This is a genomic window from Bradyrhizobium sp. HKCCYLR20261, assembly GCF_051168435.1.
Classification (GTDB): domain Bacteria; phylum Pseudomonadota; class Alphaproteobacteria; order Rhizobiales; family Xanthobacteraceae; genus Bradyrhizobium.
Window position 1 is genome coordinate 394,684 of the sequence record NZ_JBNPUZ010000005.1, and the last position, 55,207, is coordinate 449,890.

52 protein-coding genes and 3 tRNA genes (1 of these 55 cut by a window edge) are annotated in these 55,207 nt (G+C 66.2%); 35 read left to right on the plus strand and 20 right to left on the minus strand.

Annotated elements, in window-relative coordinates; all coding sequences use genetic code 11:
- Positions 1 to 893, plus strand: the 3' portion of a protein-coding gene (locus tag ACQR1L_RS14480) for a hypothetical protein (RefSeq protein WP_434858618.1). 25 nt of this gene lie to the left of the window's left edge; 893 of the gene's 918 nt are visible here — the last part of the coding sequence; the start codon falls outside the window, past its left edge; it ends in the stop codon at positions 891 to 893.
- Positions 894 to 1,011: 118 nt separating this feature from the next.
- On the opposite strand, the gene thrS is transcribed toward ACQR1L_RS14480, so the two are convergent.
- On the minus strand, positions 1,012 to 3,078 hold the full coding sequence (gene thrS / locus ACQR1L_RS14485) for a threonine--tRNA ligase (protein WP_434858619.1): 2,067 nt from the start codon (positions 3,076 to 3,078) through the stop codon (positions 1,012 to 1,014).
- 254 nt (positions 3,079 to 3,332) lie between these two features.
- Here thrS and ACQR1L_RS14490 point away from each other — a divergent pair, with 254 nt between their 5' ends.
- From ACQR1L_RS14490 to ACQR1L_RS14500, 3 genes are all read left to right on the plus strand, one after another.
- On the plus strand, positions 3,333 to 4,772 hold the full coding sequence (locus ACQR1L_RS14490; RefSeq protein WP_434858789.1) for a hypothetical protein: 1,440 nt from the start codon (positions 3,333 to 3,335) through the stop codon (positions 4,770 to 4,772).
- A 91-nt stretch (positions 4,773 to 4,863) separates the two neighbouring features.
- Positions 4,864 to 6,039, plus strand: a complete 1,176-nt coding sequence (locus ACQR1L_RS14495; RefSeq protein ID WP_434858620.1) for an MFS transporter — start codon at positions 4,864 to 4,866, stop codon at positions 6,037 to 6,039.
- Positions 6,040 to 6,198: 159 nt separating this feature from the next.
- Positions 6,199 to 6,561 (plus strand): hypothetical protein, encoded by a 363-nt coding sequence (locus ACQR1L_RS14500; RefSeq protein WP_434858621.1) that lies wholly within the window; start codon positions 6,199 to 6,201, stop codon positions 6,559 to 6,561.
- Between the two features lie 27 nt (positions 6,562 to 6,588).
- Here the strand turns inward: ACQR1L_RS14500 and ACQR1L_RS14505 are convergent, their stop codons facing one another.
- Positions 6,589 to 7,737 carry an alpha/beta hydrolase gene (locus ACQR1L_RS14505; protein WP_434858622.1) on the minus strand — a complete coding sequence of 383 codons (1,149 nt, stop codon included), beginning with the start codon at positions 7,735 to 7,737 and terminating at the stop codon, positions 6,589 to 6,591.
- A 427-nt stretch (positions 7,738 to 8,164) separates the two neighbouring features.
- On the opposite strand from ACQR1L_RS14505, the gene ACQR1L_RS14510 reads away from it, so the two are divergent.
- Both ACQR1L_RS14510 and ACQR1L_RS14515 read left to right on the plus strand, forming a co-directional pair.
- Positions 8,165 to 9,538: an APC family permease gene (locus ACQR1L_RS14510; protein ID WP_434858623.1), complete on the plus strand. Its 1,374-nt coding sequence runs from the start codon at positions 8,165 to 8,167 to the stop codon at positions 9,536 to 9,538.
- A gap of 1 nt (position 9,539) precedes the next feature.
- A complete protein-coding gene (locus tag ACQR1L_RS14515) occupies positions 9,540 to 10,778 on the plus strand; it encodes a hypothetical protein (RefSeq protein WP_434858624.1) in 1,239 nt (412 codons plus the stop codon).
- 18 nt (positions 10,779 to 10,796) lie between these two features.
- Here ACQR1L_RS14515 and ACQR1L_RS14520 read toward each other — a convergent pair whose 3' ends face one another.
- On the minus strand, positions 10,797 to 11,006 hold the full coding sequence (locus tag ACQR1L_RS14520; RefSeq protein ID WP_434858625.1) for a hypothetical protein: 210 nt from the start codon (positions 11,004 to 11,006) through the stop codon (positions 10,797 to 10,799).
- 159 nt (positions 11,007 to 11,165) lie between these two features.
- Positions 11,166 to 11,516, minus strand: coding sequence for a membrane protein insertion efficiency factor YidD (gene yidD / locus ACQR1L_RS14525; protein ID WP_434858626.1), 351 nt, complete (start codon positions 11,514 to 11,516; stop codon positions 11,166 to 11,168).
- A gap of 261 nt (positions 11,517 to 11,777) precedes the next feature.
- On the opposite strand from yidD, the gene ACQR1L_RS14530 reads away from it, so the two are divergent.
- Positions 11,778 to 12,680, plus strand: a complete 903-nt coding sequence (locus ACQR1L_RS14530) for a hypothetical protein (protein ID WP_434858627.1) — start codon at positions 11,778 to 11,780, stop codon at positions 12,678 to 12,680.
- Between the two features lie 135 nt (positions 12,681 to 12,815).
- Here ACQR1L_RS14530 and ACQR1L_RS14535 read toward each other — a convergent pair whose 3' ends face one another.
- Positions 12,816 to 13,316 carry an iron-sulfur cluster assembly scaffold protein gene (locus tag ACQR1L_RS14535; protein WP_434858628.1) on the minus strand — a complete coding sequence of 167 codons (501 nt, stop codon included), beginning with the start codon at positions 13,314 to 13,316 and terminating at the stop codon, positions 12,816 to 12,818.
- A 227-nt stretch (positions 13,317 to 13,543) separates the two neighbouring features.
- On the opposite strand from ACQR1L_RS14535, the gene folE reads away from it, so the two are divergent.
- The 4 genes from folE to ACQR1L_RS14555 all read left to right on the plus strand — a co-directional run bounded on the left by folE (position 13,544) and on the right by ACQR1L_RS14555 (position 17,367).
- Positions 13,544 to 14,266, plus strand: coding sequence for a GTP cyclohydrolase I FolE (gene folE, locus ACQR1L_RS14540; RefSeq protein WP_434858629.1), 723 nt, complete (start codon positions 13,544 to 13,546; stop codon positions 14,264 to 14,266).
- Between the two features lie 30 nt (positions 14,267 to 14,296).
- On the plus strand, positions 14,297 to 14,725 hold the full coding sequence (gene hisI / locus ACQR1L_RS14545; RefSeq protein ID WP_434858630.1) for a phosphoribosyl-AMP cyclohydrolase: 429 nt from the start codon (positions 14,297 to 14,299) through the stop codon (positions 14,723 to 14,725).
- Between the two features lie 149 nt (positions 14,726 to 14,874).
- Positions 14,875 to 15,894: a lytic transglycosylase domain-containing protein gene (locus ACQR1L_RS14550; RefSeq protein WP_434858631.1), complete on the plus strand. Its 1,020-nt coding sequence runs from the start codon at positions 14,875 to 14,877 to the stop codon at positions 15,892 to 15,894.
- 297 nt (positions 15,895 to 16,191) lie between these two features.
- Positions 16,192 to 17,367 carry a DUF2336 domain-containing protein gene (locus ACQR1L_RS14555; protein ID WP_434858632.1) on the plus strand — a complete coding sequence of 392 codons (1,176 nt, stop codon included), beginning with the start codon at positions 16,192 to 16,194 and terminating at the stop codon, positions 17,365 to 17,367.
- Positions 17,368 to 17,610: 243 nt separating this feature from the next.
- Here the strand turns inward: ACQR1L_RS14555 and ACQR1L_RS14560 are convergent, their stop codons facing one another.
- The 5 genes from ACQR1L_RS14560 to ACQR1L_RS14580 all read right to left on the minus strand — a co-directional run bounded on the left by ACQR1L_RS14560 (position 17,611) and on the right by ACQR1L_RS14580 (position 22,969).
- Positions 17,611 to 18,195 (minus strand): Hpt domain-containing protein, encoded by a 585-nt coding sequence (locus ACQR1L_RS14560; protein WP_434858633.1) that lies wholly within the window; start codon positions 18,193 to 18,195, stop codon positions 17,611 to 17,613.
- A 119-nt stretch (positions 18,196 to 18,314) separates the two neighbouring features.
- Positions 18,315 to 18,860, minus strand: a complete 546-nt coding sequence (locus ACQR1L_RS14565; protein ID WP_006612921.1) for a response regulator — start codon at positions 18,858 to 18,860, stop codon at positions 18,315 to 18,317.
- 297 nt (positions 18,861 to 19,157) lie between these two features.
- Positions 19,158 to 19,937: an NAD kinase gene (locus tag ACQR1L_RS14570; protein ID WP_434858634.1), complete on the minus strand. Its 780-nt coding sequence runs from the start codon at positions 19,935 to 19,937 to the stop codon at positions 19,158 to 19,160.
- A 182-nt stretch (positions 19,938 to 20,119) separates the two neighbouring features.
- Entirely contained in the window at positions 20,120 to 22,267 is a 2,148-nt protein-coding gene (locus tag ACQR1L_RS14575) for a CHASE2 domain-containing protein (RefSeq protein WP_434858635.1), read from the minus strand.
- 18 nt (positions 22,268 to 22,285) lie between these two features.
- The gene (locus ACQR1L_RS14580; RefSeq protein WP_434858636.1) at positions 22,286 to 22,969 is read right to left on the minus strand and encodes a hypothetical protein; all 684 of its coding nucleotides are present in this window, start codon (positions 22,967 to 22,969) and stop codon (positions 22,286 to 22,288) included.
- A gap of 236 nt (positions 22,970 to 23,205) precedes the next feature.
- On the opposite strand from ACQR1L_RS14580, the gene ACQR1L_RS14585 reads away from it, so the two are divergent.
- Positions 23,206 to 24,792, plus strand: coding sequence for a S10 family peptidase (locus tag ACQR1L_RS14585; protein ID WP_434858637.1), 1,587 nt, complete (start codon positions 23,206 to 23,208; stop codon positions 24,790 to 24,792).
- A gap of 132 nt (positions 24,793 to 24,924) precedes the next feature.
- Here ACQR1L_RS14585 and ACQR1L_RS14590 read toward each other — a convergent pair whose 3' ends face one another.
- Together ACQR1L_RS14590 and ACQR1L_RS14595 are read right to left on the minus strand one after the other, a co-directional pair.
- Positions 24,925 to 26,313, minus strand: coding sequence for a serine hydrolase domain-containing protein (locus ACQR1L_RS14590; protein ID WP_434858638.1), 1,389 nt, complete (start codon positions 26,311 to 26,313; stop codon positions 24,925 to 24,927).
- A gap of 246 nt (positions 26,314 to 26,559) precedes the next feature.
- Positions 26,560 to 27,105 carry a tetratricopeptide repeat protein gene (locus ACQR1L_RS14595; RefSeq protein WP_434858639.1) on the minus strand — a complete coding sequence of 182 codons (546 nt, stop codon included), beginning with the start codon at positions 27,103 to 27,105 and terminating at the stop codon, positions 26,560 to 26,562.
- Between the two features lie 290 nt (positions 27,106 to 27,395).
- Between ACQR1L_RS14595 and ACQR1L_RS14600 the strand changes: the two genes are divergently transcribed.
- The 4 genes from ACQR1L_RS14600 (at position 27,396) to ACQR1L_RS14615 (ending at position 29,950) form a co-directional block, all read left to right on the plus strand.
- On the plus strand, positions 27,396 to 27,830 hold the full coding sequence (locus ACQR1L_RS14600; protein WP_434858640.1) for a hypothetical protein: 435 nt from the start codon (positions 27,396 to 27,398) through the stop codon (positions 27,828 to 27,830).
- A 216-nt stretch (positions 27,831 to 28,046) separates the two neighbouring features.
- Complete coding sequence (locus ACQR1L_RS14605; RefSeq protein ID WP_434858641.1) at positions 28,047 to 28,493, plus strand: hypothetical protein; 447 nt, start codon at positions 28,047 to 28,049, stop codon at positions 28,491 to 28,493.
- 298 nt (positions 28,494 to 28,791) lie between these two features.
- Complete coding sequence (locus tag ACQR1L_RS14610) at positions 28,792 to 29,505, plus strand: outer membrane protein (protein WP_434858642.1); 714 nt, start codon at positions 28,792 to 28,794, stop codon at positions 29,503 to 29,505.
- Positions 29,506 to 29,710: 205 nt separating this feature from the next.
- On the plus strand, positions 29,711 to 29,950 hold the full coding sequence (locus tag ACQR1L_RS14615) for a hypothetical protein (protein ID WP_434858643.1): 240 nt from the start codon (positions 29,711 to 29,713) through the stop codon (positions 29,948 to 29,950).
- A 247-nt stretch (positions 29,951 to 30,197) separates the two neighbouring features.
- Here the strand turns inward: ACQR1L_RS14615 and ACQR1L_RS14620 are convergent, their stop codons facing one another.
- On the minus strand, positions 30,198 to 30,446 hold the full coding sequence (locus ACQR1L_RS14620) for a hypothetical protein (protein ID WP_434858644.1): 249 nt from the start codon (positions 30,444 to 30,446) through the stop codon (positions 30,198 to 30,200).
- Positions 30,447 to 30,627: 181 nt separating this feature from the next.
- On the opposite strand from ACQR1L_RS14620, the gene ACQR1L_RS14625 reads away from it, so the two are divergent.
- Positions 30,628 to 30,735 carry a glucose transporter gene (locus ACQR1L_RS14625; RefSeq protein ID WP_434858645.1) on the plus strand — a complete coding sequence of 36 codons (108 nt, stop codon included), beginning with the start codon at positions 30,628 to 30,630 and terminating at the stop codon, positions 30,733 to 30,735.
- Between the two features lie 58 nt (positions 30,736 to 30,793).
- Here the strand turns inward: ACQR1L_RS14625 and ACQR1L_RS14630 are convergent, their stop codons facing one another.
- Positions 30,794 to 31,330, minus strand: coding sequence for a hypothetical protein (locus ACQR1L_RS14630; RefSeq protein WP_434858646.1), 537 nt, complete (start codon positions 31,328 to 31,330; stop codon positions 30,794 to 30,796).
- A 342-nt stretch (positions 31,331 to 31,672) separates the two neighbouring features.
- Here ACQR1L_RS14630 and ACQR1L_RS14635 point away from each other — a divergent pair, with 342 nt between their 5' ends.
- From ACQR1L_RS14635 to ACQR1L_RS14645, 3 genes are all read left to right on the plus strand, one after another.
- Positions 31,673 to 32,272: a TetR/AcrR family transcriptional regulator gene (locus tag ACQR1L_RS14635; RefSeq protein ID WP_434858647.1), complete on the plus strand. Its 600-nt coding sequence runs from the start codon at positions 31,673 to 31,675 to the stop codon at positions 32,270 to 32,272.
- Positions 32,273 to 32,525: 253 nt separating this feature from the next.
- Positions 32,526 to 33,188, plus strand: a complete 663-nt coding sequence (locus ACQR1L_RS14640) for a DUF3313 domain-containing protein (RefSeq protein ID WP_434858648.1) — start codon at positions 32,526 to 32,528, stop codon at positions 33,186 to 33,188.
- A 179-nt stretch (positions 33,189 to 33,367) separates the two neighbouring features.
- The gene (locus tag ACQR1L_RS14645; RefSeq protein WP_434858649.1) at positions 33,368 to 33,994 is read left to right on the plus strand and encodes a DUF2147 domain-containing protein; all 627 of its coding nucleotides are present in this window, start codon (positions 33,368 to 33,370) and stop codon (positions 33,992 to 33,994) included.
- A gap of 15 nt (positions 33,995 to 34,009) precedes the next feature.
- Here the strand turns inward: ACQR1L_RS14645 and ACQR1L_RS14650 are convergent.
- Positions 34,010 to 34,084, minus strand: a tRNA-Thr gene (locus ACQR1L_RS14650).
- 176 nt (positions 34,085 to 34,260) lie between these two features.
- Positions 34,261 to 34,740, minus strand: coding sequence for a hypothetical protein (locus tag ACQR1L_RS14655; protein WP_434858650.1), 480 nt, complete (start codon positions 34,738 to 34,740; stop codon positions 34,261 to 34,263).
- A 278-nt stretch (positions 34,741 to 35,018) separates the two neighbouring features.
- Between ACQR1L_RS14655 and ACQR1L_RS14660 the strand changes: the two genes are divergently transcribed.
- Positions 35,019 to 35,474, plus strand: a complete 456-nt coding sequence (locus ACQR1L_RS14660; RefSeq protein WP_434858651.1) for a hypothetical protein — start codon at positions 35,019 to 35,021, stop codon at positions 35,472 to 35,474.
- Between the two features lie 55 nt (positions 35,475 to 35,529).
- Positions 35,530 to 36,060 carry a hypothetical protein gene (locus tag ACQR1L_RS14665; protein ID WP_434858652.1) on the plus strand — a complete coding sequence of 177 codons (531 nt, stop codon included), beginning with the start codon at positions 35,530 to 35,532 and terminating at the stop codon, positions 36,058 to 36,060.
- 53 nt (positions 36,061 to 36,113) lie between these two features.
- On the opposite strand, the gene rlmB is transcribed toward ACQR1L_RS14665, so the two are convergent.
- Positions 36,114 to 36,944: a 23S rRNA (guanosine(2251)-2'-O)-methyltransferase RlmB gene (rlmB, locus tag ACQR1L_RS14670; protein ID WP_434858653.1), complete on the minus strand. Its 831-nt coding sequence runs from the start codon at positions 36,942 to 36,944 to the stop codon at positions 36,114 to 36,116.
- A gap of 214 nt (positions 36,945 to 37,158) precedes the next feature.
- Here rlmB and ACQR1L_RS14675 point away from each other — a divergent pair.
- Positions 37,159 to 37,244 (plus strand) — tRNA-Tyr (locus ACQR1L_RS14675).
- 209 nt (positions 37,245 to 37,453) lie between these two features.
- The gene (locus ACQR1L_RS14680) at positions 37,454 to 39,355 is read left to right on the plus strand and encodes an acyltransferase family protein (protein ID WP_434858654.1); all 1,902 of its coding nucleotides are present in this window, start codon (positions 37,454 to 37,456) and stop codon (positions 39,353 to 39,355) included.
- Positions 39,356 to 39,367: 12 nt separating this feature from the next.
- Here ACQR1L_RS14680 and ACQR1L_RS14685 read toward each other — a convergent pair whose 3' ends face one another.
- Entirely contained in the window at positions 39,368 to 41,245 is a 1,878-nt protein-coding gene (locus ACQR1L_RS14685; protein ID WP_434858655.1) for an acyltransferase family protein, read from the minus strand.
- A gap of 243 nt (positions 41,246 to 41,488) precedes the next feature.
- Here ACQR1L_RS14685 and ACQR1L_RS14690 point away from each other — a divergent pair, with 243 nt between their 5' ends.
- The 3 genes from ACQR1L_RS14690 to ACQR1L_RS14700 all read left to right on the plus strand — a co-directional run bounded on the left by ACQR1L_RS14690 (position 41,489) and on the right by ACQR1L_RS14700 (position 43,668).
- Positions 41,489 to 42,436 (plus strand): hypothetical protein, encoded by a 948-nt coding sequence (locus ACQR1L_RS14690; RefSeq protein WP_434858656.1) that lies wholly within the window; start codon positions 41,489 to 41,491, stop codon positions 42,434 to 42,436.
- A gap of 145 nt (positions 42,437 to 42,581) precedes the next feature.
- On the plus strand, positions 42,582 to 43,184 hold the full coding sequence (locus tag ACQR1L_RS14695; RefSeq protein WP_434858657.1) for a TMEM175 family protein: 603 nt from the start codon (positions 42,582 to 42,584) through the stop codon (positions 43,182 to 43,184).
- Between the two features lie 410 nt (positions 43,185 to 43,594).
- Positions 43,595 to 43,668 (plus strand) — tRNA-Gly (locus ACQR1L_RS14700).
- Positions 43,669 to 43,828: 160 nt separating this feature from the next.
- Here ACQR1L_RS14700 and ACQR1L_RS14705 read toward each other — a convergent pair.
- Complete coding sequence (locus ACQR1L_RS14705; protein ID WP_434858658.1) at positions 43,829 to 44,485, minus strand: SIMPL domain-containing protein; 657 nt, start codon at positions 44,483 to 44,485, stop codon at positions 43,829 to 43,831.
- A 125-nt stretch (positions 44,486 to 44,610) separates the two neighbouring features.
- Positions 44,611 to 45,567 (minus strand): LysR family transcriptional regulator, encoded by a 957-nt coding sequence (locus tag ACQR1L_RS14710; protein ID WP_434858659.1) that lies wholly within the window; start codon positions 45,565 to 45,567, stop codon positions 44,611 to 44,613.
- Between the two features lie 109 nt (positions 45,568 to 45,676).
- Between ACQR1L_RS14710 and ACQR1L_RS14715 the strand changes: the two genes are divergently transcribed.
- From ACQR1L_RS14715 to ACQR1L_RS14750, 8 genes are all read left to right on the plus strand, one after another.
- The gene (locus tag ACQR1L_RS14715) at positions 45,677 to 46,558 is read left to right on the plus strand and encodes an NAD(P)-dependent oxidoreductase (protein ID WP_434858660.1); all 882 of its coding nucleotides are present in this window, start codon (positions 45,677 to 45,679) and stop codon (positions 46,556 to 46,558) included.
- Between the two features lie 8 nt (positions 46,559 to 46,566).
- Positions 46,567 to 48,096: an aldehyde dehydrogenase family protein gene (locus tag ACQR1L_RS14720; RefSeq protein WP_434858661.1), complete on the plus strand. Its 1,530-nt coding sequence runs from the start codon at positions 46,567 to 46,569 to the stop codon at positions 48,094 to 48,096.
- A 74-nt stretch (positions 48,097 to 48,170) separates the two neighbouring features.
- Complete coding sequence (locus tag ACQR1L_RS14725) at positions 48,171 to 49,127, plus strand: N-carbamoyl-D-amino-acid hydrolase (RefSeq protein WP_434858662.1); 957 nt, start codon at positions 48,171 to 48,173, stop codon at positions 49,125 to 49,127.
- 304 nt (positions 49,128 to 49,431) lie between these two features.
- A complete protein-coding gene (locus ACQR1L_RS14730; RefSeq protein WP_434858663.1) occupies positions 49,432 to 51,036 on the plus strand; it encodes an ABC transporter substrate-binding protein in 1,605 nt (534 codons plus the stop codon).
- Positions 51,037 to 51,050: 14 nt separating this feature from the next.
- Positions 51,051 to 51,992 (plus strand): ABC transporter permease, encoded by a 942-nt coding sequence (locus tag ACQR1L_RS14735; RefSeq protein ID WP_434858664.1) that lies wholly within the window; start codon positions 51,051 to 51,053, stop codon positions 51,990 to 51,992.
- Complete coding sequence (locus tag ACQR1L_RS14740) at positions 51,989 to 52,906, plus strand: ABC transporter permease (RefSeq protein WP_434858665.1); 918 nt, start codon at positions 51,989 to 51,991, stop codon at positions 52,904 to 52,906. The genes ACQR1L_RS14735 and ACQR1L_RS14740 overlap by 4 nt, the downstream gene beginning before the upstream one ends.
- Positions 52,907 to 53,166: 260 nt before the next feature.
- Positions 53,167 to 54,156: an ABC transporter ATP-binding protein gene (locus ACQR1L_RS14745; RefSeq protein WP_434858666.1), complete on the plus strand. Its 990-nt coding sequence runs from the start codon at positions 53,167 to 53,169 to the stop codon at positions 54,154 to 54,156.
- Positions 54,153 to 55,130 (plus strand): ABC transporter ATP-binding protein, encoded by a 978-nt coding sequence (locus ACQR1L_RS14750; RefSeq protein WP_434858667.1) that lies wholly within the window; start codon positions 54,153 to 54,155, stop codon positions 55,128 to 55,130. The genes ACQR1L_RS14745 and ACQR1L_RS14750 overlap by 4 nt, the downstream gene beginning before the upstream one ends.
- The last annotated feature ends 77 nt before the right edge of the window (positions 55,131 to 55,207 follow it).

Consider the following 55,207-nt stretch of genomic DNA (forward strand, 5'->3'; position numbering starts at 1 on the left):
CAGCCGACGCCATCACGCGGCTGCGCGGGTTGCCCGGCTTCGCCGAAGCCATGCGGGCATCGACCGCCGCGGCCGTCCGCTTGTACCGGGGCGACCGGATCCTCAATGCGCTGCTGAGCGATCGCGCCCGGGCGCTTTTTCCGCACGTCGCGCTGTACCTGCATTTCGCCGAGCACCGCGAGGGCGAGCTGGGCCTGACGGTCGGTGCCATGAAGGAGATGTGCGTGAGGCTTGGCCTGTGCAGCGGCGGCCGCTGCGAGGCGATGCTGGCGCTGATGCGCGCGACCGGTATGGTCGCCTCGGCGCCGCATCTCGACCGGCGGCGGCGGCCGCTGGTGCCGACGGACAAGCTGATCATGCTGCATCGTGAGCGCTGGGGCGCGCAGTTCGACGCGATGAGCGCGGTGCTGCCGGCCGCCGTGGCCTATCGCTCCGCGTTGAACGATCCGGCCTTCGTCAAGACCTTCGTGCTCGAACTCGGCGGCCGCTTCATCGCCGGGTTGCGGGTGCTCGACGGCGCCCCCGAGCTGGAGCCGTTCGCCGAACGCACCGCGGGCATGGTGATCCTGTTCAGCCTGGCGCAGAGCGCGGGCCCGAACGAGGCGTTTCCGCCGGCGAGTCCCGTGCCGCTCTCCATCAACGGCCTGGCGACCCGCTTCTCGGTGTCGCGCAAGCACGTGCTGACGCTGATCCGTGACGCCGAGGAGCGGGGCTTGCTCGCCCGCGGCGGTGCCGGCAACGACGCCATCACCATCCTGCCTCCAGGCCGCGAGGCGATCGAGCGGATGCTCGCGACGATGTTCCTCTACATGTCCGAATGCGCCGATGTGGCGCTGCAGGCGGCGGGCAGGGAAGGGCGTACGGTTGGTGCGGTGGCCAGCCTGTCAGCCTAGCCGCGTCGCCCGGATGAGCGCACGCCCGAGCCCGTCAGGGCTGAGGCGGGAGCGACATCCGGGCTCACGCATGCTCGTGGTGAACCCGCATGTCTCTGCGCTCATGCGGGCTACGGCGTCAGGCCGCCTCGCGCGCGCGGCGCCGCACATCCGGCGGCGTCGCCTCGTCGACGAGCGCGGCGATCGCCTCTGCGGTCGGCATCACCGTCTGGCCGTCGCGGCCGAGCCGACGGACGGAGACCGAATGCGTCTCGGCCTCCTTCTTGCCGACCACGAGCAGCGCCGGGATCTTCTGCAGCGAGTGCTCGCGGACCTTGTAGTTGATCTTCTCGTTGCGAAGATCGATCTCGGCCCGCAAGCCGGCCCGGCGCAGCGCCGCCAGCACCTGCTTGGCGTATTCGTCGCCTTCCGAGGTGATGGTGGTGACGACGACCTGCGTCGGCGCCAGCCACAGCGGGAAGCTGCCGGCATAGTGCTCGATGAGGATGCCGATATAGCGCTCCATCGAGCCACAGATCGCGCGATGCACCATGACCGGCGCCTTCTTGGCGCCGTCGGCGTCGATGTAGAACGCGCCGAACCGCTCCGGCAGGTTGAAGTCGACCTGCGTGGTGCCGCACTGCCAGTCGCGGCCGATGGCGTCGCGCAGAACGTATTCGAACTTCGGCCCGTAGAACGCGCCTTCGCCCGGATTGATCTCGGTGCGGATGTGGTTGTTCTGCGCCTTGATCTCGTTCAGCACGGTCGCCATCACGCGCTCGGCGTGATCCCACATCTCGTCGGTGCCTACGCGCTTCTCCGGCCGGGTCGAGAGCTTCACCGTCAGTTCGCCCTCGAAGCCGAAGTCGGAGTAGGTCGACAGGATCAGATCGTTGATCTTGAGACACTCCTCGGCGAGCTGATCCTCGGTGCAGAACACATGCGCGTCGTCCTGGGTGAAGCCGCGCACCCGCATGAGGCCGTGCATGGCGCCGGAGGCCTCGTAGCGGTGCACGACGCCGAACTCGGCGAGCCGCATCGGCAGGTCGCGGTAGCTCTTCAGGCCATGCTTGAAGATCTGCACGTGACCCGGGCAGTTCATCGGCTTCAGCGCGAACCAGCGCTTGTCCTCGGCCTCGTCGCCGGCGGACTGCGCCGCGAACATGTTCTCGCGGTACCAGTTCCAGTGGCCCGAGGTCTCCCACAGCGACTTGTCGAGGATCTGCGGCGCATTCACCTCGTCATAGTCGCCGGCCAGACGCCGCCGCATATAGGCGATCAGCGCCTGGAAGATGCTCCAGCCTTTCGGATGCCAGAACACCACGCCGGGGCCTTCCTCCTGGAAGTGGAACAGGTCGAGCTCGCGGCCGAGCTTACGATGGTCGCGCTTCTCAGCCTCCTCGATCTGCTTCAGGTAGGCGTCGAGCTGCTCCTGCTTGGCGAAGGCGGTGCCGTAGATGCGGGTCAGCATCGGGTTGTTGGAATCGCCGCGCCAATAGGCGCCCGCCACCTTCATCAGCTTGAAGGCGTTTCCAATTTTGCCCGTCGAGGTCATGTGCGGGCCGCGGCACAGGTCGAACCAGTCGCCCTGGTAGTAGATCTTGATCGGCTCGTTGCCGGGAATGGCGTCGACCAGCTCGACCTTGAACGCCTCGCCCTTGTCGCGGAACACCTGCTTGGTCTTCTCGCGGTCCCACACCTCCTTGGTGAAGGGTTTGTCGCGGCCGATGATCTCGCGCATCTTCTTCTCGATCGCGGCGAAGTCCTCGGGGGTGAAGGGCTCGTTGCGGAAGAAGTCGTAATAGAAGCCGTTCTCGATCACGGGACCGATCGTGACCTGGGTGCCCGGCCACAGCGACTGCACGGCTTCCGCGAGCACGTGCGCGCAATCGTGCCGGATCAATTCCAGCGCGCGCGGATCGTCGCGGTCGACGAGCTCGAGCTTGGCATCCTCTTCGATCGGATCGGTGAGGTCGACGACGTCGCCGTTCAGCGCCATCGCGACCGTGCGCTTGGCGAGCGAGGGCGAGATGCCCTTGGCGATGTCGAAGCCGGTGGTGCCCTTGGGATATTCGCGCTTGGCGCCGTCGGGGAAGCTGATGGTGATCTTCTCGACCGGGGCGGCGGGCTTCAGATTGCTGAGGCTGTACTGGAAGCCGGCCTTGGACTGGTCGGATTTCGAGTCGGGGGATTTCGAGTCAGGCATTGTCTCTCTCCTGTGGCTCACTCCTGCGAACGAGCGCAGGTAAGCGGGAGCCAGGGGTATAGCAGGGGAATCGGAGGCTGCAACCGGGGGAAAGGCGGGAAAACCGCTCGATCGCGGGCCGCTGTTGCGGTGCGGACATTGCCGGAGAGGGGCGGTATGATACAACTTAAGGTCTTCGGGGACGTGGGGATGCGTGGGTGATGATGGCTGCAGGGGAGGCACCTGTTCCTCTGTATCGGCGCGGCGGCATGCGGATGATCGCCGTGGGCCTCGCCGTCGCGCTGTGGAGCGCGCCTGCGCTGGCAGCCGTTCCCGCCGCGACGCCGTCCGCGGACCGGGCGAAACTCTCGGTCCCGCAGAAGCCTGTGCCGCCGAAACCGCTGCCCCAGAGCTCCTCGCCGCAGAAGCCCGTCGCGCAGCCGAGGCTGGCTCCCGCGCAAAAGCCGGCGACATTGGCGAGGCCCGGGACGCCGATCATACCTGCGGCCGGCAACAAGCCGCCATCTCGCCGTGCGGCGTCGCCCCGCATCGGCGAAGGCGTGGCGCCGATTGCGTTCGCGCTCGTGAAGGGGCCGGCCGACGCCTGCGGCCCCGGCTGCGACAGCTGGATCGCGGCCGAAGGCAAGATCGACAATGACGCCGCGGCGCGCTTTCGCAAGTTCATGAAGCTGGTCGGCGACCGCAAGCTGCCGATCTACTTCAACTCGCCCGGCGGCAATCTTCAGCAGGCGCTGGCGCTCGGCAACATGCTGCGCGAGCGCAAGGCTGTGGTCCGGGTCGGGCGGACGACCGTGCGCGAATGCGGTTTCGAGCCCCAGGAGGGCGACGTCTGCACCAGATTGAAGCTGTCCGGCCGCGAGCTGCATGGCGAGGTGTGGACGCGCGGGGCGATCTGCAACTCGGCCTGTCCCTATGTGATCCTCGCCGCGCCGACCCGCGAGATCGCCGCCGACGCCACGCTTGCTGTGCATTCGCCGCGCGTGATCCTCAATTTCACCGGCGGCGTGCCGACCCGTGAGATGCGCGCGCAGGCGATGCAGCAGGCGATGGCGCGCGCCGACAAGATGGTGCTCGACTACATCGTCAAGCTCGGTGCCGACCCGGGCCTGCTGACGGTGGCGCGCTCGGTCCCGTTCGAGAGCATGCGCATCCTGACCCGCGAGGAGATCGTGCGCTTCGCGCTCGACCGGCGCCAGCGGGTGGAGAGCCCGTGGATGTTCGAGACTGCCAGCCGCGGCATCGCCTACAAGACCATTCTTGCTCGCAAGGACGGCGAAGGCCCGTTCCAGACCACGCGCATCCAGCTCGTCTGCTTCGATCAGGACCGCTTCGAGCTCGACGTCGAGCGCAGCGCGCCGGCCGGCTCGTCCGGGCTGCTCGCGCTGGCGAGCGGCGGCATTCGGCTCAATTTCCTGTCGCCGCCGCGGAGGTCTGGAGACCGTGAGACGTGGGGCGTGTTCTTGAACGCAAGCCAGGTCAAGACGCTGGCGGCGATGCCTGCGGCCGAATTGAGCGATGCCGTGCTGAACGTCGCGCGCCCGAACCTCGCGACATTCGCTGTGAGCAGCGAGGGCCTGCCGAACGCCGTGAAGATGCTGACCGAGAGCTGTCCGCCCCCGAAGGTCGTCGCCCGTTCATCCGGCTCGCCGGTCTCGCCGCAGGCCTCTGCGGCGCCATCGGCGCCGGCGCGCTGAACGGAGGAGGAGAGCAATGGACAAGAGAAACTCATGCAGCGCATGAGAGAATTTCATGCAGATGCATGAAATTCTCTGCTATTGAGACGCGATGACATCCGCCTTCGCGTCCCCGCGCCTCGCCCCGACCGCGCTCATGCTCGGCAATCTCGTCACCGGCTGCTCGGTGCTGGCGCCGGCGGGCATGATTCCCGAACTCGCCGCGGGTCTCGGCGTCGAGATTCCCACGGTCGGACTGCTGATCACCTTCGGCGCGGTCGTGCTCTGCATCGGCTCGCCGCTGACGGCGTGGCTGACCAGCCGCTTCGACCGCCGCAGCCTGCTGACGGTCACGCTGCTGGTGCTGGCGTTCGGCAATCTCGCGTCGGCCTTCGCGCCCGACTATGCGACCCTGCTGGCGCTGCGCCTGGTCATGCTCGCCGTCGGCGCGCTCTACACGCCGCAGGCGGCGGGCACCGCAGCCCTGATCAGCCCCGTGGAGAAGCGCGGCAGCACCATCGCCTATGTCTTCCTCGGCTGGTCGCTGGCCGCGGCAGTGGGCCTGCCGCTGATCACCTTCATCGGCAGCCATTCCGGCTGGCGGACATCCTATCTCGCCGTCGGCGCCGTGGGAGCGCTGAGCTTCCTGCTGCTGACCTGGCGGCTCCCGTCGGGCCTGAAGGGAGCTCCGGTCGAGCTGAAGACATGGACGGAACTCGGCCGCAACCGGATGGTCGTGCTGCTGCTGCTGATCACCACCCTGCAGATGTCCGGGCAGTTCGTGATCTTCACCTTCATGGGGCCGCTGCTGAAGCGCCTGACAGGCGCCGACGCCAACCAGATCGGTCTTGTCTTCGCAGTCTACGGCGCCTGCGGGTTCCTCGGCGTCGTCGTCGCCACCCGAATCGTCGACGGCTGGGGTGCGTACCGGACCTCGCTGCTGTTCACCTGTCTGATGCTGGCCGGTGTGGTGGCCTGGACCATGTCGGCCGGCGTGTATCCCCTGATGGCGGTGGCCGTCGCCATCTGGGGCCTCGGCTTCGCCTCGACCAATTCAATGCAGCAGGTCCGCCTGGTCACGGCCGCGCCGCCGCTCGCCTCGGCCTCGGTGTCGCTCAACACCTCGGTCCTCTATATCGGCCAGGCCATCGGTTCCGCCGTCGGCGGCAGCCTGTTCGCGCGGGATCTGCTCGGCGTCACCGGCTACGTCGCGACGGCCTTCGTGGTGCTTGCCCTGCTGGTCATCCTGGCAACCCGCCCCCGCGAACGAATCGCAGTCCCCGCCTGAATAGCGCGTTCAAGCTTGGCAAAACCCGCCTGACCGGATTAAAGGCCGGTATTGTGGGGGGCTGCCGGACATGGATTCCGCCACAGCCGGCGAGTAGCATCGACGGCCCGTCCGCGCGTGCCCATGGAGCAGATTGGGTCGGATGAAAGAGATATTGGCATGAAGAAAATGATGTTGAGCCTGGCCGCAGTGCTGCTTTGCACCTCTGCGCTGGCCCAGAGCAACCCGCCGATGGTCGGCGACCGCCCGCTGGTGCAGGTCAAGCCGAAGGGGACGAAGACGGCAGCCGCCGCGCCCGCCAAGCCGCAGTCCGCGGCCGCCAAGCTCCAGGCCTGCCTGGAGATCGACGACGGCACCAAGGAGCGGCTGGACTGTTACGACGCGGTTATTCCGCCGGCCGCCAAGCCGAAGGCGATGAAGGCGAAGGCTGTGGCCGACTGCAAGTTCACCAAGGAGCAGGACGAGCGGCTGGCCTGCTTCAACGGCTTCGTCGAGAACATGCCGAAGCTGCCCAAGAGCTGACAGATGGCTGACTGCGAGCGGACGGCGTCAGCGGCTCGATGAGCCGGACACCCCGGCGGCGATCCGGATCGGCGGCTGCGCGGCCGCCATCTTGACCAGCACGTCCTTGATCGGATGGCGGGTCCAGGCCTGGGTCACGTAGTCCCGATGCGTGATGCCCTCATCGGTCTCGACGAACACGACGCTGCCCGGCCGCAGCGGCCGGTCCATGTCCTCCGACACCTCGATGCCGCGGTTGCGCAGCATCGTCATCAGCTCCTGATCATGCCGCGCGGTGTAGCGCGTGTAGGAGCTGATGAAGAAGCCCGAGCGGTTGCGCTCGATCCAGTTGGCGAACTTGTCGAGCTGGCCATAGACCGCATCGAGCAGCACGACGCCGCGCACGCGGTCGCTGATGCCGCCGACCTCAAGGCTCCAGGCGGTCGGCAGGAAGCCGCCGCTGTAGCCGACGATCACGATCGGCATGCCCGCGAACGTCTTGGCGGTGGCGGGATCGCCGGTCAGGCGAGCAAGGTTTAGCGCGGCCTCATCCATGAAGCGCTTGAACCCACCGGGCTGCCAGAACTTGCCGGCGCTCGAATCGGCAGCGTCCACCGCCATCTGCGGCGCGAGCAGCACCGCATTGACCCCTGATGCGGTGATCTGCTGCGGTACCAGCTGGCGGTCGCGCACGTCCCGCTCCAGCGTCGCGCCATTGCCGTGGAAGAACACCACGATCACGCCGGGCTTGCGCGCATCGAACTGCTCGGGAACGTGCACCAGCACGCGGCTGTCATTGTAGGTCTGGTCCTGCCAATAGACTCGGCCCGAGAAGCTGCGGTGGCCGCGGCGTTCGCCATTGCTGACGTTCAGGAACGGCGCATCCGATGCCGGATTGTTGCCGAAATAGGGGAAGGCGGACGACTTCATGCTGACGAGCGTCGTCAGATTGTCCCGTGTCCGCTGCGCCGGGACCTGCGGCTCGAGCGACGCGACCTGATAGGGCGGCGGCTTGGGCGCGAAATCGGCGGGAGTGTGAAGCCGGAAGCTCTCTTGCGCCGAGGGAAAGCGCTCGCTGAACTCGGGCGCGGGAAAGCGTTCGTCGAAGGTCAGCCCATGAGCCGCGGAGGCATTGGCGGCCAGGGTTTCGGGAGCCGGTGCTTTGCCGCACTGCGCAAGGAGGACGCAGATCGCCATGGCCGCCGTGGCCCGCGCCAAGCGGAGCGCAGCCGCGGGCGCGCGTCGACCGCGCCAAACCGAGCGGCGCGTCGCTGGACCTCCTGCGACTATCTGATCTCCCCTGATCATCCGTCCCCAAAAGACGAGCTGGAGCCGCAGCGCAGCCCTCCAACCATCGGATCTCGGTTCAACTTGCGCCACCCGCATTGAGGGCGCGTTAAGCATCGTGTCCGGCCGACTCCGGTCCAGCGGGACACACCATGCGATCGTGTCGCCAGTGTGGGACGCCTTGCGGCCCGAGGCAATCCCGCGGGCTCTCCCGAGCGGAATCGGTTTCAAAATACCGTTTCAGAAGGACATATTTAACGCGCGTTAACTATGTTTGAATGCTTCTGCGGGAACCTGGGCTGAGCAGAGGAGGGGGCGCCAAGCGTCCCTCGGCGTGATGGCTGCATCCGAGGCGGACTATCCCAGCCGGGCGGGCCGGTCAGGCGGCGCGGTGGCATCCGTGTCGCTGCCGGTCGCAACCGCGATCGTGATCGCCGACATGATCGGCGTCGGCGTGTTCACCAGCCTCGGTTTCCAGGTGAAGGACATCCCGTCCGGCTTCTCCATCCTGATGCTGTGGGCGGTCGGCGGCCTGGTCTCGGTTTGCGGGGCCCTTTCCTATGCCGAACTCGGCGCGATGTTTCCGCGCTCGAGCGGCGAATACAATTTCCTGACCCGGGCGTTCCATCCGGCGATCGGCTTCATGGCCGGCTGGGTTTCGGCAACCGTCGGCTTCGCGGCCCCGGTGGCGCTCGCGGCCATGGCGTTCGGCGAATATGGCCGCGCCGTGCTTCCCAACGCGCCGCCGATGCTGCTTGCGGTCGGCGCCATCTGGCTGGTGACACTGGTGCAGCTCGGCGGCATCCGGCAGTCGAGTCGCTTCCAGCTGTTGTCGACCGTGCTGAAGCTCGGACTGATCGTTGCCTTCCTGATCGCCGGCTACACCATCGCTGCTCCGCAGCCGGTACGGTTCATGCCCGCATCGGCCGATCTCGGCTACATGACAAGCGCGGCGTTCGCGACCGGCCTGGTGTTCGTCATGTATGCCTTCTCCGGCTGGAACGCGGCGACCTACATCATCGGCGAGCTGCGTGCGCCGGAGAAGACGCTGCCGCGCGCGCTGCTGTTGGGCACGGTGATGGTGCTGGTGCTCTACATCGCGCTCAATGCGGTGTTCCTGCGCGCTGCCCCGATGGACGCGCTCGCGGGCCAGTTGCAGGTCGCAAGCATCGCGGGCGGTCACATCTTCGGCGAGACCGGCGGGCGGTTCGTGGCTGCGATGATCTGCATCGGGCTGGTGCCATCGATCGCGGCGATGATGTGGATCGGTCCGCGCGTGCTGATGACGATGGGCGAGGACATTCCGGCGCTCTCTGTGTTCGCGCGGCGGCTGCCGAATGGTGCGCCGGCCTATGCGGTGCTGTTCCAGCTCACCGTCGCCACCTTGATGCTGTTCACCGAGAGCTTCGAGGCCGTTCTGGACCTCGTGCAGTTCTCGCTCCTGTCGTGCTCGTTCCTGACCGTCCTCGGACTGTTCAAGCTGCGGATCGCGCAGCCGGACCTCGCGCGGCCCTACCGGGCCTGGGGCTATCCGGTCACGCCGTTGATCTTCCTCAGTGTGACGGCCTTCATGATGTACTACCTGATCACGACGCGGCCCCTGCAATCCGGGCTCGGCGCGGGCGCGATGGCGTCGGGATTGCTGATCTATTGGTTCGCTCACGCGCGGTCGCGCCGGATCGCCGCCACAGCCGTATCGGGTTCGGATTGACATGCTGCTGATCTCCAGAATCTGCTTCGCCCTCGCATGCCTGGTCCTTGCGACGAGCTCCGAGGCCTGGGCGCAGACCGTCACGCCGGACGATACGGCGCGCGTACTGGCCGGCCTGGCGCCGGCGCCGGCATCACCGCTTGCGCCTTTGGTGCAGGAGCCGGCGTGGCGACGTCATGCGGCGTTCTTCGACAACGCGTTCAACCAGCTCGAGCAGCGGCAATTGTCCAGGATCCGTGTCTGGGGAGATGCCAATCTGGCGGCGCCGCGGACGACGATGTTCTACTTCTTCTCGGGCCCCGACTTCCTGTACGCCGACGCCTTCTATCCGAAGGCGACGACCTATGTGCTGGCGGCGCTCGAGCCGACCGGCCCGATCCCTGATTTGACCAGACTGCCGCGCGGCGGCGTCGGCCCGGCGCTGTCGGATGTCGAGCGTTCGCTGCAGTCGATCCTCAGCTTCTCGTTCTTCATTACGAAGGACATGAAGTCGGATCTGCGCGAAGGCGAGTTCGAGGGAACCCTGCCGGTGCTGTACGTCTTCCTGGCGCGCACTGGCAAGACGATCCGGAGCGCCGGCCTGATCTGGCTCGACGAGAGCGGCGGTGTGCACGGGGCCAACGAGGCCCCGACGCGCAACGCCACCAAGGGAGCAAAGATCATTTTTGCCGGTACTGATGGCGTCGAGAAGACACTCTATTACTTCTCGACCGATCTTTCCGACTCCGGTGTCAGGGCGAGTGGCTTTCTGAAGTTCTGCGAGCCGCTCGCGCCCGGCAACAGCCTGTTGAAGAGCGCCTCCTATCTGCTGCATCAGGGCGGCTTCGGACAGGTGCGCAGCTGGCTGTTGAAGAACAGCGCGACCATCATCCAGGATGACTCGGGCATTCCGCTCGCGAGCTACGAAGCGAAGGCGTGGCGTTTCTTTCCGTTTGGGCGCTACCTTGGTCCGATCGACAAGTTTCCAGATATGTACCAGCGCAGCTATGCCAGATTGTTCGAGCGCGCGCAGCCGCTCGACTTCGGCATCGGCTATCGCTGGCGCACGCGCGAGTCCAATGTTCTTCTGTCCGTGAGATCTCCGTCAGCCGACGCAACCGTTTCAGCCGAGGCCAGTGCGCCCGCTGAGACGGACTATCAGCCTCCGCGCGTGAAACGTACGCCGCGGCCGCCGGAGCCGGTCTATAGCTATCCACCGCCGCCGCGTCGCGACGATTTCATCTTCTGGCCGCGGTGGTAGGGATCGAACCGTCGGCTCCTACCAATGCACGCTCTGGCTCGGCACGATGTAGGACGTCGTGGTCGGTGGCAGGGTTGTGCTGTCGGCAAGGTAGCGCCACGCACCGACGATGACGATCAGGAGCGCGATGATGCAGAGCAGGTCGATCTGCCGTACGTCGTGGCCGGGATGATCGGGGCCGATGGTCTTGCGTGATTGGCTCGTTCTCGGGCTGATTGTCCAGCGCATCGTTGTTTCCTCCCGAAGGAAGCGTCACATCAATGCAGGTCTTGGCGGCGAGGTTCCTTGTGAACGGCGCCGCTCATTGCATGAGACTAATCCTAATCAGAACCGGCGTCACGGCGATTTGCTGCAGATCAACGGATGCGGAGCCTGTTGCGCCGCACCCTAAGGCGCGCTGTTGACGCTCCGCCAGCGCGCGTAGCGCCAGGGCAGGTACCAGCGCGCCAGTGCCGGCGCGGCTCTGGGCACGTTGTCGATGCCGGACGTGCCCCAGGGCTGGCAGCGCAGCAGCCGTGCCAGCGTCATCCAGCCCCCGGCCCAAAGCCCAAATCGTTCGATGGCTTCGTCGGCGTAGACGGAGCAGGTCGGCAGATGCCGACAATTGTAGCCGACCAGGGGCGACAATGTGTGGCGATACAACCAGATCAGGGCATGAGCGGCGCGCCGTGGCAGCCGCTGAATCTGCGACATCATCGGCATGGTGCGACAGGCGGGATCAGAACATGAGTGCTTCATGGGCGCAGTGCCGGACGCATGTGCGAGTTGTGAACGGTTTCGCGGCAAGGAACCCGGCTCGCGTGCATGTGTGGTGACGTGATGCAACAATGACCGGATTTCAGCGGCGCCGCAGCACGCCGCAGCTGGACGGTAGGTGATTGCCCGGATACGTTTCCCGACAAGGATGTGACAGACTAATAACGGATTTGAGGCCAGCTTGTCAGGTCTTGCCGCGAGAAAACCGGGGAACTGCGTACCGAGCTTTACGAGGGGGACGGATTGCGCGTGAGATTGCTGCGGTCGCGTGAAATGCGCTGGATGCTTCTCGGTGTTGCAGCGCTTGGTATGGTGGTCGGAGGCGCGATCACCATCATGTCAAATACGGCGCGCGCCGGCGGCGCGCTCGAAGAGCGCAAGCTTCCCATGCGGTTCGGTTGGGTCGCCTGTGAGCCCAATTGCGGCTGGGTCAGCGCGGTCGGGATCGTGACCGCCGACACGCCGAAGGATTTCGAGGATTTCGCCAGGGATCGTGACCTCAACGGGGCCACGGTCGTGCTCGACTCCAGCGGCGGTTCCGTCAACGACGCCATCACGCTGGGCCGCCGGTTCCGTGGCCTGAAGATGCGCACGACAGTCGGGATGACGGTTCGCCCGAGCCGGGCCAGCGAGCGGCCGCGCGTTCTGCCGGAGGCCTATTGCGAGTCGATGTGCGTGTTCCTGCTGCTGGCGGGCACGACACGCTATGTTCCCGATACGGCGCATGTCCGCGTTCACCAGATCTGGATGGGCGATCGGGCTGACGACGCCAAGGCGGCGAGCTACACGGCGCAGGATCTGATGATCGTCGAGCGCGACATCGGCCGGCTCGCCAAATACACTTTCGACATGGGCGGAGCGGGGGACCTGCTGGCGCTGGCGCTGAATGTCCCGCCCTGGGAAGACCTGCATGAGCTGTCGCGCGCCGAGCTGCGTCTGACCAACGTCATGACGACGGAGCTGGTGGCGGACGTGCTGCCATCGAGAGGCGCGGTGCCCGTCGCTCTCGCGCCGAAAGGGCAAGAGAAGGGCCAGGATCGCTTCACGGCGGCGTCCGCCGAGCAGGACAAGGTGCAACCGTCCCGATCGACCCGGACCGCGGAAGCGCTGCCGCCGAACACGGTCGCGGCCACGCCGCAGCAGTAGCTCAAGCTTCCGGCCCGTGCATGACACGGGCCGCTGGCGCGGTGACCGCAAAAGGGGCCGAAAACCGGGGGCAGACCCAAGGCCCTCGATCAGCCCTGATTGGATCAGCCCTGATTGGATCAGCCCTTGGTTGAATTAGCCCTGAGCCGCGGCCGGTTGCTTCGGTGCCGGCGCAGCGGTGCCCCCGTCGGCAGCCTCAGCGCTCTTGGCGTTGGCCTCGATCTGGTTGATCGCATCGACCACGGCATCGAAGGTCAGCAGGGTCGATGCGTGGCGGGCCTTGTAATCCCGGACAGGCTCGAGCAGCGCGACATCGGCCCATTTTCCGTCCGGCGGCGCGCCGTTTTCCTTCAGCATCTTGCGGACGGTCTCGCGCAACGCGCGCAATTCGTCGGCGTTCGAGCCGACGACATGCCGGGCCATGATCGAGGACGAGGCTTGGCCAAGCGCACAGGCCTTCACGTCATGGGCGAAATCGGTCACCACGGGGCCGTCCATCTTCAGATCGACCTTCACAGTCGAGCCGCACAGCTTGGAATGGGCGGTGGCGGTGGCGTCCGGATGGTCCAGCCGTCCGAGCCGCGGAATGTTGCCGGCCAGCTCGATGATTCGCTTGTTGTAGATGTCGTTCAGCATGTGCGTGACGTCCCGGAATTACCGGCGGGTCGGCCTTGGCGGCCGGGTTTCATCGCCCTATATTGTGACTATATGGAAACGATTGGCAGGAATTCCAGCCACTTCCGCAGGCACCGGCGCCAAAAGCGCCAAGCGTGCGGATCACACCTCTGCAGGTGACGCCGTCCAAGGTGACGCTCTGCCGGTGACACTCCGGTCGGTCCGCCGACCGGTCGAACGGAGACGAGATGGACACTTTGATCAAGACGCTGCGCGCGACCAAGCCCGACGCCAAGCCCTCCGATGCCAAGCCGTCCGATCCCAAACTGGCTGCTGAGCGCCCGTCGGGGCTCGATCCGGCCGAGTTTCTCGCCGCCGCCGTGGGGCCTGACCGTCCGCGACCGTCGCGCGCCGAGGCCGAGGCGGCGGTCTATACGCTGCTGAATTACATCGGCGAGGACCCGACCCGCGAGGGGCTGATCGATACGCCGCGCCGCGTCGTCGAGGCCTATGACGAGCTGTTCCAGGGCTATCACCAGTGCCCGGCCGAGGTGCTCGACCGCACCTTCGGCGAGACCGCCGGCTATGACGACTTCGTGCTGATTCGCGACATCGAGTTCACGTCGCAATGCGAGCATCACATGATGCCCTTCTATGGCCGCGCGCATATCGCCTATACGCCGGTCGAGCGGGTCGTCGGCCTGTCCAAGCTCGCGCGCCTGACCGACATCTTCGCCCGCCGGCTGCAGACCCAGGAGCATCTCACCGCCCAGATCGCGGCGGCTATCGACGAGGTGCTGAAGCCGCGCGGCGTCGCCGTGATGATCGAGGCGGAGCATACCTGCATGTCGGTGCGCGGCGTCGCCAAGCACGGCGCGGTCACCTTCACCAGCCGCTTCACCGGCATGTTCCGCGACAATCCGGCGGAGCAGTCGCGCTTCCTCTCCATGGTGCGCTCGCCGCAACGGTGAGCCCCGCCCGGATATCGAGCAGAGAGAGTCGTGTCTTCATCCTCAGTTGAACGCGAGGAGGGCTCCGCCTTCCTGCCCAAATTCGACGCGGCCGGCCTGGTCACCTGCGTGACCACCGACGCTGCGAGCGGCGACGTTCTCATGGTCGCCCACATGAATGAAGAGGCGTTGCGCAAGACGGTTGCGACCGGCGAGGCCTGGTACTTCAGCCGCTCGCGCAACGCGCTGTGGCGCAAGGGCGAGAGTTCGGGGCAGACCCAGCGCGTCGTCGAGATGCGCACCGATTGCGACCAGGACGCGGTGTGGCTGCGGGTCGAGCAGCGAGGGGCCGCCTGCCACACCGGCCGCCATTCCTGCTTCTACCGCAAGGTCGAGCGCTCCGATGATCAAGGCGGCGCCAAGCTCGTCTTCGTGGATGCCGACCGGCTGTTCGATCCCGCCACGGTCTATCGCAAGTAGGTCAGAGACCTGCATCCCTGACATCCGCTGTCGTTCAATGGCCGCGTTGGCGGCGCGGAGTTAACGCGCCGTTAACCATACCGGTCGCATTTTGCCCGGCGTTTCCGGCGCGTTCGTTTGCCAGCGATTCTGCAAAAGGGCGGGTCATCATGTCGGTCGACGCATCCAATTCCTCGTCCCCAGGGCTGCTCGACGGCGTCCGGGCCAAGGTCGCCGGTGCGATCAAGCAGGCGGCCGACACGGTCGGCGCGAGCTTCGAATATCTGCTGTCGACCGCCAAGATGGAGTCGGACTTCAATCCGACGGCCGGCGCGTCGACGTCGTCGGCGCGCGGACTTTATCAATTCATCGACCAGACCTGGCTCGGCACGGTGAAGGAGGCCGGCCCCGATCTCGGCTACGGCCAGTATGCCGACGCGATCAGCCGCAACTCGTCCGGCGAATACACCGTCAGCGATCCCGCCATGCGGCAGGCGATCATGAAGCTGCGTGACGATCCGCAGGCGTCCTCCGCGATGGCCGCCGCGCTGACGCAGTCGAACAGCTTTCAGCTCACCGCCAAGCTCGGCCGGCGGCCGAGCGATGCCGAGCTCTATATGGCCCACTTCATGGGTGTCGGCGGCGCGGCCAAGCTGATCTCAGCCGCCCAGGACACGCCGAACGCCTCGGCCGCTCAGATCTTTCCGAATGCCGCGGCGGCCAACCGGTCGATCTTCTACGACCGCGACGGCCAGGCCCGCAGCGTCTCCCAGGTCTATTCGGTGCTGAACACTCGCTATGCTGGCGCCGCCAACTCTTCCACAACCCGAGGCGCGCTTGCGCTCTATGGCGGGGCGTCATCGCCGGCCAATGTTGCCGGCGGCGGCGCGCTGCCGACCACCGACACGGCGACGTTCCTGTCGATGTTCCCCGATGCCCGCGGCTCCGCGCAAACCGCATCGGCGAGCGTCGCAGCCGTAAGCCGGCCGTCCGATCCGATGTTCCGCTCGCTGTTCCAGGTCGACGGCGGGGCCGCTCCGGCGGTGTCTGCTGACGTCCGCCACCTGTGGGGACGCGCCGCCGTCGCCAGCGCGACCTCGGCCGAGAGCAGCGGCAGCAACGGCAATAACAGTAGCGGTCAGCGCCGGCTCGACCTGTTCAGCGATCCCAACGGGACGTTCTCAGGCTGACGTTTTGCTCGCGCGGCGGATTTCGGCCCGCTTGGCGCGTATCCTTCAATGAAAAATCTTGCACACCTGGAGATCAGGAGGCGATGCGCCTGCCTGCGCGCGTCGCATCTTCTCAGTTAAACTACGGCAAAAACCCGCGATTTTAGGTGCTGGAGTAGTGGTTTTCCCGGGCGTCTTAACAAAACATCAATAAAACCAGTCACTTATGGTGAACGCTTTGTTAAGCGTCGTGGTTTATTTTCGGTGCTGTTGAGGCCCTCGTGGCCTTGTTTGCAAGTTGCGTAAGCCGGAAAGACCATGATCGTTCGGCAGTTTCTCAGTTGGGTCAGAACCGCGCCCGCCGGTGAGCGGGCAGAGGCCACCAGGGCTCTTGCGCGGGCGTGGTTGTTGTCGGATCTCTCGGATGAGGATCGCGGCGCCGCCGAAGGTGCGCTGCTCATGCTCCTCGATGATCCCTCGCCGCTGGTGCGGCAGGCCATGGCGGAGGTGTTCGCCCGCACGGACGAGGCGCCGGCCGCCATCGTCCAGGCGCTGGCCACCGACCAGCCCTCGGTCGCCGCCATCATCCTCGAACATTCGCCGCTGCTGATCGATGCCGACCTCGTCGACATCGTCGCGACCGGCAATTGCGAGACGCAATGCGCGATCGCGCGGCGCATCGGCCTGCCGGCGCCGGTCTGCGCCGCGATCGCCGAGGTCGGCAGCGCCGCGGCCGCGCTCGAGTTGATCGAGAACGCCTATGCCGAGCTCCCGCCGTTCTCATGGGACCGCATCGTCGAGCGTCACGGCCATCTCGCCGCGATCCGCGAGGCCATGCTCGTGCTCGACGATCTGCCGGCGGCGACGCGCGCCGCGCTGGTCGACAAGCTCTCCGAAACACTCGCCCAGTTCGTCGTCGCCAGGAACTGGCTCAGTGCCGACCGGGCAGGGCGTATCACCAGCGAGGCGCGCGACCGCTCGACCATCACCATCGCGGCGCGCTCGCGCGGCGAGGAGCTGCGCGGTCTGGTGCAGCACCTGCGTCTCACCTCGCAGCTGACGGCGGGCCTGATCCTGCGCGCGCTGCTCTCGGGCAATGTCGAGTTGTTCGAAATTGCGCTGTCGGAGCTGTCCGACATGCCGCGGGCGCGGGTCTCGGCCCTTCTCAACGACCGCGGCCGCGCCAGCCTGCAAGGCTTGCTGCGCAAGGCGGGCATTCCGGACACGACCTTCGATGCGTTCCGCATCGCGCTCGAGGTCTGCCGCGAAAACGGCTTCGCCGACACGCTCAGTGGTGCCGCGATCCTGCGCCGCAAGATGGTCGAGCGCGTGCTCACCCATTGCGCCACCGATCGCGACGCCGCCGAGCCGCTGCTGATCCTGCTGCGCCGCTTCGCCACCGAATCCGCGCGCGATGAAGCCCGCGAGTTCTGCGATGAGGTGATGGCCGAGGATTTCGTCGCCGGGCTGGAGTTCGGACTGATGGCGGCGTAGTCCGCGCTTCCTCCAGCCGTCATTCCGGGGCGCGCGCAGCGCGAGCCCGGAATCCATAATCCCGAGTCGGGATGTGGCGAAGACAAGCGCCACAGCCATCGCGCCTCACATCGCGGCCTGTGGCTATGGATTCCGGGCTCGCGCTACGCGCGCCCCGGAATGACGAGGAGAGAGGGTTGCCCGAAGTCTTGCGTCGAATCCCGCAGGAAAGCGGTGCGCGGCGGCTCAGCGTCGCCTGTCCAATTACGGCTGATCGCTCGGCACCAGGCTCGGCGCCAGGATCGCTTCGAGGTGCTCGGGGCGATTGCGGTTGACCTGGATCAGATAGTCGTCCGCGACACGGCGCAGGCGGCGGCTTAGTTCGGCGGCCACCGTCGGGCTGTGATACTTGGTGTGATCGTGCACGATCGCCTGGATGGCGTTGACGTGATGCTCGAACAGCTCGGTCGGAACCTTCTCCAGATCCGGCGCATGCTCGATGATCCGGCACAGGCTGTCGGCCACTTCGGCCGCGGCGGGGTAGCCGAAGGTCGCGGCGTCGCCCTTGATGTCGTGGGCGGCGCGAAACATTTCCTCGCAGGCGTCGTCGTCGAAATGGGTCTTGAGCATCGCGGCGTAGCCCTTCGACAGGCGCTCCGCTTCGGTATCCATCCAGGATTTGAACTCGCCGGACAGTCCGGCCAGCGCGGCCTCGGCGCGCGCGATCGGATCGTCGAGATCCTTCTCGTCGGCCCGGCGCAGCACCTTCTTCAGCGGATTGGGCTGGGTGATGACGTGATGCGAGGCGTAGCTCTTGACCTGGATCGCCGGGGCCTTGTCCTTCGCCATCTCGATATCCTCAGGTGCTGCCGATCAACGCGAGCTGTTGATGTGAAGACTAGCCGAGCAACCGCATGTGCGATGCAGCGATTCCCGGACGGCGTTAACAGGGGCTCACTGCCGAGCCCCTAAACTGCGGAGCGCGCTTTATCCAGAAGTGACGGCTGCTGGAAGATCTCGGCCTCGCCGCCGACGCGGCGCTCCGGGCCGATGTAGGCGGTATTGGTGTTGCGGCGCCGGTCCGGGCCGAAATAGGTCTTGGTCTTGATGAAGGGCCGGGGATTGGCGACCACGTTGAGAATGCGCTGATACAGGCCCTTGGCCGAGATCGGCTTGGCGAGAAACTCGGTCACGCCGGCGTCGCGCGCCACGGTGACGCGACGCTTCTCGGAGTGGCCGGTCAGCATGATGATCGGCGCGTAGGGATTGCCCTTGGCCTCCGGCTGCCGGATCATCTGCGCGAGCTCGAGCCCGTCGAAGATCGGCATCGCCCAGTCGGTGATGACGATGTCGGGCGAGAAATGGGTGTACATTTCCAGCGCGGTCGCGCCGTCCTCGGCCTCGTTGACCTCGCGCGCGCCGAACGAATGCAGCAGCGTGCGCAGGATGCGGCGCATGTGCGGATTGTCGTCACAGACGAGAAAGCGAAGCTTGTTGAAGTCGATGCGGTACATCTGGCCGGCCTGAGGGCATCACCAATGAAGGTGGTCAACGCGCATTAACCATACGGAGCGCCGGGTTAACAAAGCGTTGCGGGCGGGCGTGTTTCGAGCAGAGGTGCCGCTGTCTCCGCACGTCATTCCGGGGCGCGCCGCGCAGCGGTGCGAGCCCGGAATCCATAACCCCGAGCGCAAGTGTGGCGAAGACGAGAGCGACCACTTTCTCGCGCCTCACACCATCCTGTGGCTATGGATTCCGGGCTCGCTCGCCGCCTTCGGCGGCGCGCGCCCCGGAATGACGAGGCAGGCGTTCTAATACCCGAACTGCTCGCTCAGGATCCGTTCTTCCAGGCTATGTCCCGCGTCGAACAGCATGCGCATCGAGATCGTCTTGTCCGACAGCACCTCGACGCGCTGGACGTTGCGGACCTCGTCGTGGTCGGCCACCGCGGCCACCGGGCGCTTGTCGCCTTCGAGCACCTCGATGATGACATAGGCGGTGTTCGGGAGGAGGGCGCCGCGCCAGCGCCGCGGCCGGAAGGCGCTGATCGGCGTCAGCGCCAGCAGCGCGGCGTTGATCGGCAGGATCGGGCCCTGCACCGAGAGATTATAGGCGGTGGAGCCTGCGGGCGTCGCCACCAGCACGCCGTCGGCGATCAGCTCCGGCATGCGCTCGCGCTCGTCAATCAGAATGCGCAGCCGCGCGGTCTGCGCGGTCTGGCGGAACAGATAGACCTCGTTGATCGCGTGGTGGATGTGAACGGTACCTTGTACATCGGTCGCCCGCATCAGCAGCGGGTGGATCACCGATTCCTGCGCAGCCGCGAGCCGTCCGTGCAGGTCGATGGTCGAGAACTCGTTCATCAGGAAGCCGACGGTGCCGCGATGCATGCCGTAGATCGGCTTGCCCGAGCGCATGTGGTCGTGCAGCGTCTGCAGCATCAACCCGTCGCCGCCGAGCGCGACCACGACGTCGGCCAGATCGGGATCCGAATTTCCATACAGCGAGGAAAGCTGCGTCAGCGCGGCCTGGGCCTCGGGACTTGGACTCGCGACGAAGGCGATCCGCTCATATCGCTTGGGCGTGGTCATGCGTCGCAAGGCTCGCTGGTCGTTGGCCGGTTGAAGGCGCCGTGTCGTCTACCCGACCTTGGCCGTGCTTGTCCATCGCGGCCGGTATTGCGGGGCAATGCGGCCGCGATGCGGGCCGATCTCGCCCGGAACTGGGCGCTCACCGCGGCAGCCTTGCGGGCTGTGACACCGTCATCCCGGCGTCATTTTTCCTGGAGCGTGCGCACGGGGTCCCAAGCCGCCGGGGGGCCCTCGCGCGCCGCGCTCACGCGTTCGGCGAACAGCGCGCTCGGCACATCCGCCGCCGCGGCGGATGCGAAGCATTCGGCCGCCTGCAACAGCTCGCCCGCGCGCCAGTGCGCGACACCGGCCGCATAGCCGTCGAGCACGGCGCGATCGTCCGGCGTCAGCTCGGCGGCGCGGCCATGGAGCTCGTAGATGGTCAGCGACTGCTCGCGACCCTTGACGCGGATGGTGTCGAGCTCGCGCCAGGCGAACTCCGAGCCGGCGAGCGCGACGGTGCTCTCCGAGGCGATGATCGTGGTGCCGTAGAATTTGTTGGCGCCTTCGAGCCGCGACGCCACGTTCACGGCGTCGCTCATCACGGAATAGTTGAAGCGGCGCTGCGAGCCGAAATTGCCGACCAGCGCGGCGCCGCTGTTGATCCCGATGCGCTGCGCCATCTTGATGCCCTGGAAGGCGGTGGACGAGCTGTTCAGCTCCGCGAGCCTCGCCTTGCAGTCGAGGGCCGCGCGCGCTGCGCTTCGGGCATGGTCGGGATCGTCGAGCGGCGCGCCGAACACTGCCACGACGGAGTCGCCGATATATTTGTCGACATAGCCGTCATGGGCCTCGATCACGTCCGTGATCGCCGAGAGATACTCATTGGTCAGCGCCATCAGTTGCTCCGGCGACATCTGCTCGGCGATGCGCGAGAAGCCTGCGATATCGGAGAAGAACACCGTGACCTCGCGGGTCTCGCCGCCGAGCTGAGGCAGACGCCGCGAGGCGAGCATGCGATCGATCTCGCGCGGTGCGAGATAGTAGGCGAAGCTCTTCTGCAGCAGGCGCCGGTCCTTGTCGGTGACCATGAACCGATAGCCGGTGGTCGCCGCCAGCGCGAGCACGCCGGCGGCAAGCGGCTCTGCCAGAGGCAAGGCATAGGCATGGTTGAAGAGAGCAGTGGCGAGCGCCGTGTAGAGAACGGCCAGCACCGCCAGCAGCGCCGCGGCCGTGGCCGGTCTCAGCAGCCGCGCGAATGCCGCGGCGAGCAGGGCCATGGCGGCGGCGATCGTGAAGATCGCTGGTCCGCTCATTTCGATCGCTGCGTCCTGCCGGACGAGGTTGTTGACCGCCGTCGCATGAATATAGACGCCGGCGATCGTGCTGCGGGCAAATGTCTCGGCCACCCGGCGCTCGCCGAGCACGCAGCGCGGCCGCCGCGCGCCCTCGGCACGGGTGGCGAAGCGTTTCGAGGTCACCCGCCGGTCCTCGATGCCGACCGTACCGATCAGGACGACCTTGCCGGCGAACTCGCGGCGGAAGTAGTCCTTGTCGCCCTTGAGCGCGCAGGCGCGCAGGTCGGCAAAGGAGTAGGTCGGGATGTCCTGCGCGCCGCCGGCGAAGTTCAAGGTCATCGTCCCCGGCACGCTGCCGGGTACGCGATAGTCGCCCAGCATCACCGCGTCCGGCGCAATCACCGGCGGCGTGCCGCGGGCGCGGGCTGCCAGTTCGAGCGCCATGCTGGGCACGGCCTTGCCCTCCGCCGACAGCGTCAGCGGATGGCGGCGGACGACATCGTCGCTGTCCGTATAGGTGTTGAGTGGCCGCAGGTTCTGCTGCTGGCGCACCGCGATGCGCTGGCCGGGGGCGGGCAGGATCGGCGGCTCGCCGAAGATCTCGCCCAGCACCACCTTGCCGCCCGCGGCCGCCGCGGCGAGCGCGCGCAGGAAATCACGGTCGAAGCCGCGGGTCTTCTCGCCGAGCGTGGAGTCGCCGAGGGGAATCTCGGACTGCTCGATCGAGGTCTGGAACACCATGTCGAGGCCGACTACCTTGGCGCCGCCATCGAGCACGGCCGACAGCACCCGGCCGATCTCACCGGTCCAGGTGAGCAGCGGCGCTCCCTTGAACGGCGGCGCCTGATAGCTCTCCTCGTCGATGGCGATGACGACGGCGGGACTCGTCGCAGCGTCATGGCGATTGCCGAAGGCTTCGAAGCGCAGCCAGGTCAATGCGTCGAGCGAAAGGCCGCGGAAGCGCTCGAACGCCGGCGAAGCGAACACGCCGGCACACGCCAGCGCGATGGCGATCACGGCAAGCGCGTCACGCGTCCGGCGTCCGATCGCCACCGCCAGCCGCTTTCAATCTCAGTTGAGTCGGATCAGTCGCCCGACCACGGGCCCTGGACCCGCCTTGGCCTGCGCATCGATCTTGAAGACAATCCGCGCAGGGCCGAACATCGCGACATAGGTGCCGCCCGGCGTCAGCGGATGGCTGGTGCCGGCGAAATCGTAGAACCGTCCCTTGTACTGCCGGCCGGACAGCTCGACCTCCTGGCGCTCGCCGGGCTGGTCGATCCGTTCGACGATCAGGGTGCCGCGCCCCTTGGCTTCGAAGATCGGTGAGGCGCCGTAGATGATGGCCTGCGCCACCGGCGCGCTGTCCGGTCCGACGCTGCGCACGATGGTCGCCGCCACCTCGCTGGTTTCGCGGGAGGTCGCCTGGGCGTGGCTGGCATCGCAATTGACGATGTCGCTCTTGAGCGCCGCGCCGTCGACCTTGCTCTCGCCGGGACCGACGGTGACGCTGCCGGCGCCGCTGACGGTCTCGCGGCGGCAGGATTTGAGGTAGCTCATCACCACGGCGCCGTCGGAGCCGAGCTTGATCACCTGGCCGGGCGCGACATAGTCCATCAGCTCGGCACCGGCGACGTCGCCCTGGACGTCCTCGACCAGCGCCGCCGGCGGCCCGGCCCAGGCCACTGACGGCCCGAACAGGGCCGAGGCGGCGAGCCCGGTCAGGGCTGCGACGATGAGCCTCGATGATGTCATGATGAACTCCGTGATCGCGCCGTGAGCGCGCCTTCTGTCCCATGATTGGGACGTTCGACGGGATCGAGAGGTTCGAGCCCATAACATACCTTACGGAGGACGGGCACTGGCATGGATGTGACCTGGATCACGGAAGCTTGGGTTGAGGTTGGTCCCCGGCCACGTTTCATGCGTTTGCAATGACAGAGCGAAAAGCTGCCGCGTTGCCCCAAGCCCATGGTCCAGGGAGTGAGTTGATGCCCGAATCGAGATCGCCCGCCGGTTGGCCCCGCCTGCTGGCCCTGGCCGTGACGGTCATTCTGGCCGGCCAGCCGGTGTGCGCGCAGGACACGCCGCCGGCGGCGGCGCCGACGCAGGACGCCGTTGCGCCCGGCGCGCATCGCTCCGGCTCCGCCGGCACCCGCGCCGCCAGCCCGCCGAGCTCGCCACCGACGGCGGATCAACACAAGCTTCCGGCGGATTCGACCACCACGCAGACGCTCGAATTGCCGGGTCGCACGCTGTCGTTCACGGCGACGGCGGGTTCGATCCGGCTGTTCGATGACAAGGGCGAACCTCAGGCCGATATCGCCTACACCTCCTACCAGCTCGACGGCGTCGACCGCGCCACCCGTCCGGTCACCTTCTTCTTCAACGGCGGTCCCGGCGCATCCTCCGCCTATCTGCAGCTCGGCAACGCCGGCCCGTGGCGGATCGGGATCGACGCGGCCAGCGTCACGCCGTCGTCGAAGCCGGAGCTGATGCCCAACGCCGACACCTGGCTCGACTTCACTGATCTCGTCTTCATCGATCCCGTGGGCACCGGCTACAGCCGCTTCGTCGCGACCGGCGACGAGGTCCGCAAGCGCTTCTTCTCGGTCGACGGCGATGTGCGCTCGCTGTCGCTGATGGTACGCCGCTGGCTCGAGAAACACGACCGGCTGGCCTCGCCGAAATTCGTCACGGCCGAGAGCTATGGCGGCATTCGCGGGCCGAAGATCGTCAACAACCTGCAACAGGACCAGGGCATCGGCGTGAGCGGCCTGATCCTGGTGTCGCCGCTGATGGACTTCCGGGAGTATTCGGGCTCCAGCCTGCTGCAATATGTTGCGAGCCTGCCGAGCTTTGCCGCCGTCGCCAAGCAGATGAAGGGGCCGGTGACGCGCGCCGATCTCGCCGATGTCGAGCGTTACGCCAGCGGTGACTTCCTGCTCGATCTCGTGCGCGGCGAGGCCGATACCGAGGCGACCAACCGGCTCGCGGACAAGGTCGCGAGCCTGACCGGTATCGACCAGGCGGTCAGCCGGCGGCTGTCGGGCCGCTTCGATGTCTCGGAGTTTCGCCGCGAGTTCGACCGCAAGAACGGCCGCATCACCGGCCGCTATGATGCCTCGGTGCTGGGCATCGATCCGTATCCGGATTCGAGCCACTCGCGCAGCTCCGATCCCTCCGGCGACGTGCTCACCGCGCCGCTGACCAGCGCCGCAGTCGAGCTGACGCGTAAGTTGAACTGGCGTCCCGACGGCTCCTACGAGCTGTTGAGCGGCGCGGTGAACCGGAGCTGGGATTTCGGCCGCGGCATCAGCCCGCCGGAATCGACCGGCGAGCTCAGGCAGATTCTCGCGCTCGATCCCAAGCTGAAGCTGCTCGTCGGTCACGGCCTGTTCGATCTGGCGACGCCGTACTACGGCTCGAAGATCCTGCTCGACCAGTTGCCCGCGTTCGCGCGGCCGCCCCGCGTCAAGCTCGTGGTCTATCCCGGCGGCCACATGTTCTATTCGCGCGACGATGCGCGCAAGGCGTTCCGCGGCGAAGCCGAGGCGATGATGAAGGAGGGCAGGTAGCTCGTTGTTTTGAGCCGCCACTCTGTCCACTCGTCATTGCGAGCGTAGCGGCGTAGCGAAGCAATCCAGAATCCTCGCGCCGTCCTGGATTGCTTCGCTGCGCTCGCAATGACGGCGTGGCAAGCACTCGGGCTAACTCTCCTTCTTCCGCCGACCCTTCGGGTACTTCTTCTCCATCTCCGCCTTCAGCACGCGCTCCGGCCGCAGCCGTGCGCCGCCGAGCCAGACTTCGCTGACACCGGACTTGGCGCGCACGCGCCGGACCGGCTCGCCATGGCTTGAATAGCCTGCGGCGTGCGCGATACGGCCTTGGTCGCGCCCCGTCACCTCGATGCGCGGCGCATCGATGAACGGGTTGATGAAGGACGGATTGGCCACCATCACCTGTTCGCCGAAGGGGACGAGGTCGAATGCGCTCCACAGCGTCCACAAGCGCCCGGTCCAGTCGCGTGTCTTGCGCGACGGTGCGCCATGGGTGGCAAAGGCCTGCAGGATGAACTTGACGCCGTTGGCCCAGGCCGGCGCCCAGCCATCGATCGCGTTGGTCAGCACGGTGATCGCGATCTCGCGCGAGGGGATGACGGAGGTGCGCGAGATGTAGCCCTGGAAGCCTCCGCCATGGCCGAACCAGTCGAAGCCGGCGGTGGTGCCGCTCATCAGCGCCAAGCCGTAATAGGCTTCCTCGATGTCCTGCGGCACGCGCCATTGCCGGCGCACCATCTCGCGGCGACTCGCGACCGAGAGCAGGCTCTTCTTCGCGTTGGGGGCAAGCTGGGCAAAGAAGCGGGCCGTGTCGGCGGCGGTGGCGACGATGCCGGCGGCCGCCATGATGGCGTGTGTCGGATTGTCGCCTGGAATCACGGCGCGCCGTCCCAATGGCACAATGCGGGAATGGCCGCGCGCGAACGGCACGGTCTTGCCCAGCAGCGTCACGTCCGGCGCGCTCTCGCGCAAGCCCAGCGGCGCCATGATCTCGCGCTGCAGCCAGCTGGGGTAGGGCTCGCCGGTGATCTGTTCGATGACGAGGCCGAGCAGGCCGTAGCCATGGTTGGAGTATTTGAAGCGGCTGTTCGGCTCGATCGCCGGCGGCAGCTTCAGCTCGGCCAGCAGCTCGTTCCAGTCGAGATACGGGCGGCCGTCGGTGAACTGGCCGGAATCCCTGCCGTCGCGAACGAGGCCAGCCGTATGCGAGAGCAATTGGCCGAGCGTGGCCGTGGCGACCTCCGGATGCAGGTCCTTGACGTAGTCGCCTACGGCATCGTCGAGCTTCAGCCGCTTCTGCTCGCGCAGCCGCATGATGCCGGCCGCCGTGAAAGCCTTGGTGTGAGAGGCGATCCGGAAGCGATGCCGCGGCGTCAGCTTCTCGCCACTGTCGAGATTGGCGTGCCCGAAGGCCGCTTCCAGCACGATCTCGCCGCGATGGGCGATCGCGATGATGCAGCCGGGCTGTCCGGAGAGTTCGACCTGATACGCCAGCCAATCCTTGATGTAACCGAGTGCCGCGCCAAGCCAGGGCTCCACGACCATGCCTCCTGTTCGAGCGCGCGAACCGTCGTGCGCCGGAAGCGGTATATTGATCGGAGGAACGGTGGGGGACAATGGGGGGCGCGTAGTCTGGATGAGCGTAAGCGACATCCGGGTCCAACACGACCGCCTGCGATGAACCCGGGTGTCGCTCCGCTTACCCGGGCTACAAGCTCCAAACGAAAATGGCGCAACCCTTTCGGGTTGCGCCACTGTCGAGATCGGATCAGGTCCGATCGCGTCTCAGTAGACGAGGCCGGTGCCCGGCTGCTTCTCGAGCGCGTCGGCCAGCGAGCGATATTCTGCGCTGTTGGTGCCGGCGAGCTGCGCGACCTTGTCGAGGTGGAACTTGGCCTGCTCGCGGTTGCCCTGTTCGAGCTGCCACAGGCCATAGTACTGCCAGGTGCGCACGTGGTTCGGATCATCCGCCAGGGCCTGCTCGTAGTACTGCTTGGAGGCCTGGTAGTTGCCGAGCTTGCGGTAGGAGTAGCCGATCAGGTTGGCGACGTCGGCGACGTCCTCACGGTTCAGCGCCTTGAGCTGCTCGATCGCGGTGGCGTAGTCGCCGCGGTCATAGATCGAGGTGTAGGCGGTACGGTAGGCCGCCAGGAACTTCGGATCTTCGATGCTCGAGCTCTTGTCCTTCTTCTTCTTGGACGAATCCGAGGCCGGCGGCGACGACGGGGTGTCGCTGCCCGCGGCATAGGCCTTCGACAGAAGCAGCGGCCCGGAGGCCACGGCCATGGAGAACAGCGCCAGCGTGGCGATCCTGATCGCAGACTTTTTCATTCGTATCTCCCGAGTTGTCGATCCAACAGGTGACTGCGCGAGCAGAAGAACTCCCGCAGCTGCGAAATATTCCCGGCCATTTGCGCGGATTTTGCGCCGCGATCGGTGCATTATACGGACGACAAGATGACAGGCCAGTCACTTCGATGACTATCCCTTCATGTGCATGAACTGAAAACCTCGCTTTACTTCAGGGTGGGTTCAGTGCCGGTTCCTTATCGTCGTCTCCATGATCGCGAGCCCATCCAGTCTGGATGGAGCCTCCAGATCATCACATCACGGAGACGACCATGCTGAAGTCCATGTCTGTTGCGCTGCTCGCCGCGTCGATCCTGGCTGCGCCCGCGTTCGCCGCAGGTCCCGCGAAAACCGATACGTCCGCCAAGCCCAATCAGACCACCGGCGTGACCACGGGGGCCGCGAAGACGGAAGCCGGGAAGACCGACGCGTCCAAGACCGTCACCACGACCAAGTCCGATACCAAGGCCGATGCCAAGACCGACTCCAAGTCCGAGTCCAAGTCCGGCCCGACGCAGGCGGGCGACAAGACCAACGAGATGAAGCCGGCCGTCGACAAGAAGGGCAAGCCGCACGCCTCGCTGCTCCGTCACACCCATCGCCATACGGCGCACCTCCGCCATCACAACAAGGTGAAGGTCTCGCATGCGGTCAGCCACACGAAGGTGAGCCTGAAGCGCGTCACCCCGGCGACCCGCCGCGGCTGAGGTGTCGAAGCCTCGATCAGCCCCAGCCGACGCCCTCAGGGCGTCGGCGGTGGCAAGACGATGAGGCACTTTCGGGCGATGCGCGCGGCGGCCTCGGCGTGGCCGGCGTTAGGGTGGCGCACCTCGGCGCTCCCGGCCGAATGCGCCGATTTCCTTCGCCACCCGCTTTCGGCTAGAAGCCGGTGACGCGGGTGGTGGCGAACGGATTGGTCGGCCGTGGGGAAGAGGATATCGGGCTGGTGGCCGGCAGCTGCGCTGGCCCTGTTGCTGGCGGGCTGCGCGAGCGGTGGTCCTGCCGCCTTTGTCAGCGAGGACAATCGCGGCATCGCCTATACCGGGGATCGCGGCGTCGACAGCCAGCCCTTTCCGGCGAACTACCGCGGCGAGATTCTGGCCTATCTGAGGACCTACCTGAACAATCCCGCCGGGGTGCGCGAGGGCGTGATGGCCGAGCCCGTTCAGCGGACGGTCGGCGGCCGGCTGCGCTATGTCAGCTGCCTGCGCTATGCGGCGCGCGAGTCCGACGGCAGCTATCGTCCGGCGCGGGAGCGGGCGGCGATCTATGTCGACGGCCGGTTCGATCGCCTGGTCGAGGACGCCGGCGAGCTTTGCGCCGGATCGAGCTACGCGCCGTTTCCCGAACTGGCCAGCCTGACGCGCTAGGCTGCAGCATTTCGTCTGCGGCATTTTCGACGGTCTGCCACGACGTCGCAGCGCCTTGCCGAGCCGCCGTCACGATCACAAGTCAGAGACGAGTTCAAACGCTTTGCCGCCGCGCTGCGACCAAATATCGGGCGAGGCGTCAGCTTCACGAAATATTCGGGAAGCCTATGGAACAAAAGGCCTTTGTTGCCCCCTGGTGACACGCGGTGAGTATTCACAGCTGCGTCACCGCCATTGGGCAACCCAAATGCGGCCATGATGTTCGATAGATGTCGCAAACGAATAACGGGGACGTCCCATGAAACGCTTTTTCTTGAGTGCAGTGGCTTTGACCGCTTTGGCTGCCCCGGCGTTCGCCGCCGACATGCCCGCGCGCACCTACACCAAGGCCCCCGCCTATACGCCGCCTCAGGCGATCTACAACTGGACCGGCTTCTACCTCGGCGGCCATCTCGGCGGTGTCTTCGCGGGCAACAACAGCCTGGAAGGCAACAATGGGCGCTTCCTCGGTGGCGTGCAGGGCGGTTTCGATTACCAGTTCGCGCCCAACTGGGTGCTGGGCATCGAGGCCCAGTACAGCTGGATGGACCGCAACACCACCAATTTCGGTTTCCCGGGCGCGACCGTCGTGAGTTCGACCGGCGCCAACCAGCTCGGCTCGGTCACTGGCCGACTGGGTTACACCTGGGGTCCGGCGCTGCTCTACGCCAAGGGCGGCTACGCTTGGCGTGACGGCAACAATCTCGGCGTCACCGTCGCCGGCGTCCCGGCGGGCTTCACCACCTCGGGCAACAGCAAGGACGGCTACACCGTCGGCGCCGGCCTGGAATACATGTTCGCGCCGAACTGGTCGGCCAAGGCCGAGTACCAGTACTACAATTTCGGCAATACCACTTTCACGGGCGGCCCGGCGCCGGTCGTCGGCAGCCGCTTCAACAGCGACGAGCATACGGTCAAGGTCGGCGTGAACTATCGCTTCGGCTGGGGCGGTCCGGTCGCCAGCAAATACTAGCCTTGTGACCGTCGTCGCCTGACGGCGGTCAAAAGCAGGCTAAAATGTGAGGACGCCCGCCATCGTGCGGGCGTCTTGCTGTTCGAGGTTGGGCCACCACGAGAAGGAGGCGTGCTCACGCACTGCAAAAAAATTTTCAAACCTCCGTGAAACTTTCATCATCAGTTGTTATTATGAGTCCGCCGGTTTGATGGATCATTCCCACATGCGTATCTTGGTGTCCGTGCTGTTGCTCTCGGCGGCTGCTTTGCCGTGCTCCGCCCAGACTATCCTGAAGTCTGAACCGTTGATGCTGGCGCCCTACGAGGTCGCGCTGGTGCAGACCGCGTCTTGCCCGTCCGGCAAGGTGCTCAAGGTCACCGGTGCGATCCGCGGCCTCAGCCGCAAGCGGGCCTGCGTCGCGCTGCCGTCTGAAACGGCTTCGCTCGCCACGGCGACGCCCTGAGGCGGGCTTCACGGCCAACCGCAGCGGCCAGCTCCGGCTGTCCGCTGATCGCCTTTTCGTCTTTGACGGAATCCTCCCATTCTTGATCGGCCATCCTCGATCGCAGGGTTCGATCGAGGCCGCTTTGCCGATAAGCGTTTGAGCGTTGGATGCCTGCGCGCATCGCGCGGGACACGTCCTCGGCCGATCTGGCATCCGTGGGCCCGGAGCCGTTTCGACGGCACGATGCGGCGAGCCGGCCGCTTGCTCAGGATGCGAACGGGATGTTGAACTCCTGCTCGGCCTCGACCCGGTTCTGCCAGGGATCTTCCTCCGGCTCCGCGGCGCAGGGCCGGATCTCGTAGTCATTGTCGAGCTGCAGATGGGCGGCCGCCTGGCGCGCGTTCACGGTCACGTCCACCACCAGCCCGCTCTGCCGCGCCAGTCGCCAGACATCCCCTTCGGTCGGGTAGGACTTGCTCAACTTGGCGTCGTTGCAAAACAGGGCGTAGGGCATTCCAAGCGGCTCCAGAGACGCGAACGATGAACCGAGGATGAACATCGGTTGTAGCGAGAGGCGGGCACCTTCGCGGCCGCAAGGCGGCCATTTCGGCGCGGCCGAGTCGTAAACGAGTCCTAAATTTTTGAAAAAAGAATCCGTGGGACTCCGGGGCTAGAATCGCCAGATGGTTAAGTCCATGGGAACCGATCTCCACATCTTTTGCGGGCGGATCCAGCTGACGCTCACCTTTGGGCTGCTGCTCGCCTTCGTCGCCAATGTGGCGCTGCTGTGCGCCTGGCTGTGAGCCGGCGCGTCACGATGCGAGGGACTATCCGGGATTTGCCACGCCGCGCCGCGCGCGCTCAATCCTCGGGGAGCGGGGTGCCGTCAGCCGACGCTTTGAGGCGCGCGATCGTTTCGCTGAAATACGCCTGGCGCTCGCGGTTGAAGCGCTCCTGATGAGCGCGAAATCGCGCCACCCGGGCGCGGATCTCGGTCTGCATGTCACGCTGCAACTGGAGCTGCGACGCGATGCTGGTGAAGCGCTCGGGCGCGACCGTGGCTTGGCGGGTTGCGGCCGCGTCCTGGGCCGCAGCCTCTCGCGGACGTCCCGCCTGTAACGGGGAGGGCGCCGACCGCATGGTCATTGAAGCGGCATTTTCAGGATTGCTGATGACGGGCTGTGACACCAGCGGCAAGCCGGTCGTGTGCGAGGCGAGAGGCTGAGATTCAAGCGGCGGAGAGACAAGCGGCGGAGATGCAAGTGGCTGCGAGACAATCGGGGCCGTCGCAGGAGCGGCTGCGTCGAACTGGGCGAAATCAGCCGGCTTGCCGGTGACCGACTGGACAAAGGCCATCGTCTGCGCGATCAGCGCATCACGCTCTTCCTTCCATGTCATGCCAGTCGTCCCCCAGAAGGTCGCAATTGCAACAAAATAACGTCGCGGAATCAAGCTGGAACACCAGTGACTTCTGGGGATAAGCGCGAGTCTTGCATGAGTTGTGGCAACATTGTTGCCGCAGTCTGTGCTTCTTCCGTCCCACCCGCAGAAGGCGATACCGCCAATGCGGTCACTTGCAGATGGTTCCTGTCGTCCAGATGGTTTCGATCGACCTTGGCAGGCGCGGCTTGACAGAAGAGGGTGGCTCTCGCCTATCACCGGTACGGGCATAGCGGCCATCCGCAGCTCTCCTTGGTCTGAAACCCATTTCAGCCTTTCCGACGAACCCGGCTTTTCTCGATGGACAACCCCTCGCGTTCAGAGCGCTCGCGCAAGGCCGCGCTGACCGCCGCCCTCACCATTATCGCCCGCGACGGTCCCGGACGGCTGACCCTTGATGCGATTGCGCGCGAGAGCGGCCTCAGCAAAGGCGGGCTCATGCACCAGTTTCCCAACAAGGAGGCTGTGCTCAAGGCGCTGCTCGAACAGCAGTTCAGGCATTTCGACGACTTCGCCAATGATTTCAGGGCCAAGGCCGGCGAAGCAGGGGGGCAGCCTGAACTCGCCACCCAGATTGCGATCTCCCGCGAGCTGATCGCGCAGCAATATTCGGTCGCTCAGGCCATGCTCGGTGCGCTGGCCCAGGAGCCCAGCCTGCTGGCCGACGCCCGCGCCAAGGATGCGGAGCGCCTCGCCGAGATTCGTGGCGAAGCGCACGACCCCGATCTCGCCGTGTTGCGTTGGGCCGCGGCGAGGGGACTTGCGCTCATGGCACTGCTGCGCGTGTCCCCACTCGAGGCGAGCGAGCTCGACCGCCTGTTCGAGCGGCTGCGCGACAACCGCCAATGGCCCGGTGTCACAGCGGATAGTCGTCCAAGCCCTGAACCGTCCAAGCCCTGAACCGCCCAAGCCCTGAACCGGCCAAGTACTGACCGCCCAAGTACTGACCGCTCAAGTACTGACCGCTCAAGTACTGACCGCTCAAGTCCTGACGCGTTCAAGTCCTGATCGTCAGGTCCTGACGGCGGTCTCCTCCCTGTCGGCCGCGGGTCACGATTAACCAGAACTTCAGCAAATCCCTTTACAAACCGACTAGTCGGTTTATAAAGATTTGGCCGATTTTGCATCGCAGCAGTGACAAGAGGGTAAAGGCATGAGCGGTTGGTCTCGAACGGCCGGTATCGTCGCGGTGGCGGCAACCGGCTTCTGCGCCGGGTGCAACACCGTGACGCCGGTGGCCTATTCCGAAGTAGCATCGTCGCGATATCTGGCTCCCAATCCTTCTGATGCGTCGGGGCGGATCCCTTATCGTTACGCGGCCGCCACCGATTGGCGCGGCTATGACAAGGCGATCCTCGAGCCGGTCGTGATCTATCGTGGCCGCGATCATCAGTTCGGCGACATGTCCGAGCAGGACAAGGCGAAGCTCGCCACCTATATGCACACGCGTTTTCAGGAAAGCCTCGCGACGCGCTTCCAACTCGTCGGTCAGCGCGGCCCAAACACGCTGCGCTTACGGCTGACCTTGACCGGAGCCGTGACCACGACGCCGGTCCTCGGCACCGCCTCGCGCTTCGATCTTGCCGGTGCTGTCTACAACGGGGTGCAGAGCGCGCGCGACGGCGAGGGGCTGCTGACCGGCTCGGTGTTCTACGCGGCAGAGATCTTCGATGCCGCAAACGGCAGGCTGCTGAACGCCTTTGTCAGCAAGCAGTATCCGGCGCCCTATGACATTCCGGCCAGCGTCGGTGCGCTCGCGGCCGCACAGGCAGGGATCGACAAGGGCGCCGATGCGCTGGTCGCCCAGCTCCGATGAGTGGCCAAAGGGCTCCGGAGGCACGAGACGACCGATCAGCTGATGGCCGGATGTGCTCGCTCGGAAACAGCGTGCGCGGACAGCTCGATCCGACGTCGCGTGCATCCCCCCGACATGGACCATCCGCATCACCGCTCTCTCAACAGCCCGCCCGCCGCGTCAGCGCGTGGATCGAGGCGATGGAAACAACGAGGTTCTTCGACATGAAATTAAGATTTCTTGTTCGCGTCAGCTTGCGCATCGTGGTCAGCCTGATGGTGTCGATGGCAGAAGGTCGCGGCAACGCCGCACCGGTGAGCGATCCGATCGGCACTTGGCTGACAGAGGACGGCCGCGCCCGCATCCGCATCGAGCGCTGCGGCGCGGCGTTGGATCGCATCTGCGGCTATGTCGTGTGGATGAACGAGACTGCCGATGCCAAGGGGCAGCCGTTCCGGGATCGCCTCAATCCCGATCCGGCCAAGCGCGGCCGCCTGCTGCTCGGCCACCAGATGCTGCTCGGTCTGAAACTGAATGCCGACGGCCGCTACACCGGCGACGTCTACAATGCCGAGGATGGTAAGACCTATAACGTCTCGATCTGGTTGGAGAGACCGAGAATTCTGGCCGTGAAAGGCTGCCTCCTGGGCCTGTTCTGCGCGACTCAGGGCTGGGCGCAGGTGACCGATCTGGTGCCGGGTCAGCTCTTAGCCGCAACAGGGGACGGCGGCGGGCCGGTCCCAGATCAGGATTGGGCCCCGACGAGACCTGCCCAGCCGGCGGCGAAAGCCTCTGCTTCGGCCAAGATCAAGACAGGGGGGAATTGAGCGATATCTGGCAAATGGTGCCGGCTGAGGGGATTGAACCCCCGACCTTCGGTTTACAAAACCGCTGCTCTACCGCTGAGCTAAGCCGGCAAGCGCCTCGACGAGAGGTCTCGTCCGGTCGCGTGACGAGGCCCTCCAGCGCGCGGTGTTCCTACCAGAGATGATCCGGTCCGGCTACTGCCTTGCGCCGGACGCAGGGATGGATCCCTGCACGCAGAAGGGGCGGCCGTGAGGCCGCCCCCAACGAGACGAACGGGGCCTCGTTCTTACTGGCAGATGTGCATCGCGCCGTCGGCGCCCTTGAACATGGTGCCGGGGCGGCAGACCAGGCCGTTGCGGGTCGCGTAGCTGTTCCAGTCGCCGTAATAGCCGAGCTGGCCGCGGTCATAGCTCGGCTGCGAATAGCGGTACGGGCCGGGATCGTAGGCATAGGCGTCGGCCGTGCGGAACGGCGCCGTGGCGATTGCGCCGGCTGTGCCGATCGCCGCGCCCGCGACGCCGGCGGCAGCGCCGACCGCGCCCGCTGCAACGTCGGCCGGCCAGAAGCCGGTGCCGCGGCGATTCCAGTCGTTGTTCCAGCCGTTATTGTTCCAGCCATTGTTGGACCAGTTGGCGTCCGCGCGCTGCTGCATCATCGCGCCGTCCTGGCGGGCCATGTGGTGCCGGTGGTGCATGTCGCGCGCCATGGCCGGGCCGGCGAGCGCCGTCGCGAGAACAGCAGCCCCGAGAAGTGCAGATCGAATCATGGGTAACTCCGTCGTTGCGCCCCATCTGCTAAGTTGATGCGGCCTCAGCCGTTCCGCATCCTCAGATGTTTTTGACCGCGCCCCGATCAAGCGGCGCCCCGATGCTTCGCAGGCGACGGCTGAACATCCGCCATTAACCCTCGCGCCTGAACGGGTCCCGGGCCTTAACTCCGAAAGAATGGCTCGCGCGTTAGGCTTACCGGCAGATTGACCCGCGCGCTTAACCCATGGAGGGGCGCGTTGCGGTATTGGTAGGGTAGCAACCGGGGCGTGAGTTCATGCGTTTTGCAACAGCTCTTCTGATTTTCATCGGGACGGCATCGGCCGCAGCCGCCAGCGAAGGATTCGAAATCGTCATCCCGCAGCGGCCCGGCGTGCCCGTCGTCATCAACGGCATCGACGCCTCCTATGCGGTGGTCGAAGGCCAGTACGGTCTCGGCCGCGGCAATTACATGCAGCCGACGATCTATGGCGGCCGGCCGGTCGAGCCCGAACCCTATGTCGGCCATTATTACCCGACCCTCGGTGCGAAGCCGGGCTATGGCCGGATGGAGATCGAGCCGCCGGCCGATCGCAAGCTGCCCAAGCCCGCCGAGAGCTATTCCCGTTCGTGGGGCGCTCAGTCCCAGATGCAGCCGGCCCAACCCGAGCCGCCGATGTATCCACCGGCCGTCATCCTCGCGCCACGAGACGGCGGCCCGTTTTACGATTCACCGCCAGCCTACCGGCGTTAGCCCGGCGACACCCTCGATCATCAAATCAAGCAAGAAACATCAACAGGAGCGAGTTATGCGTACAGCAATTTCAGGACTTGTGGCCATTGCCGGCCTTGCCATCGCCGGCAGCGCGCCGGCGTCGGCGTGCGGTGTCTCCGGCTGCTCGCCGTGCGGCTATGCCAGCCCGTGCGCGCCGCAGGTCTCCTACCAGCCGCAGGTCTCTTATCAGCCGAGGGTCACGTATCAGCCGACCGTGACCTACCAGCCCACGGTGACCTATCAGCCGCAATACGTCTATCAGCCCGGCTACACCTATGGCTCGGGCTGCGGCAGCTGCGGCGCCAGCTACGAGCGGCTGCCCGAGCCGACGCGGCAGTACTACTACGTCAACCAGGGCCCGACCTATAGCGGTCCCGGCGCCTTCGCGCCGTATCCGGCCTATGAAGAGCAGGCGCTCCCGGTCTACCGCTATCACCACCGTCGTCACGCCTATGAGGCGACCCGGGTCGCGCCGGAAGTGGTGTACGCCCAGCCGCGTCATTCCTATCGCTGGGGCGCCTCGCCTTATTATCACGGCCAGCGCGTGCTGCGCCGCTACTACTGATCTGACGCCCGACGTCAGGCGCGAACGCCCGCAACGAGGTTGCGGGCGTTTTGCTATGCGCGCATCAGTCCGAGCCGGCTGGCGCCGACATAGAGCGCGAGCACGGCGGCGTTGGAGACGTTGAGGCTCTTGATCGCGCCGGGCATGTCGAGCCGCGCCACCACGCTGCAGGTCTCCCGCGTCAGCTGCCGCAAGCCCTTGCCTTCGGCGCCGAGCACGAGCGCAAGCGGCGCGCGCAAGGTGACGGCGGCGATGTCCTGCTCGCCGGCGCTGTCGAGCCCCACCGTCTGGAAGCCGCGCTCGTTGAGCCGCGTCAGCGCGCGGGCGAGATTCTGCACCGTGATGATCGGCACCAGCTCCAGCGCGCCGGAGGCGGACTTGGCGAGCACGCCGGTGGCTTCGGGGCTGTGCCGCGCGGTGGTCACGATCGCCTTGACGTCGAACGCGGCGGCCGAGCGCAGGATGGCACCGACATTGTGTGGATCGGTGATCTGATCGAGCACCAGAATCAGCCCCTCGGCGTCCAGCGTGTCGATGTCGGGCGAGGGCAGGGGATCGGCCTCGGCGAGCAGGCCCTGATGCACGGCATCCGGGCCGAGCCGCCGATCGATATCGCCGGGACGGACGATCTCGGGCGTGACCCGCGTTTCGATTTGCTCGTCAGCCAGCCGCCGCGCGGCATTTTCGGTGAGGTAGAGCTTGCGAATTTTCCGTTTGGGGTTGGCCAGCGCCAGGCTCACGGTGTGCCAGCCATAGAGAATGACGGGACCGTCTGCGCCGGATTCACGCTCCCGCCAGGGCTGCGGACGCTCGAATCCGCGCGGTTTGCCGGAGAATTTGCCGCCCTGGCGGCGAAACGGGGGCTTTCGGTCGCGATCGCTCATGGCATGAGCTTCTGTCACGGCGAGCGGATTCTGGCAATTTGGCACCGCCGCCTTGGGAAAATTCGTCGTCGCTTGGTTGACTTTGAGGCCCCGGTTCGATCATAAGGGCCCCGGCCGCGCGCGCCCCTTACCGGGCCCCGCGGTCTTACCGTCTCCATGGCGCTGATGGTCCGATGCCGCTGTTCCGCGGCCGGGGCCGGATTGCCATCGATGCGGGGGAGTGTCCCGAGTGGCAAAGGGAGCTGACTGTAAATCAGCCGCCTCATGGCTTCGCAGGTTCGAGTCCTGCCTCCCCCACCATCCCTGAGCATCGCCAACATCGACCGCCAAGACCGACGCTGGCTGACACGCGACCGCCGCGCCGTCGCGCGCTGATCGCGCGAATTCCGCCATGCAGCCGCCCGCGCGGCGTCATCGGATGGGTCCGATGACGTCATGAGTGTTTCCCGCTGTTGCCATCCGCGTCTGTCCCTCTCGTCCGCCCATCAGACAGCGCGGAGCGGACGACAGTGGAACGCAGTCATCGGGCTGACATCGATGGCCTCCGGGCGATCGCCGTCATCATCGTCATTCTCTTCCACCTCAAGATCTCCGGCTTCGAGGCGGGCTTTGCCGGCGTCGACATCTTCTTCGTCATCTCCGGCTATCTGATCACCGGGCAGATCCTGCGCGATCTCGCCGCGCGGCGCTTCTCATTGTCGGACTTCTATCTGCGCCGGGCGCGGCGCATCCTGCCGGCGCTGGTGGCGACCATCGCGGCGACCTTCGCGGTCGGCTGGCTGTTCCTGTCGCCCGAGGCGATGCGGCAGTTGGCGAAGGAGGCGACCCATGGCCTGCTCTCGATCTCTAATGTCCAGTATTGGCGCGAGGCCAACGATTACTTCAATCCCGGCGCCGACCGGCTGCCGCTGCTGCACATGTGGTCGTTGTCGCTGGAGGTGCAGTTCTATGCGGTGGCGCCGCTGCTTCTGATGGCCTGGGCGGCCGCCGGGCGGCCGGTCTTCCGCGCCATCGCGGCGATCGGGCTGGTGTCGTTCGTACTCGCCGCGGTCTGGCTCGCGCGCGATCCCGAGGCGGTGTTCTTCCTGACGCCGTTCCGGGTGTTCGAATTCGCGCTCGGCGCACTCGCGATTCCGCTCGAGGCGCGGCTGGCCGCGTCGCCGCGCGCCCGCGTCGCGGTCGCCGCCTGCGGCGACATCGTGCTGCTCTTGAGCCTGGCGGTGATCGGCCGCATGCAGGCCCAGGCCGGCATTGTCGCCTTGGTGCCGTGCCTCGCCACGGCCGTGATCATCGCCGCCAATGCGCCGACATCGCTGATGATGGCAGGGCCGGTCCGCGCCATCGGCCGCGCGTCCTATTCGCTCTATCTCGTCCACTGGCCGGTGATCTTCTTCGTCCGCTTCATCTTCGGCGACGACGCGCAGACGCCGGCCGGACTCGCGGTCCAGCTCGGGATGACGGCCACGCTGGGGGCGCTGCTGTTCGCCGCCGTCGAACAGCCGATGCGACGGCTGGCCTGGCCGCGCTGGACGCAGGTCGCGGGCTTTGCCACCGCGCTCGTCGTCTGTGCCGCGCTGACGCACGCGACCTTCCGCGCCAATGGCGTGGTCTCGCGGCTGCCGGAGGATCAGCTCGCGCTGTTCAAGCTGCAGGGCTTCGGCCTCAACAAATGCAGCCGCACCGTCGACCGCATGTGCACCTTCGGCGATCCCGGCGGCACGCGCGGCGTCGAGCTGCTCGGCGACTCCTACGTCCAGCAATATGTCGCGGCGCTCGACACGACGCTGAAGGCGCGCGGCATGATCGGGCACGTCTCGACCATGAGCGGCTGCCCGACCCTGGCAGGCCTGACCGCCGAGGGGCCGCGAGCCGGTGTTTGCGCGGAGCTGCGCGACCGCGAGCTGCCGCGGATCAAGCAGTCGCAGGCCGATTTCGTCGTGATCGGGCAGGCCTGGCAGCATTATCTCGATCTCGGCGACGGACCCGGAGCCGAGGCGCGCAACGCTGACGTCGCCGCCAAGCTCGCCGACACGATCCGTCTGCTCGATCGGCCCGGCCGCCACTTCCTCGTCATCGGCGGACAGGTGCGGCCGGTGAATTGCGGCTTCGATCAGCTGCGCATGCTGCCCGGGCCGCTCTGGCACGCGCCGCCGAAGCCCTGCGCGCCAATGCCGCGGGCCGAGGCCCTCGCGGCCAATCACACCATCGACACCGTGCTGGCGCAGGCGATCCGGCCGTTGGCGAAGGTCGCACTGCTGCGGCCGACCGAGGTGTATTGCGACCAGCATTGCCCGGTCGTCGAGAACGGCCTGTGGCTGTTCCAGGACGCCGGACATTTCACGGTGGCGGGGGCGCAGCGCATGGGCGAGCGCGCGGCGCCGATCTTCGCGACCTTCCTGGCGGACGATTGAACCGCGGCGGGGCTACTCGCGGGCGCGTGAGCCGGCGAGCGTCGGTGACGCCGCGGCGATGCGCGTGGCGGCCAGCTCCGATCCCTGCGCAGTGAAGTGTCCGTCGTCCCACGCGATCGGGGTGCCGTCGGCGGCCTGGAGCACGCAATCGGCGCCGGGACAGAGCAGGGACAGCAGCGATACATATTCGGTGTTCGCCACATCCTGCAGCAGCTTGCGCAGGAAGACGTCGACGTCGTTGAACAGCTCGCGCATGTGCCCGTCGGGCGTGATGCCGAAGCGTGACGCTGCGATCAGGATGTCGGGCAACGGGCGATCGAACTGCAGGCTCGGCCCGATCACCACGACGCGGCTGCCGGCCGCCGTGATCGACGCGATGGTGGCGAGCAGACTCGCGCGCGCGGCGGGCGCCATCACGGTACGCGTCCAATTGCCGGAGAGGATCACGATGTCGGGCGCGAGGTCGCGCATGAGGCCCGCAAGCCGCCCGCGGAAGTCGGCGCAATCGGGCGTCTGTCCGGGCTCGTCATAGGGCGCGCATTGCGCCAGCGCTGCGCGCAGCAGCGTCGCCTGGGGCAGGGCGCGTTTCAGCCCGTGGACCAGATGCGCGGCATGGCTGTCGCCCCAGACCAGAATGTTCGGGCGAGGGCCCTTGGCAAGACAGGCCGGCTGAATCGCGGCGAAGCTCTGGCCCGGGGTCAGGAAGCAGGTCCCTTCCTCATAGAGATCCTTGTGATCGTAGCGGTTGAAGTTCGCCAGCGCCTGCTGCTCGGGCGAGAAGCGGGTAGGGAAACCGGCAGCCCCGATCACCACGAGGCTTGCGGCGAGAACCACCGTGCCCGACACGGCGACAGCACGCGCGGTCACCGTCCACGCGGCGTGCCGCGCCGGCTGCTCGATCAGATAGTAGCTCGCCAGCGCCAGCGTGGTGCAGGCGCCGAGCAGCGCGAGCTTGTCCATGGCCGAACTGGGCGGTCCCCAGATCGCGCTGGCCAGCGAGACGACGGGCCAGTGCCACAGATACAGCGAGTAGGACCACAGCCCGACCACGACCATCGGCCGCGTGATCGCGAGCGCCGTCCTGCTCAGCGCCGGCTGCCCCCAGATCACGGCGGCAGTACCGAGGCAGGGCAGCAGCGCGGCAACGCCGGGATACGGCGTGCGCGGCGAGAAGATGTTGGTCGAGGCGCCGAGCGCGATCCAGCCCAAGGCCGTCACGCCAATTCTCACCGACTGCCTGTTGAGCGACGGCACGGCGTCGACGGCGAGCAGCGCGCCGAGCGCGAGCTGCCAGGCCCGCGCCGGCAGCAGATAGAAGGCGGCCGCCGGCTGGATCCGCGTCTGGATCACGCAGAGCAGGAACGACACCGCGCAGATCGCGCCCAGGATGGCGAGCATGCGTGAGCGCCGCAGGCCAAAGACAGCCAGCGCCAGCGCGGGAAACAGCAGATAGTACTGCTCCTCGACACCGAGCGACCAGGTGTGCAGCAGCGGCTTGGTGATCGCGGCGGCGTCGAAATAGCCCTGCTGCCACCAGAACAGGAAATTGGAGCAGAAGGCGAGGACGGATATCGCCTGCTGCCCGGCCGACACAACGGCCGATGGCGACAGGATCACGCTCGCGCCCAGCAGGGTGGCGCAGACCATCGCCAGGGCCGCCGGCAGGATGCGGCGGGCGCGACGCCGATAGAACGCCGCGAACGAAAACGTGCCTGTGCGTATCTCGGCGTGGATGATCCGCGTGATCAGGAAACCCGAGATGACGAAGAAGACGTCCACGCCCACATAGCCGCTGCGGAACGGCGGAATGTCGTAGTGGAACGCGATCACCGACAAGACCGCGAAGGCGCGCAGGCAATCGATGTCGGGACGATAGTCGGTCGAACTCAAGATGGCTGTCCGGAAGGCTTGCTGGCGGCGGCTAAGTTGATTTTTGATCGCCGCGTGCGGCGCGACCCTGGCACGTACCGGTTGAGACCGCAATGCGGAGGACGAAGGGAGCCGCTGACCTGTGCAGATAGGACACAACGCCATCGAATTGACATCCGCTCGCGGCTTTGCAGCCTGCGCTTCACAGACTTGCCTCAATGGCGTGGTCGCCTGACGGCAGTGGGTGCGTTGAGCGAGCGTGTCATGCGTGTATCGGGGCGGAAGGCCGGCCAGGCCGGTTTGCTGTGCGGCGTTGTTCTATTTCAGGTTGCTTTCGGCTTTCCGCTTGCGCAAGGCGCGGAGTCCGGTGGCGCGGCATCATCGGGTGAGCTGGCCAAGGAAGCCGGCAAGGACAGCGGACCCTTCGGCGGCTGCGAGCCGATCGGACTGACGGCGTCAGGCGAGCTGGTGTTCCCGCTCGATTGCAAGAAGCTGATCAAGAAACCAGCCGAGACGCCCGTGGCCAAGGACAAGCCGGCCGCGGATGACAAGACCGCGTCGACCAACGCCGCCTCGACGATATCGCAGCCGGCCGGCACCGAGGCGAAGCCTGTCACGGCCGAGGCCGCTGCACCGCCATCCGCGGCGCCCGCAGAGACCCGGCCGGCCGCAGAGGCCGACAAGCCGGAGCCCGGCCACAAGACGGCTGCTGCGGAGCCGGCCGCCGCTGCGCCGGCACCGATCAAATCCGCGCCGAAATCAACGGCTGCGGGCAAGCCGGCCAAGCTCTCGGCCGCGAGCCCATCGGTGGCAGCCCCTGCCGCCAAATCGTCGGGCAAGGCCGTGCCGAGCTCGGCTGTGACGATCGCCGCCAAGGAGTCTGGGGGCAAGGAGCCAGCGATCAGGACTCCGGCCGTCAAGGATGCGGCCGTGGCGAAACCCTCAGCTGCCAAGCCGGCCGCAAAGACCGGGCAGGCCGACGCGTCGAAGACCGAAGGCAACGACTCGGGCAAGGTGGCGCGGACGGCTGGCAGCCGTCCGATGATCGTGCTGGCGCGGCCTGCCGCGACCACCGTGGCCGCCAAGCTGCAGGCGGAGGACAAGCCCCGTTTGCGCACCGCGGGGCTGCCGGCCTGCGTCCAGTTTCGCAGCTACAACCCCGCGACCCGGAGCTATCGCGGCTTCGATGGCCGTCTCTATGCCTGCCGCTGAAGACGGATGTTGAGGCCAAGCGGGGAGGGAGTGTGACGCCGCGCCGTCCGCGTGCGGCGTCGATAGCGGGCAGCGCGGCGCGAGACCTGCTATAGAGCGCGTCAGCCGCTCATTCTGGTCCCTTCTGCCGCTGCCTCCGTGTGACATGACCGAACCTCAATCCGACCTGTTCGAGATGCGCCGACTGGAGTCGCTCTCCAACACCATCTTCGGCGTGGCGATGACCTTGCTCGCCTATGACCTTCCGAAGCCAAATTTCGCGCAGATGCCGGGCTGGGACGACCTGGCCCACATCTATTCGGGCCGCCTGGCCGGGCTCGTGCTCAGCTTCATCATCGCCGGCGTGTTCTGGATCAGCCATCACCGGCGGCTGGCGCGGCAGCCGTTCGGCAGCCGCTTCGTCGTCATCCTCAATCTGTTCTTCCTGCTGTCGATCGTGCTCCTGCCGGTCACCAACGGGCTCTACAGCAGCTACCGGCTGTCCAGCGCGGTCGCCGTGCTCTACGGCCTGCATCTGACCATCATCGCCGCGTTGAACGCCGCGCTCTGGTGGCTGGCCCTGGCGGGGGGGCGCCATGCCGAGATCGCCGGCGCCGTCTTTCCGGTCGTCGTGTTCTTGCCGGGGATCGTGCTCGCGGCCTACGCGCCCGAATATGTGCAGTATTTCTGGATGCTCGGCTTCGGCGGCTTCCTGGCGCGCCGGTTCGTCGGCAGCAAGCCGGTGAAACCGGCCGGCGAGGGCGGCTGACGCCCTAGAATCAGGCTCATAAAAAACGCGGCGGGCCACAAGACCCGCCGCGCTTCCGATCTTGAACTCGCTGGTCCAGGGCCGAGACCGCCCCGTTGCCGAGCTTGCGATGGCGCAAGAGCGCTGACGAGCCGTACGCGCATCGACCGTTGCTCACGAAGAGCTGCTCAGCGGGCGATCCCAGCGAGGTGACAGCGCTTGGTAAAAGACACTGGATCACCTCCTTTCGTTGTTGATGGTTCGATCAATATAGGACGCCCCGGGCCGGGCGGATAGGGGGGCCGATTACGGAACCCGCCCGCTCTGATGCGGTGCACGCGCCCACCGGCGAACCCGCTTGGAACGCTCGAAAATCGGCCCCGAAAGGGAGGTTGAGACCCGCGACGGACCATGTTAGGGAACGCCCCGATGCGGGTGTAGCTCAATGGTAGAGCAGCAGCCTTCCAAGCTGAATACGAGGGTTCGATTCCCTTCACCCGCTCCAGCTTGCTCCCAAATCCACTGACAGATCAATCGATTGCACATTTGATTCGTGCAGGTGTGGCTTCTCAGCCGGCTTGTTCACGGGCGGTTCGCATTTGGTCCTCCCGCTCACGCGTCTGATAAGCCGGCCTGCCATGCCGAAAGCCGCATGCAGTGCTCATCTAAGGCTCACGCCGTATTTCATAAACCACCGTTACGGCGCCGGCGACCTCAATCATGCCCGGGTCGATGAATCCGGCTTCACCCTCGTCGTCTCTCTGCGGGCCGCGCGCGCCATGTCCGCCGCCACCTGCAAGGAAGTCTGGATTCATATCCATGATGCTGATGACAGGGCCGAGCAAAACTCCAGCCGCTTTGCAGTAGTTGGTCGCCTTCTCGAACGCGGCCGTGACGGCCAAGCGACGTGCTCTTTGACGAAATTCGCGCAGGCTACTTGTTCCGAACGAAAGCTGCTCGATCTGACTCGCACCAAATTTGATGATAGAGTCTGTAATTTCATCAACGAGATCAAGTTCGGAGACGATGATCCGAAATGCAATGGTCGCTCGGTACCCAACGAACTTCGGCGGAGCTCCAACAATAGGTTGTAATTCCCGAGTGAGGGAAGCTCGCGACATTCCAAATTCTTTGACACGCGCCGAGCGCAAATAATCGGTCACGCTCCGGGCGCGTTGTTTAGCCTTCGAAAATGCGTCGGCAGGTTTTTGCTCAATGCAAGAGACGGAAGCTTTGATGGAAGCAAAATCCGGACTTATGCGCTCAATCGCGGATCCGAAAACTGTAATGTTAAACGGACTAGCGATCGTTTCATGTGGCATATCGTTCTCCGATCGGAAAGCCGACGCCCGCTGCGAATACCAGGGCGATCGAGCCTATGCAGGTTACTCGCCCTTTTACAACCGCTCCGTCGGCTCACGCGATTTTCGGAGCGACTGACGCTAGCTTAAGAGCTGCCCGCGCGAGTCCTGGCCTTGCGGTCTCCCGTCGCGATTTGGAACGCCCGCATCTGGCCGCTGAGGAAGCGCAGCAGTTGGCTGGCGGCCGGCGGCAGTTCGCGGCCGCGTCGTGTGATCACGCAGGCCTCGCTCGATGACAGCAGGCGATTCTCGATCGTGATGGCAGCGAGCGAGCCGTCGGCGAGATCGGCGGCGATGGAGAAGGCCGGGAGGAGCGTCAGGCCGAGGCCGCTCTTGACGAAATGGCGGAGCACGTTGATCGAGCTCGTCGTCAGCTTCGGCGCGAGCGCGATGTGCTCGGCGGCCTCCGCCATCGCCAGGATCTGTCGCGTGCCGTAGCTCGGATGCATCAGGCCGAGCGGATGGTCGGCGAGCTCGCGCAGCCTCAACGGGCGGCCGAGCCGCGCCAGCGCATGATCCGGCGGCACGATCGCGCAGAGCGGCTGGCGGCTCGCGGTGGCGACGCGGATGCGTGGATCGGCCGACGGGTTGAACACCAGGCCGATGTGACAGCGGTCCTCGGCCACGGCGTTGACGACCTCATTGGTGCCGGCGAGATCGAACGACATCGTCAGGTCCGGATGGCGCTGCCAGAAGCGGCCGAGCGGGCCGGACATGAGGTCGCTGACGAAGCCTTCGCCGAGCACGATGTCGACATGGCCGCGCTTGAGCCCCTGCAGCTCGCGCAGCTTGGCCACGGTGTCGGCCTGGTCGGCCTGCCATTGCCGGAAGCGCTCGGCCAGCAGCGCGCCGGCCGCGGTGGCGCGGATGCCACGGCTGAGCCGCTCGACCAGCGTGAGCCCGAGCTCCTTCTCCAGCAGCGCGATCTGCCGGCTGATCACGGAGGCGTTGATGTCGAGGGCCTCGGCCGCCGCGCGGACCGAGCCGAGTCTGATCGCTTCGTGAAGATAATGGAGCCGGTGGTGGTCGAGCAGGGCGGACATGGGCTTCGGACGAGTGTTGACCAGAGGTCAACACTAGCGCGGGGCCTCGCTGATGTCTGCCCTGAAATCAGGCGGCTAGATTTTTGGGGCAGTTTTCGCAGGAGGCGTCGTGACCGCGGTCGGGATCATCGGACTTGGCAATATGGGGCGCGGCATGGCGCTGACGCTGAAGGGCGCGGGCTTCGCCGTCACCGGCTATGACGCATCCGAGGCAACCCGCGCGGCGCTGGCCGCCGGGGGCCTTGCCGTCGCGGAGAGCATTGGCGCGGTGGTCGCCGCCGCCGACACCATCATCCTGTCGCTGCCGACGGCCGAGATCGTTGCGCGCGTGGTGGAAGGCGCCGACGGCATCCTCGCGCATGCGCGGGCCGGCGTCGTCATCGTCGACACCTCCACCTCGCATCCCGAAACCTCGCGCCGGCTCGCTGCTCTGCTCGAGGCGCGCGGCATGGGCTTCGTCGATGCGCCGGTCAGCGGTGGACCGAAGGGTGCGGCGACGGGCACCATGACCATGGTGATCGGTGCCGAGGACGATGATCTCGCGCGCGTGCTGCCGGTGCTGGAGAAGATGAGCGCCAAGCGGGTGCATGTCGGCGGCGTCGGCGCCGGCAACGTCGCCAAGATCGTCAACAATCTGCTCTGCGCCGCGCATCTGCTCACCGCCGCCGAAGCGCTGCGCATTGCCGATGCCGCGGGCGTCGATGCCGTGAGGCTGCTCGACGGCCTCAATGCCGGCTCCGGCCGCTCCGGCGTCACCCAGGTCAACGTGCCCAACTGGATCCTCAACGGCGCCTTCGATTCCGGCTTCACGATGCAGCTGATGCGCAAGGATGTGAGACTCGCGGCGCAGTTCATCGGCGAACTCGGGCTCGCGCTGCCGATGGCGGCCGACACCGCGCGCATCTGGGCGGAGAGTGCAGGCAGCATCGCCGATCCCGAAGATTTCAACCGTATCGTCGAGCTGCAGCTCGGCCCGATCTCGAAGACATGAGTGCCACCATGACACATTTCATCGACCCGCGTCTGCGCGAGGCCGTCAGGCCGTTCTGGCCCGAGTTCGCGAGCATCGGCTCGCATGTCGGCGGCCAGCTCGTCATCGGCGATGGCGCGACCGTCTCGGTGAACGATCCCGCGACCGGGCAATTGCTGTTCAGCTATGCGGATGCGGGTGCCGACGTCGCGGCGCGTGCTGCAAAGGCGGCCGTCGCGGGGCAGGCGGAATGGGCGCGCGTGACGGCCGCGGGCCGCGGCCGCGTGATGCAGGCGGTCGCGCGCGCGATCCTGGCTTCAGCCGAACAGCTGGCCCAATTGGAATCGCTCTCCGCTGGCAAGCCGATCCGCGACACGAGAGGCGAAGTCGCCAAGGTCGCGGAGATGTTCGAGTACTACGCCGGCTGGGCGGACAAATTCCACGGCGACGTCATTCCGGTGCCGACGAGCCATCTCAACTACACGCGCCGCGAGCCGATGGGCGTGGTGCTGCAGATTACGCCGTGGAACGCGCCGGTCTTCACCGCCGGCTGGCAGATCGCGCCGGCGATCAGCATGGGCAATGCCGTGATCCTCAAGCCGTCCGAGCTGACGCCGCTGACCTCGCTAGCCCTCGCGGTGATCGCGGAATCCGCGGGCCTGCCTAAGGGCGTCGTCAACGTGCTCGCGGGCTTCGGCCACACCACGGGGCAGGCGGCGCTCGCGCAGCCCGCGGTGAAGAAGGTCGTGTTCGTCGGCTCGGTGCCGACGGGGCGGCTGATCGGCGAGGCCGCGGCGCGGCGGCTCGTTCCCTCCGTGCTCGAGCTCGGCGGCAAGTCCGCCAACATCGTATTCGCTGATGCCGATCTCGAACGCGCAGCGATCGGCGCGCAGGCCGCGATCTTTGGCGGTGCGGGACAGAGCTGCGTCGCGGGCTCGCGGCTGCTGGTGCAGAGCGCGGTGTATGACCGATTCGTCGATCTGGTCGCGAAAGGCGCGGCGAAGATCAAATGCGGCAATCCGCTTTCGGCGGAGACCGAGATCGGTCCGATCAACAACGCCAAGCAATATGATCACGTGCTGTCGCTCATCCGCGAGGGCGCGGCGGAGGGAGCCGAGATCGTCGCCGGCAGCCATGGTGAGCGCGCGGACAGCGGCTACTACGTCAAGCCGACCGTGCTCAAGAACGTCACCAACGCCATGGGCATCGCGCGCAAGGAGGTGTTCGGTCCCGTTGTCGCCGCGATCCGCTTCGAGACCGAGGAGGAGGCAATCGCGATCGCCAATGACAGCGAGTTCGGTCTTGCCGGCGCGGTGTGGACCCGTGACGTCGCGCGCGCGCATCGCGTCGCAGCAAGCGTGAAGGCCGGCACGTTCTGGATCAACTCCTACAAGACGATCAATGTCGCCTCGCCCTTCGGTGGTTTCAACAACAGCGGTCACGGCCGCTCCTCCGGCGTCGAGGCGCTCTACGAATACACCCAGGTGAAGAGCGTGTGGGTCGAGACCGCCGCCGAGCCGGCGATCGCCTTCGGCTACGCACCCGGCTTGCGCGATTGAAGGCGCATGGCATGATGAGTGCAGGAGCAGCGCACCCCGCGAACTCAATAGTTCCGGAATAAGGAACAGGAAACATGCCGCGCTTCGTCAACGTCGCCATCGGCCAGCTCGGCCCCATCGCCAAGAGCGAGCCGCGCAGCGCGGTCGTCGCGCGGCTCGGCGCCTTGATGCGGCAGGCGCACGCCAATGGCTGCGATCTCATCGTCTATCCTGAGCTCGCGCTCACGACCTTCTTCCCGCGCTGGTACATGGCCGATCAGGCCGAGATCGATACGTATTTCGAGCGCGAGATGCCGGGGCCGGAGACGCAGCCGCTGTTCGCGCTTGCGAAGGAGCTGCGCGTCGGCTTCTGCCTGGGATATGCCGAGCTCGCGGTCGAAGACGGCGTCGTGCACCGCTACAACACCGCCATTCTCGTCGACAAGGAAGGCCGCATTGTCTCGAAATACCGCAAGGTGCATCTGCCGGGGCATGCCGAGCATGAGCCGTGGCGCGAGTTCCAGCATCTGGAAAAGCGTTACTTCGAGCCGGGCAAGAATTTCGGCGTGACCGATGCATTCGGCGGCGTCATCGGCATGGCGATCTGCAACGACCGCCGCTGGCCCGAGACCTATCGCGTCATGGGCCTGCAGGGCGTCGAGATGGTGCTGATCGGCTACAACACGCCGGTGCACAATCCGCCCGCGCCGGAGCACAATGATCTCTCGCTGTTCCACAACCGCCTCGTGATGCAGTCCGGTGCCTATCAGAACGGCACCTGGGTGATCGGAGTGGCGAAGGGCGGCATCGAGGAGGGCGTCGACCACATCGCCGGCAGCTGCATCATCGCGCCGTCGGGTGAGATCGTCGCCGCCTGCGCCACCAAGGGCGACGAGATCGCGCTGGCGCGCTGCGACCTCGATCTGTGCAAGTCCTACAAGCAGACGATCTTCAATTTCGACGTCCATCGCCAGCCCGGCGCTTACGGCATGATCGTCGAGCGCAAGGGCGAGCGGCTCATGGCCGATGGATCGCCGGTGAAGACGCGATGATCGGCCCTCATCTCTCCCCACGTCATTCCGGGGCATCGCGCAGCGATGAGCCCGGAATCCATAACCACGGGCAAATGTGCGGGGCACGCGGGTGGCCACATCTCGCTTCTCCAACGCCCGCCTGTGGCTATGGATTCCGGGCTCGCGCCGCTGCGCGGCACGCCCCGGAATGACGCGCGGAGACAGGCGGGCTCTTGCGCTCCATGCCTCATTTGCGTTCAAATGAATGCACTCCACGCTCATGGCATGGGCCTTGCTTACAAATTCGGCAATTGATCTCAGGCACGTTGCATCAGGAGAGAACATGGATCGCAGAACGGTATTGAAGGGACTGGCGGGCGCGGGTGGTCTGGCGCTGACGGGCGGCTTTGCGGCGCCGGCGATCGCCCAAGGCGCAAATGCACGGACCCTGCGTTTTGTGCCGCAAGCCAATCTCGCCAATTTCGATCCGATCTGGGGCACGCAATATGTCGTGCGCAATGCGGCGGCGATGGTGTGGGACACGCTGTACGGCATCGACGACAAGTTCGTGCCGCAGCGCCAGATGGTGGAGTCCGAAGAGGTTTCCTCCGACGGCCTGACCTGGACCTTCAAGCTGCGTTCGGGCCTGAAATTCCATGACGGCGAGCCGGTGCTCGCCAAGGACGTCGTCGCCAGCCTGACGCGCTGGTCGGCGCGCGATCCGATGGGCCTGATGCTCAAGGCGATCCAGAACGAGCTCACCGCGGTCGACGACAAGACCTTCAAATGGGTGCTGAAGCAGCCTTATCCGAAGATGCTGTTCGCGCTCGGCAAGGGCAACGCGCCGTGCGCCTTCATCATGCCCGAGCGCATCGCGCAGACCGATCCGTTCAAGCAGATGTCCGAATATGTCGGCTCCGGTCCGTTCAAGTTCGCCAAGGGCGAATGGGTGCCGGGCGCCAAGGCGGTGTTCGAGAAGTTCACCGACTACGTGCCGCGCCAGGAGAAGCCGGTGTGGCTCGCCGGCGGCAAGCAGGTGCTGGTCGATCGCGTGGAGTGGGTGATCATGCCGGACCCTGCGACGGCCGCCGCCGCGCTGCAGAACGGCGAGGTCGACTGGTGGGAGAACCCGATCACCGATCTCGTGCCGGTCTTGAAGGGCAACAAGAACATCGGCGTCGATATCGGCGATCCCCTCGGCAATGTCGGCGCATTCCGCATCAACCATCTGCATGCGCCGTTCAACAATCCGAAGGCGCGCCAGGCCATCCTGATGGCGATGAGCCAGGAGGACTACATGCGCGCGCTGGTCGGCGACGACAACGCGCTGTGGAAGCCGCTGCCGGGCTTCTTCACCCCGGGCACGCCGCTCTACACCGAGGAAGGCGGCGACATCCTCAAGGGCAAGCGCGATTTCACCGCGGCCAAGAAGCTGCTCGAGGAAGCCGGCTACAAGGGCGAGCCGATCACCTGCGTGGTCGCGCAGGACCAGCCGATCACCAAGGCGTTCGGCGACGTCACCGCCGATCTGCTCAAGAAGCTCGGCATGAATGTCGATTTCGTCGCCACCGATTGGGGCACGGTCGGCGCCCGCCGCGCGCAGAAGACGCCGCCGTCTCAGGGGGGCTGGCACATGTTCCACACCTGGCATGCCGGCGCCGACTGCATCAATCCGGCCGCCTATAATGCGCTGCGCGCCAATGGCGACAAGGCGTGGTTCGGCTGGCCGAGCAGCGAGAAGGTGGAGACCGAGATCACCAACTGGTTCAACGCCAAGTCGCTCGACGAGGAGAAGGCGGTTGCCGGGCGCATCAACAAGGCGGCGATCGATGACGTCGTGTTCGCGCCGACCGGATTCTTCCTCGGCTACACCGCCTGGCGCAAGAACGTCTCCGGCGTGACCAAGGGGCCGATCCCGCTGTTCTGGGGCGTGTCGAAGACCGCGTGAGGCACTGACCAAACATGCTCGCTTATGCGCTTCGACGCGTGCTGTCGACCCTGCCGGTGATGGCGATCGTCGCGCTGTTCGTCTTCAGCCTGCTGTACATCGCGCCGGGTGATCCGGCCGTTGTCATCGCGGGTGATCAGGCGAGCCCGGCCGACGTCGAGCGCATCCGCGCCAATCTCGGACTGGACCAGCCCTTCCTGGTCCAGTTCGGCAGCTGGGTATGGCGCCTGCTGCACTTTGACTTGGGCACCTCGATCTTCACCAATCTTCCGGTGGCGTCGATGATCGCCCAGCGCATCGAGCCGACCCTGTCGCTGATGATGGTGACCCTGGTGCTCACCATCCTCATTGCGGTGCCGCTCGGCGTGATCGCGGCGTGGAAGGCGGGCACCTGGATCGATCGAGTCATCATGGCGTTCGCCGTGTTCGGCTTCTCGGTGCCGGTGTTCGTCGTCGGCTACATCCTCGCTTATGTGTTCGCGCTGAAGTTCGACCTGTTGCCGGTGCAGGGCTACACGCCGCTGTCGCAAGGCTTCTGGCCGTGGCTGCAGAACCTGATCCTGCCGGCGGTGGCGCTCGGCTGCGTCTATATCGCGCTGATCGCGCGCATCACCCGCGCCGCGATGCTCGAGGTGCTGCAGCAGGACTACATCCGCACCGCGCGCGCCAAGGGCCTCGGGCAGGGCGGCATCCTGTTCATCCATGCGCTGAAGAACGCGGCGGTGCCGATCGTCACCGTGGTCGGCATCGGCATCGCGCTGCTGATCGGCGGCGCCGTGGTCACCGAGAGCGTGTTCGCCATTCCCGGCCTCGGCCGCCTCACCATCGATGCCATCCTGCGCCGTGACTATCCCGTCATCCAGGGCATCGTGCTGCTGTTCAGCTTCGTCTATGTGCTCGTCAATCTCCTGATCGACATCACCTACACCCTGGTCGACCCGAGGATCCGCTATTGACCGCCACAACCACCACATCTCCGCCGCCGGGCCTCGTCGTCGCGCCTCGCCTGCCGGACCTGATGGCGGCGCCGAAGATCCGGCGCGGCGCCATCGGCTTCCTGCGCAATCATCCGACGGTCGCGATCGGCGGCGCGTTGCTGCTGGTGCTCGTCATCATCGGCGTATTCGCGCCGTTCCTGTTCACCGTCGATCCCACCGCGATCGCGCCGGCCAAGCGCACGCGGCTGCCGTCGGCGGATTTCTGGTTCGGCACCGATGCGCTGGGACGCGACATCTATTCGCGCGTGCTCTACGGCACCCGCGTCTCGCTGACGGTCGGCTTGTCGGTCGCGCTCGCCGCGTCGCTGATAGGGCTCGCGATCGGCCTCGTCGCCGGCTTCCTGCGCTGGGCCGACGGCGTCCTGATGCGCTGCATGGACGGGTTGATGTCGATCCCGCCGATCCTGCTGGCCGTCGCGCTGATGGCGCTGACGCGCGGCAGCGTCGGCAACGTCATCCTCGCCATCACCATCGCCGAGATCCCGCGCGTCGCGCGCCTCATCCGCGGCGTCGTGCTCAGCTTGCGCGAGCAGCCCTATGTCGACGGCGCCGTCGCCTCGGGCACGCGCACGCCGATGGTGATCCTGCGCCACATCCTGCCCAACACCATGGCGCCTATGCTGGTGCAGGCGACCTACATCTGCGCCAGCGCCATGATCACCGAGGCGATCCTGTCCTTCATCGGCGCCGGCACGCCGCCGACCATTCCGTCCTGGGGCAACATCATGGCCGAGGGCCGCGCGCTGTGGCAGGTCAAGCCCTACATCGTGTTCTTCCCGGCGGCGTTCCTGTCGATCACGGTGCTCGCCGTGAACCTCGTCGGCGACGGATTGCGCGACGCGCTCGACCCGCGCATGGCGAAATCACCATGAGCGGTCTTATGTCAAAACTTGACGGCCGAGTCGGGGCCTCGCCCTTCGAGACGCTCGCCTCCGGCGAGCTCCTCAGGGTGAGGGTTGAGAGTGCTGCACGTGGCGGCGCTGCTTATCGCCGATGTGCCGCTCCTGATGCAAACCCAAACCCTCATGGTGAGGAGCGCCGCGCGCCGCGGCTGGTCGAAGGGTGGCTAATGTTGAGCGCGCGGCGCGTCTCGAACCATGAGGCCCCGATCTCTCGCCAGGAGCACCTATAAATGCCGCTGCTCGAGGTCGAGAATCTCCAGGTCCATTTCCGCACTCCCACCGGCATCAACCGTGCCGTCGACGGTGTGTCGTTCCACGTCAACCCCGGCGAGACGCTCGCCATCGTCGGCGAGTCCGGCTGCGGCAAGTCGGTCACCTCGATGTCGATGATGCGCCTGATCCCGGAGCCGCCCGGCAAGATCGCGGGGTCGATCAAGCTCGAGGGCAGGGACATCCTGACGCTCAGCGATCGCGAGATGCGTGCGCTCCGCGGCAACGACATCTCGATGATCTTCCAGGAGCCGATGACCAGCCTCAACCCAGTGCTGACCGTCGGCCGCCAGATCGGCGAGACCCTGCGGCTGCATCAGGGACTCGACCAGGCGCAGGCCGAGGCGCGCGCGGTTGAGATGCTGACATTGGTCGGCATCCCCGAGCCCGCGCGCCGCGTGCGCGAATATCCGCACCAGCTGTCGGGCGGCATGCGCCAGCGCGTGATGATCGCGATGGCGCTGGCCTGCAATCCAAAACTCCTGATCGCGGACGAGCCGACCACCGCGCTCGACGTCACCATCCAGGCGCAGATTCTCAAGCTGATGCTGGAGCTGAAGCAGCGCGTCGGCGCCGCGATCATCCTGATCACGCACGATCTCGGCGTCGTCGCCGAGGTCGCCGAGCGGGTGATGGTGATGTATGCGGGCCGCAAGGTCGAGGAAGCCCCGGTGAAGGAGTTGTTCCGCAGCCCGCGCCATCCCTATACGCAGGGCCTGCTCGGCGCGCTGCCGAAGCTCGGCTCGTCGCTGTCGGGTGAGACCAAGCGCCTCGCGGAAATTCCCGGCCAGGTGCCCGACCTCAAGCAGCGCATCGACGGCTGCGTGTTCGCCGGCCGCTGTGCGCTTGCAACTGACCTGTGCCGTCAATACGCGCCGGGCCTGGAGCAGAAAGCTGCGCATCATATCGCCGCCTGTCATTTCGCTGCCAAGGAGCAGGCCGCCGCATGACCATGCCGCTGCTCCAGGTCAACGACCTCAAGAAACATTTCCCGATCTCGGGCGGCCTGTTCGGCCGCACCAAGAGCAAGGTGCACGCCGTCGACGGCGTGTCGTTCGAGATCGCGCGCGGCGAGACGTTGTCGCTGGTCGGCGAATCCGGCTGCGGCAAGTCGACCGTCGGCCGCGCGATCCTGCGGCTGTTCGACATCACCGGCGGCCAGATCGTGCTCGACGGCCAGCGTATCGACGATCTTGGCCCGCATCGCCTGCGCGAGATGCGCCGCCGCGTCCAGGTCGTGTTCCAGGATCCGTTCTCCAGCCTCAATCCGCGCATGCGCATCCGCGACATCCTCGCCGAGCCGATCAACAATTTCGGCCTCGCCAAGGACAAGGCCGAGCTCGACGCGCGCATTGCCGAATTGATGGAGATCGTCCGCCTGCCGCGCGACGCCGTGAACCGCCGCCCGCACGAATTCTCCGGCGGCCAGCGCCAGCGCATCGGCATCGCCCGCGCGCTCGCCGCCAAGCCGGAGCTGATCGTCTGCGATGAGGCAGTGTCCGCGCTCGACGTCTCGGTCAAGGCGCAGATCGTCAATTTGCTGCAGGATTTGCAGCGCGAGTTCGGCCTCGCGCTCCTCTTCATCAGCCACGACCTCGCCATCGTCGAGCACATGACGCACCGCGTCGCCGTGATGTATCTCGGCAAGATCGTCGAGATCGCGCCGAGGCGGCAGATCTTTGCAAGCCCCGGCCATCCCTACACCAAGGCGTTGCTGTCAGCCGTGCCCGTCCCGGAGCCCGGCGCCGAGCGCTCGCCGATCATCCTCAAGGGCGACGTCCCGAGCCCGGTCAACCCGCCGAAAGGCTGCCGCTTCCACACCCGATGCCCCCTGGCCTTCGACCGCTGCCGCAGCGAAGTGCCGGAGCTGCGGCTCAAGGGCGAGGACCAGTGGGTGGCGTGTCACCTGGAGAATGTCGCATAGTTGGCGTCGCGCTGGGGTTCTGATCCTCCGCTGCCACGCCCCCCTCCGCTGTCGTCCCGGGCAAGCCTGCCGACGCG

Excerpts from the sequence above, each read along its gene's own strand:
- thrS (WP_434858619.1), bottom strand. The coding sequence starts at position 3,078 with ATGCCTGACTCGAAATCCCCCGACTCGAAATCCGACCAGTCCAAGGCC.
- ACQR1L_RS14490 (WP_434858789.1), top strand. The coding sequence starts at position 3,333 with ATGATCGCCGTGGGCCTCGCCGTCGCGCTGTGGAGCGCGCCTGCGCTG.
- ACQR1L_RS14495 (WP_434858620.1), top strand. The coding sequence starts at position 4,864 with ATGACATCCGCCTTCGCGTCCCCGCGCCTCGCCCCGACCGCGCTCATG.
- ACQR1L_RS14500 (WP_434858621.1), top strand. The coding sequence starts at position 6,199 with ATGAAGAAAATGATGTTGAGCCTGGCCGCAGTGCTGCTTTGCACCTCT.
- ACQR1L_RS14505 (WP_434858622.1), bottom strand. The coding sequence starts at position 7,737 with ATGGCGATCTGCGTCCTCCTTGCGCAGTGCGGCAAAGCACCGGCTCCC.
- ACQR1L_RS14510 (WP_434858623.1), top strand. The coding sequence starts at position 8,165 with ATGGCTGCATCCGAGGCGGACTATCCCAGCCGGGCGGGCCGGTCAGGC.
- ACQR1L_RS14515 (WP_434858624.1), top strand. The coding sequence starts at position 9,540 with ATGCTGCTGATCTCCAGAATCTGCTTCGCCCTCGCATGCCTGGTCCTT.
- ACQR1L_RS14520 (WP_434858625.1), bottom strand. The coding sequence starts at position 11,006 with ATGCGCTGGACAATCAGCCCGAGAACGAGCCAATCACGCAAGACCATC.
- yidD (WP_434858626.1), bottom strand. The coding sequence starts at position 11,516 with ATGAAGCACTCATGTTCTGATCCCGCCTGTCGCACCATGCCGATGATG.
- ACQR1L_RS14535 (WP_434858628.1), bottom strand. The coding sequence starts at position 13,316 with ATGCTGAACGACATCTACAACAAGCGAATCATCGAGCTGGCCGGCAAC.
- folE (WP_434858629.1), top strand. The coding sequence starts at position 13,544 with ATGGACACTTTGATCAAGACGCTGCGCGCGACCAAGCCCGACGCCAAG.
- ACQR1L_RS14550 (WP_434858631.1), top strand. The coding sequence starts at position 14,875 with ATGTCGGTCGACGCATCCAATTCCTCGTCCCCAGGGCTGCTCGACGGC.
- ACQR1L_RS14555 (WP_434858632.1), top strand. The coding sequence starts at position 16,192 with ATGATCGTTCGGCAGTTTCTCAGTTGGGTCAGAACCGCGCCCGCCGGT.
- ACQR1L_RS14560 (WP_434858633.1), bottom strand. The coding sequence starts at position 18,195 with ATGGCGAAGGACAAGGCCCCGGCGATCCAGGTCAAGAGCTACGCCTCG.
- ACQR1L_RS14565 (WP_006612921.1), bottom strand. The coding sequence starts at position 18,860 with ATGTACCGCATCGACTTCAACAAGCTTCGCTTTCTCGTCTGTGACGAC.
- ACQR1L_RS14570 (WP_434858634.1), bottom strand. The coding sequence starts at position 19,937 with ATGACCACGCCCAAGCGATATGAGCGGATCGCCTTCGTCGCGAGTCCA.
- ACQR1L_RS14580 (WP_434858636.1), bottom strand. The coding sequence starts at position 22,969 with ATGACATCATCGAGGCTCATCGTCGCAGCCCTGACCGGGCTCGCCGCC.
- ACQR1L_RS14585 (WP_434858637.1), top strand. The coding sequence starts at position 23,206 with ATGCCCGAATCGAGATCGCCCGCCGGTTGGCCCCGCCTGCTGGCCCTG.
- ACQR1L_RS14595 (WP_434858639.1), bottom strand. The coding sequence starts at position 27,105 with ATGAAAAAGTCTGCGATCAGGATCGCCACGCTGGCGCTGTTCTCCATG.
- ACQR1L_RS14600 (WP_434858640.1), top strand. The coding sequence starts at position 27,396 with ATGCTGAAGTCCATGTCTGTTGCGCTGCTCGCCGCGTCGATCCTGGCT.
- ACQR1L_RS14610 (WP_434858642.1), top strand. The coding sequence starts at position 28,792 with ATGAAACGCTTTTTCTTGAGTGCAGTGGCTTTGACCGCTTTGGCTGCC.
- ACQR1L_RS14615 (WP_434858643.1), top strand. The coding sequence starts at position 29,711 with ATGCGTATCTTGGTGTCCGTGCTGTTGCTCTCGGCGGCTGCTTTGCCG.
- ACQR1L_RS14620 (WP_434858644.1), bottom strand. The coding sequence starts at position 30,446 with ATGCCCTACGCCCTGTTTTGCAACGACGCCAAGTTGAGCAAGTCCTAC.
- ACQR1L_RS14625 (WP_434858645.1), top strand. The coding sequence starts at position 30,628 with ATGGGAACCGATCTCCACATCTTTTGCGGGCGGATCCAGCTGACGCTC.
- ACQR1L_RS14630 (WP_434858646.1), bottom strand. The coding sequence starts at position 31,330 with ATGACATGGAAGGAAGAGCGTGATGCGCTGATCGCGCAGACGATGGCC.
- ACQR1L_RS14635 (WP_434858647.1), top strand. The coding sequence starts at position 31,673 with ATGGACAACCCCTCGCGTTCAGAGCGCTCGCGCAAGGCCGCGCTGACC.
- ACQR1L_RS14640 (WP_434858648.1), top strand. The coding sequence starts at position 32,526 with ATGAGCGGTTGGTCTCGAACGGCCGGTATCGTCGCGGTGGCGGCAACC.
- ACQR1L_RS14645 (WP_434858649.1), top strand. The coding sequence starts at position 33,368 with ATGGAAACAACGAGGTTCTTCGACATGAAATTAAGATTTCTTGTTCGC.
- ACQR1L_RS14655 (WP_434858650.1), bottom strand. The coding sequence starts at position 34,740 with ATGATTCGATCTGCACTTCTCGGGGCTGCTGTTCTCGCGACGGCGCTC.
- ACQR1L_RS14660 (WP_434858651.1), top strand. The coding sequence starts at position 35,019 with ATGCGTTTTGCAACAGCTCTTCTGATTTTCATCGGGACGGCATCGGCC.
- ACQR1L_RS14665 (WP_434858652.1), top strand. The coding sequence starts at position 35,530 with ATGCGTACAGCAATTTCAGGACTTGTGGCCATTGCCGGCCTTGCCATC.
- rlmB (WP_434858653.1), bottom strand. The coding sequence starts at position 36,944 with ATGAGCGATCGCGACCGAAAGCCCCCGTTTCGCCGCCAGGGCGGCAAA.
- ACQR1L_RS14690 (WP_434858656.1), top strand. The coding sequence starts at position 41,489 with ATGCGTGTATCGGGGCGGAAGGCCGGCCAGGCCGGTTTGCTGTGCGGC.
- ACQR1L_RS14695 (WP_434858657.1), top strand. The coding sequence starts at position 42,582 with ATGACCGAACCTCAATCCGACCTGTTCGAGATGCGCCGACTGGAGTCG.
- ACQR1L_RS14705 (WP_434858658.1), bottom strand. The coding sequence starts at position 44,485 with ATGCCACATGAAACGATCGCTAGTCCGTTTAACATTACAGTTTTCGGA.
- ACQR1L_RS14710 (WP_434858659.1), bottom strand. The coding sequence starts at position 45,567 with ATGTCCGCCCTGCTCGACCACCACCGGCTCCATTATCTTCACGAAGCG.
- ACQR1L_RS14720 (WP_434858661.1), top strand. The coding sequence starts at position 46,567 with ATGACACATTTCATCGACCCGCGTCTGCGCGAGGCCGTCAGGCCGTTC.
- ACQR1L_RS14725 (WP_434858662.1), top strand. The coding sequence starts at position 48,171 with ATGCCGCGCTTCGTCAACGTCGCCATCGGCCAGCTCGGCCCCATCGCC.
- ACQR1L_RS14730 (WP_434858663.1), top strand. The coding sequence starts at position 49,432 with ATGGATCGCAGAACGGTATTGAAGGGACTGGCGGGCGCGGGTGGTCTG.
- ACQR1L_RS14735 (WP_434858664.1), top strand. The coding sequence starts at position 51,051 with ATGCTCGCTTATGCGCTTCGACGCGTGCTGTCGACCCTGCCGGTGATG.
- ACQR1L_RS14745 (WP_434858666.1), top strand. The coding sequence starts at position 53,167 with ATGCCGCTGCTCGAGGTCGAGAATCTCCAGGTCCATTTCCGCACTCCC.
- ACQR1L_RS14750 (WP_434858667.1), top strand. The coding sequence starts at position 54,153 with ATGACCATGCCGCTGCTCCAGGTCAACGACCTCAAGAAACATTTCCCG.